Raw genomic sequence first — 57,671 nt, forward strand, 5'->3', positions numbered from 1 at the left:
AGACAGGATGAAATGAGCATGCCGTTCAGGGAAGTATAAAGCGTTTTATCGATGAACGGAGCTACCCGTCTCTGGCGCTCCGAAAGGAGTTTCTGCTTCCCTCTCGTTATGACGCGTCGGACCTCATCAACAGGCTTGCCGAGAGCAGCGGCGACTTCGTCCAGAGACAGCCCTTGAAAAAGGACTTTTTTCAACGGATCATGCGGCATGGCCGCCCGATCGTGAAGCAGGAGCCGGGGAAGAGCGTTGTACTCCTCGGCATCGAGGACCTTTTTGAGATCATCATCCGTCCACGTGAAGTAGCCCCCCTCGTCATCGGGTGTGACGTCCGCGTCCTGGCTCGCGTAGAAGCCGCCGCCTGGATCGGACAATACCTTTCTTATGAACGTAAGAATATCCAGCGCAATATCCCGGAACTGTTCGTCTCCGAAGATCATGTATCCGTCAACGTAGTTATTGAGAAGCCCGGCGTTGTCGTCGGCCATTTTCTCGAAGTGCGGAACGCCCCACGCCTCGTCCGTCGAATACCGGTGGAATCCGCCCCCGAGCTGGTCGTGAAAACCGCCCCGCGCCATGGCCTCCAGCGTCTTGCGTGCTGCCCTGCCGACCGACGGATCCCCGCTCGCCGCGGACCGGAGGATGAGAAACTCCAGCGCGCCGGGCATAGGGAACTTGGGTGAGCTGCCGAACCCGCCGTTTTGTGCATCAAAGGAGGCCAGCATCTTTTTTTCAGCTTCATGCAACAGCGATTCACTGAGGACACCCGCGGAAAGCGGCTCCGGCTTGAGCGCCTCCCTGACGCGACTCGCGTACATCCGCGCATCTCCTTTTTTTGTCTTGTAAAACGTGCTTACCGATTTAAGCACGTTTTTGAATCCCGGCCTGCCCTGCCGGTCGTCGAGTGGGAAATAGGTGCCGCCGTAGAAGGGTTCCTTGTCGGGTGTCAAAAAAACAGAGAGCGGCCATCCGCTCCCCCCGCCCATGGCAGCAACGGCCTGCTGATACCGCCGGTCGATGTCTGGCCGCTCGTCGCGGTCGAGCTTGATATTAACGAAGAGCTCGTTCATGATCCCGGCTGTCTCGTCGTCTTCGAAGGACTCCTTGGCCATCACGTGGCACCAGTGGCACCACACTGCGCCGGTACTGAGAAAAACCGGCTTGTCCTCGCGCCGTGCGAGTTCGAAGGCCTCATCGGACCAGGGGCGCCAGTCTATCTTCTGGTTTGCGGCATGTCTGAGGTAAGCGGATTGTTCATTAGAGAGGCGGTTCATAATAGTAAACTCACCACGGAGTCATGATCGGAAGTAATTTATTTCTCCGTGTCTCTGTGGCTATGATCGTCGGTTTTCTTCAAAACGTCTTCGGGTCTTCGGGTGGGAGAAGGGTCTCGTCAAACGGCATCACGCCGAGTTGGGTCATCACCGCCTCGATGCCGGTCAGCAGTTCCCGGTAATCATAGGCCGTCATCTCTTCGTTCAGAGCGCGCTCCAGCAACCGGTCGAATGCTTCAAAATCCAGCTTGCCATCTATGACACCCGCGCGGACGAGAGCCGCATACAATGTTTTATCGTTGTTCAGGTCCTCTCCTTTTTCGATAGCAAGCTTTGCAAGGCGCCCCGGCTCCGCTATATACGACCGCATTGCCCCTTCCAGAGCGTCATACAGCGTCACGATCCCTGCCGAGATCTTGCCCTGCCGGAGACGGCGTTTGCCTCCCCGGATGTGGAGCCGCGCGCGCTGCAGAGGACCCCTCACAGGGCCAAGAGCTTCTTCGTCCATCAGCCCGAAATGGGGCATATTCATCCACCCGATCTACGCTGCCTTCGAACTCGCAGGCCGCTTCTTCCCCTCCTGCGCCTGTCTCAGCATTTTCATGGTCTCGCGCATGAACGCCGGCAGGTCCGACGGCCGGCGCGACGTCACGAGGTTCCCGTCTACAACGACTTCACTGTCTTCGTAGAGCACCCCCGCATCCTTCATTTCCTGCGCCACGGTCCGGTAGCATGTTGCGCGCCTGCCTTTCAAGAGCCCCGCGGAGATCAACGTCTGGGGGCCGTGGCAGATAGCGGCCACGGGCTTGCTTCCGGCAAAGAACGCATGGGCGATGTCCAAGGCCTTCTGTTCCTTGCGCACTGTTTCCGGCGCCTTCCCGCCCGGGAGCAGAAGAAGAGCGTAATTGTCGGGATTTACCTCGGCGAGGATCTTGTCCACCTCGACCTCATAGCCGTGTTTTCCTTTGATAACACCCTTTTTCAAGGACGCGACATCCACTTCGATCCCCTCCTCTTTCAGACGGTAATAGGGGACGAGCAATTCACTGTCTTCAAAATTATCTGCGCTGATCATAAGGACCTTCATGGTTCACCTCCGAGGATCTGCGGCCATGCAATGGCTCTGTGTCGGGACATTGAAGATATAAATCATCATGGTGCCGCAATCGTTATGGCATTCGTTATGAAGGATCTGTTATTAGTATATCATGTTACTGCAGCATTGACGAAAAGAGGCGAGGGAGGAGAAGGATAATACAAAAGACGGGTGGGGAGGATGAGACTATCAATTGGGCCCGGCATTCTTGAGGTCGTTGCAGAGCGCGAGGCCACCGCTGCCGCATTGCTTGACGCGATACATGGCACGGTCGGTTTTATTGAGGAGCTTCTCCGCGTCGCTGCCGTCTGCCGGGTAGAGACTGATACCAATGCTGGCGCCGATTGTGCAGTCACGGCCTTTGATGCAGAAAGGGGCGGTCAGTGCGCCCAGGATCTTTCTGGCGACTACGACAGCGTCTTCGGAGGTGACGATCGTTCCGCAGATTCCGACGAATTCGTCGCCTCCCATGCGGGCAGCGGTGTCCACGAGGAACCCGCGCCGCTGAAGGTTTTTTTGCAGAAGGGCGGAAAGCCCGGGCTGTCCTCCATGTACAAAATGCGGGTAATCCTGATATCTGCCATGGACCTTACTCCTTTTCCGGCGACTTGACGATCGAGAGGAACGTGCCGAGCCTCTGAATGGTCTCTGAGAACCGATCGTATTCAACCGGCTTGGCCACGTACAGATTACAGCCGAGCTCGTAGCACTGCGCTATCTCCCGGGGATTGTCCGTGGAGGTAAGCACAATCACCGGGATCCGCTTCGTCCGTTCGTCGCTTTTCATGAGCTTCAACACCTGAAGGCCGTTGAGGACAGGCAGGTCGAGGTCGAGGAGGACAAAGGGCGGCAACAGGTGCCCGCTCAGCGCATAGTCCCCAACTTTGAGAAGGTAATCCGCCGCTTTCCTCCCGTCGTCGAGTACGACGATAGAAGAGGCCAGCCCCGCGCGGCGAAGGTTCTTTTGGATGAGGAGCGCATGCCCGGGATCATCTTCGACCAGGAGAACGGCAGCCTGTTTTTCACGGACGTTCATTGCTTTCCTCCCTGGGGCAGCCGCTCGCTGGGTTGTCCGGCGGACAGGGGAAGCGAAAAGCTGAAGGTCGTCCCTACGCCGGGCTCGGACTCGCACCAGATGCGCCCGCCGAGGAGGCGGAGTAGGGTCTTCACGTAGGCAAGGCCCATGCCTTCGCCCGGGGCATCCTGTTTTCCGACGCGACGGAAGATTTCAAACGCCTTGGGGATGTCCTCTTTGGACATGCCCCGGCCGTTGTCCTGGATGCGGAATACGATTTCGTCGCTGCCGCAATCGGCGCTGATTGTGATCCGTCCGGGCCGGGCCGGGTCTAGATATTTGACCGCGTTATCCAGCAGGTTGCCAAAAATCTGTTCAATGGCGGTACGGTCGGCGACAAGATCGGGCAGCCGGCCAAGCGTAACCGTGATGCGGCGCGTGTCGATCTGATGGGCAAGGGTATGGAGGATCGTCTGCACGAACTCCTCCGTCTGCAGGGGCTCCGGGTTAAGTTTGCGCAGCCCGGCGCGCGAAAGTTTCAGAATGGCGTTGATCAGATTGTCCATCCGGCGGACCGAGGACCCGATAAACTTCAGCGCCTCCGGAATGTCTTTTTCGAGGATCAGGTTGTATTTCTGCCGCTGCCCTTCCTCGATATCGGCAAGGTGCTTTTCGAGGACCGGCTTGATCTCCTCGATGCTGTACAAGAGTTCGTCCGAAAAGCCCTTGATGTTGACAAGCGGCGCCCGGAGGTCGTGGGAGACGATATAGGCAAATGTCTTGAGTTCCTCGTTGATCTCGGCCAGTTCTTCGGAATAGCCCTTCAGTTGCGCTTCGGCCCGCTTGCGCTCCGTAATGTCCTGGGCCACACAGACGATGCCCGCCGCCTTCCGCTGAGCATCGTACATGACCGACGAGGAGAACAGCACGGGCACCCTGCCGCCGCCCTTTACGCGATAGAACCTCTCTCCGGAATAGATCGTCTCTTTCACAAGCTCGTCGACCAGGTTTTCCCCGGTCCCCGGAACATGGTCGATGACGAGGTCAAGCGGCCGGCCGACGAGTTCCTCCTCGTCATACCCCAGCAGCACGCAGACGGCGGCATTCAGCCGTATGATCCTGCCGTCGGGAGACGCCACGATCAACGTGTCCACCATGTTGTTGATGATGTTGTCGACGTAGTCCCGGGAAACGGTGGTCTTTTCGAGGTCCTCGGCCATCCGGTTGAAGCTGTCGACGAGCATCTGCACCTCGCCGGTGGCTTTCACCCGTACCTGTGCTGAACGCTCGCCCCGGGCAATGCGCGAAGCCGCGGCCGCAAGTTCGATGATCGGTCCGGACAGATACCGGGCCAGGTAATAGGCGATGACCGAAATGAGGACGATGGAAGCCGCAAACACCAGGAAGAAAAATTGCAGAACCGACCGCATGTCCCGCAGCAGGAGGGAGGAGGGAATGCTGATGGCTAGCCTGAGGAGCGGCCTGTCCGGGATGATGGAGAGATCCTGGTATACGAGCATGCCGTCGTCTACCATGGTGAGGAGAGGGTCTCTCTGGAACCCTTTGGCAAAGTATCCTCGGGGATCGAAGCCGGACTGGTCGTCCGCCTGCCGTTTCAGGACCGTGCCGCCGGGAGCAAAGAGCCAGATCGGATTTTTGCCGAAGATCTTGATCCTGCCCGCGTAGTTGAAGAACTCCTCGAGATTGTAATCGATGATTACGGCGCCGCCGAACTTCCCGATATCCTGATCGGTCTTATAGATGCCGGTCGAAAACAGAATGTTCCCGTATTGATCGGTAAAGGGGCCTTCCATGTCGATACTTCCTGGACTTCCCGCCGCCCGGAGACGCGCGAAGAGCGGCTGGTCCCCGACAAAGCGGAGCTTCCGGACGCGGCCCGACCAGTCGACCTTCACCGCTTCCCTCCCGGCGGCATCGACAAAGGTGATGCTCTGGTAGCTCCTGCTGGCCTTCAACGACTCGAGGAAGGACCGCTCCACGGCCCGGGCGGTAACTTCCCGCTCCGCTTCCGACGACATGAGGAACTCATCGAGCAGCGGATTGGAGGCCAATAACTGCAGGTCTTTTACGAGCGCGTTCCTGAGCTCCGACCCGAAGTTGTAACTGATCGTCTGGAACTGCTGCCGGACATACTCCTCCGTCCGTTTCTCGACGGACTTCCTGCTGAAGACGTAGAAAACCGCCGTCAGTATGCTGCTCATGATGATGACCACGCCGACAAAGGCGATCAGGAGCCTGGGAAATATGGAAAGTCCCGTGCTATCTCGTGCCATCCGCGATGCCCTTCAGGAACGTGACTGATTCAATTTTTGAAAAGATGAAAAGAAATAATGAATAACATTTTCGACGCCGCGTTACCCCGATCGGACCATGAAGCGTCGTGGTTTTTCATAGGTTCTATCTGTGCTCGTCCCTGTCGACATTATTATTCTTAAGTGTCGTTTTTTCATCCAGGTTCCGGATAGTTCTGTTGGGGTCAGGGGTGTCGCCATCGACGTATTCCTCAATCCCCATCTTTTCCGTGAGCTCTATACCGAGCGCCCTGGCCCTCTGGACATTGACCATCAGGGCGCCGTGCTTCGGGGTCCGCGTCGGATACGTCGACGGGCTGGCCCCTTTTTCCAGGATATCACGACCTATCGAGACAGCTTCGAACGCCTGGCTATACCCCGAATCGTCGACAGCGCATAACAACCCCTGCTTCACGAAAATACCGAGCGTCGCTTCGGGTATTCTTATGTTCTCACGGTACCACCGGGCCACATCACTGTTCGATACAGTGTTGCCCTGTTCGTCCTTCAGCGAAGAATACTCGGCCACAAAAAAAGCCCCGACCTTTTTTTGTAATTTGAGCGCTCCGCTCTTCCAGCGCCCGAAGTCATTCGTGGCGACAGTCTCAATGAGTTTCACGGGCAAGACGCCCTGCCGGGAAAGGAATTCGATGCCCTTTTGATGCGCCCGTCCCGACGGCGAATCATCCGTTAAAATCGCGAACGTCGTCATGTTCGGTGCGAGTTTTTTCAGGAACTGAAGACTTTCACGGTAATAACCCGACTGATATACTCCCGTAACATTGTGGCCCGGCCGTTCAGCGGTGTCCACGAGCCCGTATTTGACCGGGCTGTTGCTGAACCCCCAGAAGACGACGGGGATCGCGGTGTCAAGGAACTGGTTGCCGATATAATTACCCGCTTCGTCATCGCCGAGAAAGATGATATCGGGCCTGAATTCCCTCGCGCTCACGGCCACCGTGAGGGTGGTTTTCGTCAGCTCGGCCTTCGTGGTTTTGCGTTTCGAATCCATCCACAGTTGTTTTATCACGGCCCGGGACGTTTCGACGTAGTCGTTCGCCCTGTACTCGGCGACCTGGTCCCTGTTGTCGAAATAGCCGTATTTCAGAAGGGCGGCGCAAAAACCCTCAGTGGTTTCCTGCGACCACAGGTGTTCCGGGTGATAGCTGCTCACCAGCAATATTCTCTTCTTTGCCGGTCCCTTCGCCGGGGCCGCGGAAACGGTTGTCGTCAGGCTGAGACCCAGGAAGAGCGCCAGAAAAATCCTTCCACCATTCATTGCGTCCCCTCGTCGTTCACGGAAGTTGTTGAGAGCGCAAACAGGCCCGCTTGGCCGCTTATTCCTTTTCAGGCACCTTGACGATCGAGAGGAACAGCCCGAGCGTCCTGATCGCATCGCTGAACTGGTCGTATTCTACCGGTTTGGTGATATAGACGTTGCATCCGAGCTCGTAACACCGGGAAACCTCTTGGGGATTATCGGTGGTCGTGAGCACGATGACGGGGATCTTCCTGGTCCGCTCGTCGTTCTTGATGCGTTTGAGCACCTGGTAGCCGTCGAGTATGGGAAGGTTGAGATCGAGGAGGATGAGCGGGGGGAGCGCATGCGGGGCTTCCTTGTAGGCCCCCTCTTTAAAAAGATAGTCAACGGCCTTCTGACCGGTGTCGAGCACGGCAATCTCATTGGAAATGCCGGCCCGGCGGAGGTTCTTTTCGATGAGCAGCGCGTGGCCAGGATCGTCCTCGACCAGCAGAATAATTACCGGTTGCTGCGTTCCCATAAGATAGTTCTCCTTTCTTGCCCGCGTTCTTGAGAGTAAAAAAGCGTACGGCGGCCCGGAGAAAACGGCCGGGCTGAACATACGTTTCAGCGTTCCGTTCCTGCCCCGACCAAAGAGTGTCCTGCCTTGGCGCTGGACAAGATCCTTTGCGTGCGCGAGTCTTTCAGGGCGACCAGGCAGGCGAGGTGTAACTCGCGTCCTTCGGCGTGATACGCTCGATGTCCGTGCCGTCGGCGTTCATGATGTAGATGCCGAACCTGCCTTCACGGTTCGAGCTGAACACGATCTGCCTGCCGTTCGGCGACCACGATGGGTTTTCGTCGTTCCCCGGCCCTTCCGTAAGCAGCCGAAAGCCCGATCCGTCGGGGTTCACGGTCGCGATCTTGAACAACCCCCGCACCTGGGAAACGAATACGATCTTGTCCCCTCGCGGCGACCAGTTCGGGGAGGCGTTGTACGCGCCCTCGAACGTGATACGCCGAACGTCCGTACCGTCGGCGTTCATGATATAGAGCTGCGGCGTACCTGCCCGGCCCGAGTTGAAGACGATCTCCCTGCCGTTCGGTGCCCAGGCCGGCGAAACATTGTCGTAAGCGCCGTAGGTGAGCCGCTCCGGGTCGGTCCCCGAGATGCCCATGGTGTAGATCTCGGCGCTGCCATCTTTGCTCAGCGCAAGGGCCAGGCGTTTTCCGTCCGGCGACCACGCCGGCGAGATGTTCAGACCTTCGCTTCCGGATACCTTCCAGCGCTTGCCGGTCTCCATGTCCAGACCGTAGAGGTCTGGGTTCCGGTCGCGATAGGACACATAGACAAGCACCTTGCCATCAGGCCTCCAGGCCGGGGAGAGGCAGATGGAACGGTCGGCGGTGAGCTTCATGGGGTTCGCGCCGTCATAGTCCATGCTGTAAAGTTCCTTGCGTCCGCTCTTGTCCGAGACGTAAGCGATGCGAGTCCGCGCAATGCCCTTCTCGCCGGTATAGCGGGACACGATCTCGTCGGCAAAAGAATGGATCATCCTTCTGAAGGTATCCTCGTTACCGATATAGTTCTTACTCGTCATTTTCATGGCCGAGGCCGCGTCATAAAGCTTTCCGGCCAGCATGAGTTCGCCGCCTTTACGCTGGAGGGACACCCAGACCACACCGGTAACGCCGAAGGTCCCGGCACGCTTGATCACCGCTTCAGTCGGCTCGCTCTTCTCCACATAGGCAAGGTCGAGCTTCTTCGCATCCATGACTTCGAATATCCCGGAGCGGCGCAGGTCCGCCTGCAGTACCTCAAAGGCCAGTGCCGGCAGCTTCGCGTTTCCCGTCTCATTATAAACATCGAGCACGGTGATGGGTATCTTCTTGGCCTCACCCTGTACGACGCCGAGATAGTACTGGGAGTGTGCCACACCGGCGGACATGAACATCACGGTGATGACTATGATTGATACTATACGTTTCCGCATACCAGAATTAAATCCCACTATCTAAACCCTAAATAAATCCAAAATCAAATGTCAAAGGAGTAACAGTCAACTGTCATCCGCGGTCAGGGACATTTGAATTTCGATATTGTTTAGAGTTCAGGGTTTCGTATTTCGGAATCATCATTGTTCCGCCATCAAGTCCACGCTGAACTCCAGCGTCTGTTTTGAAAACTCTTCGGGCAGAGGAGGAAACGGATTCGACGAACGTATCGCCCGTATTGCCGCCTGCTTGAATCCGAAAGCGCGGCGCCGGGAATCCGGGTCTCCCTGCTGCCCCAGGAGGTCCCGGAGCACCTCCGGGGGAGCGTGTTCGACGTCGTCGCGCAGGGTCTCGCTCCGGTCGCGGACGTGAGCGGCGCCGAGCGCGTCGTCCGCAGCTGGACGGCCCCGGGGGAGCGCGAGGACGGCCGGCCGTCCATGGAGTCCCGTAATCCCGTCGAGCAGGTGCTCTCCCGCATGGACCTCCCGGGCGGGGCCTCGTTCGAGCTTCTGTCTTCCGGGATGAAGCGGCGCGTCCTGCTCGCGCAGGCGCTCGTGTCGGCGCCGGACCTCCTGCTGCTCGACGAGCCGACGAACCACCTCGACGTCGATGCGATCACCTGGCTGGAACGGTTCCTGGTGGCGCGCTGGTCCGCGACGCTCGTCTTCGTGACCCACGACCGGACGTTCCTGCGCAAGCTGGCGAAGCGGATCCTCGAGATCGACCGGGGACGCCTCTACGACTGGTCGTGCGACTACGACACCTTCCTCGCGCGAAAGGAGGCGGCGATCGCCGACGAGGAGCGGCACGACGCGCTCTTCGACAAGAAGCTCGCCGAGGAAGAAGCCTGGATCCGCCGGGGGGTCAGGGCGAGGCGGACGCGCAACGAGGGCCGGGTCCGGGCCCTCGAGGAGATGCGGCGCGAGAGAGGCGAGCGACGGTCGACCGACGGCAAGGTGAAGATCCGCATCCAGGAAGGGCAGCGAAGCGGCAAGCTGGTGGCGGAGCTCGAAGGCGTGTCGTTCGCCCACGGCGACCGGACGATCGTCCGCGATTTCTCGACGACGATCCTGCGTGGGGACAAGGTGGGCATCATCGGCCCGAACGGGGCGGGCAAGACGACGCTCCTCCGGCTGATCCTCGGGCAGCTCCCGCCCCGGGCGGGCACCGTGCGTCTGGGGTCGAACCTCGAGATCGGCTACTTCGACCAGCTCCGCCGGCAGCTCCGGGACGACGCCACGGTCCAGGAGAACGTCGGCGAAGGTCGCGAGTCGGTGCAGGTGGGCGGGACCTCCCGCCACATCGTCGGCTACCTGCGGGATTTCCTGTTCAGCCCCGAGCGCGCGCGCACCCCCGTGCGGCTCCTCTCCGGCGGCGAGCGCAACCGCGTGATGCTGGCGAAGCTCTTCGCGAGGGCGGTCAACGTGATCGTCCTCGACGAGCCGACGAACGACCTGGACACCGAGACGCTCGAGCTTCTCGAGGAGCGGCTGGTCGAGTTCGAGGGGACGGTCCTCCTGGTGAGCCACGACCGGGCGTTCCTCGACAACGTCGTCACGAGCACGATCGTCTTCGAAGAGGACGGCGTCCGGGAGTACGTGGGCGGGTACACCGACTGGCTGCTCCAGAGGCCGAAGCCGGAGGAGCCGGAGCGGCCGAGGCGCTCCGGAGGGCGCGTCCGGCCGACCGCGCCGCCGGGCCCCGACGGGAAGCGGCGCCTCAAGCCGTCCGAGCGGAAGGCGCTCGACGGGCTTCCCGCGGAGATCGAGGCGCTCGAGGGGGAGATCGGCGCGCTCCATCAGGCCATGTCGCGGCCGGAGTTCTACCGGCAATCGGGGGAGCGGATCGCGGGAGAGCGGAAGCGCCTCGAGGCGCTCGAGAGCCGCCTCGCCGCGGCCTACGAGCGCTGGGGGGAGCTCGAGGGCCGCGCGGACTGAGGGCGCGGGTCGGGTCTCGGCGGGCGTCCCTGGCGGGTCGCCTGCTGCGAGATGCCCGCATCGCTCCGGCTCCGGGCGGCGTGGTGGCTTGCGAAACGGACAAAGAGCATTAGCATTATCCTATGAAAAACCGTGCGGCCACGATTCGCTTCGCGGGGACGCTCTTCGGCATCCTCGTTTGCACCCTCTCGCTCGCCGCGCCGGATGGCCCAGCCCCGTCGGACGTGACGCTCTACGATGCGTACGCGCGGCCGTTCTCCCTCTCTTCCTTCAAGGGCAAGATCGTGGTGCTCGACTTCTGGGCGCCGTGGTGCGCACCCTGCCGGAAGAGCTTCCCGTTCCTCGACGGCCTCAGGTCCCGATACGCGGACAAGGGACTCGAGGTCGTCGGGCTCACGCTGGAATCGGACGTGGAGGCGGTGCGGGCGTACCTCGACACCGTTCCCGCGCACTTCCCCGTCGGCAGCGACCCGACCGAGCACGCCGGCGAGGCGTTCGGCGTGGTCGCGATGCCCACGACGCTCCTCCTGGACAGGGACGGGCGCGTGGTGGCCCGGTTCGAAGGGGGGAACGCGCGCGCGCACCGTAAGCTCGAGGCGGCGGTGAGGACGCTTCTCGACGGCGGAACGCTCCCCCCGGACACCGACGTCCTCGTGTCGAAGAGCCTCGATGCGAAGGGGGGACTCCGCGCGTGGCAGCGCGGGTACCTTGCCGACCCGATCATGAGCCTCGACGGCGACGCCCTGACCCGCGTCCAGCACGATCACGTGTACGCCAGCAAGGAGGGGGCGGTAGGGGACGGCGGCGCCGCGGGAGGTGGCTGTGGCTGCAACTGAAGTCTCGCGGCGAGCCTCGCGCCCGGCCTTCCTCCGTAGTCTTCCCTGGGTCGCGGCGGGCCTCGGCGCCCTGGCGGCGCGGAACGCCCACGCGCAATCGAACGTCGACTTCCGATACCTCTTCTACAAGGAGTCGGGCGGACGCACGCAGGTCTCGAATCCGGACATCTTCCTCCACCAGGACTTCGGCGACACCGGAGGCCAGCTCTCCCTGCTGCTCGCCTACGACACGATCTCGGGGGCCTCGCCGACCGGCGGCTACCCGACCAGCGACACCACGAGCTCGGCGTCGGGGGGGTCGAGCACCACGAGCAACGTCCCCCAGGTCGCCTACCACGACACGCGCAGGTCCGGGACGCTCTCCTACGCGCGCAAGTTCGGCGCGAACCTCCCCTCGATCGACCTGTCGTACTCCAGGGAGAACGACTACCTCTCCCGGTCCGCGGGGTTCTCCGACGCCTGGACGATGGCTCACGGGCGCGGCACGCTGCACTTCGGCGCGTCGCTCTCCCACGACGTCGTGATGCCGGTGACGAACCGCCTCGACCTCGCCAAGTCGTCGGACGCCTACGCCGCGGGCTGGACGTGGATCGTCGGCGAGCGGGATCTCCTCGATCTCTCGATGTCGCTGACGAGGCTCAACGGGTACCTGGACGATCCCTACAAGATCGTGCCGGTGGGGGACGCGACGCTCCCCGAGCACCGGCCCGACTCCCGGTCGCGCCGCGCCGTCGTGGCCAAGTACGGCCACTACTACGACGTCCGCGGCGCGCTCAAGATGACCTACCGTTACTACTTCGACGACTGGGGGATCAAGGCGCACACGATCGAGGCGATCTACGACCAGCACGTGGGCGAGCGCTGGATCGTGTCGCCGCAAGTGCGCCTGTACACCCAGACCGCCGCCTCGTTCTTCACCGACAAGCTGAGCGCCCCGCGCACCTACATGTCCGCGGACTACCGGCTTTCGCCGTTCGACAACGTGCTGGGCGGGCTCACCGTGTCGTACCAGGTGCGCCCAGGGCTCTGGGCGAGCGTCGGGGGCACGACCCAGTCGCAGCGGGGTCGCGATCGGGTGGTGCCGATCGGCTCCTCGGGCGACCTCGGCGAGTCCGGATCGGTCTCGTCCGCGGACCTCGCGACCACGACGGTCACGATCGGTCTTTCCTGGCGCTACTGACGCCCGTGGACGGCCCCGCGCTCTACTCGAAGCGCTTCCCCTTGATGGGAGGAGGGGCCGTCGTCCAGTTCGTGGACGACCGCGGTCGGACGCGCGCGGAGGGGATCGCGCGCGCCGTCGAGGACGAGGCCCGCCGGATCGAGATCAAGTTCTCCCGGTTCCGCGACTCGAGCGTGGTGTCCGAGATCAACCGGAACGCCGGGAGGACGCCGGTCGCGGTGGATAGGGAGACCGAGGGTCTTGTTCGCGCCGCGGTCGATCTCGCCGCCCTCACCGGCGGCAGATTCGATCCCACGGTCGGGGCGCTGCGCCGCGCGTGGGACTTCAGGTCGGGGCGGGTCCCGGAGCCGGGCGAGATCGAAGCGCTCCTTCCGCTGGTCGATGCCGCCGCGGTCTCGATCCGGGAGGGGACGGTCTTCCTCAGGCGCGAGGGGATGGAGATCGACCTCGGCGGGGTCGGAAAGGAGTACGCGGTCGACCGCGCCGCCGGCATCCTCCGCGCCGAGGGGGTCCGGTCGGCGATCGTGAACTTCGCGGGGGACGTCGCGACGGTGGGGGGGCGCGGCGACGGCCGCCCCTGGTCGGTGGGGATCGCGGACCCGCGCTCTCCCGGCCGCTGCCGGTTCGCGGTGCGCGCGCTCGGCGACGCGGGGGTCGCGACGTCCGGGGACTACGAGCGCTGCTTCGTCAAGGACGGCGTCCGCTACCACCACATCCTCGACGCCACGACCGGGTGGCCGGCGCGCGGCGTCGCGTCGGCGACCGCGGTCGCGGCGACGGCTTACGCCGCCGGGCGCTTCGCGACCGCGGCGTTCCTCCTCGGTCCCGAGGGCGGCCTCGCGCTCCTCGAGGCATCGCCCGGCGTCGAGGGAGCGCTGATCACCGAGGACGGGACGGTCCTCGCCACGACCGGGATGAGCCGCCTCTCCGACCTGCCGGGCAGCCTCTACGCGGCCTACCCGTCGCTCTGAGACCCGCGATCCACGGGAGCTCGGCGGCGCCCCGGTTACTTGGCCAGGCCGAACAGGGTCGAGGGAACCCAGCCCTCGTTACCCAGCTCGTCGGTGACCTTCCACCACAGGCCTTCCTTCTCGCCGGAGGGATAGAGCATCATGCCGGGATCGAGGTCGCGCACGACCTCGGCCTTAAGGTCGGGCTTCGCGTACATGCGGCCGGGCTTCGCCATCGTCACCGACTGCTTGACGTTGTCGGCCTTCGCGTCCGGGGAGATCTTCTTGACCTCGTCGAGCAGCTTGACGTAGGCGTCGAGGTACGCCGCCGTGATCACCTGACCGATCTCGGTGTTCTGGTAGCTGCTGGCACCCGCCGCGGCGAACCCGCCCATCCACGCGGCGCCGCCGGCTCCCCACCCGAGGTCGGTCTTCTTGGCGTGACCCTCCTGGAGCGCGACCTGCTCGGTCGAGCGCACGTCGGTCAGCGTCAACACGACGTCGGCGGTCTTGCTCTTCATGTTGATCCCGCCCGCGACCGCCCCCGCGGCGCCGTGCATGAAGCCTCCAAGGATGCCGCCCAGCTTCTTGCCGCCGGCGTTCTTGTTCTTGCTGACGAGGTCCGGCACCAGCACGTAATCCGCCGCCTTCATCTGCCCCTTGCCGATGTTGGAGCCCCCCCGCAGCTCTCCTCCCGACGCGAGCGCGCGCTCCTTCTCCGCCGCCTTGAGACCCTTGCCGCGGTCGAGCAGGGTGAAGCACTTGGATTCCGACACGAACACCTTGATCAGCGCCTCGGGCGACTCGAGGTTGTACTCGTGCCACCAGTTGTGCTCCGGCTCGGCCACGGCGAGCGTGCCGATCTTCTTGTCGCAAACGGGGATTTCGGGCGCCTTCTCTTCCTTGGCGCGGGGGGTGTTGATGGCGCACACCGCGACCAGGATCACCGACCCGAGAACGGTACACTTGAGTGTCGCACTGGACATGGTCTGTTCCTCCCGGATGAGTCTTGCGAAACTCATCGAACTTCAATGCGCCGACGGTGATCCACGCGCGCGAGCACGCCCGATACCCCGGCAGAAGTCGTTCTCCGTCCCACCGATCACGGAAGAGGAGGGCGGTCAGCCCGCACCGGCGAATGGCAGATGGATGCGTGCCGACTCGGCCCGAGCCCTTCCCTTCCCCGTCAAGTATAGGAAGATCGGGCTCATGGCAGCGGCCCCGGACCTTGACGCCCGTCAACTGGGCGAGGACCCCAGGAGACGGGCTACCGGTCGAGGAACCCCTTGATCAGGTCGATCGGCAGCGGGAAGACGATGGTCGAGTTCTTCTCCGCGGCGATCTCGGTGAGCGTCTGGAGATACCTGAGCTGCAGCGCGATCGGGTGCTTGCCGACCTCCGCCGCCGCCTTCGCGAGGTTGGTCGCCGCCAGGAATTCCCCCTCGGCGTGGATGATCTTCGCTCTCTTCTCCCGCTCGGCCTCGGCCTGCTTGGCCATGGCGCGCTGCATCTCCACGGGCAGATCGACGTGCTTCACCTCCACGGCGGAGACCTTGATCCCCCACGGGTCGGTGTGCTTGTCCAGGATCACTTGGAGCTGCAGGTTGAGCTTCTCGCGCTCGGACAGCAGCCCGTCCAGATCCGCCTGCCCCAGCACGGAGCGGAGCGTCGTCTGGGAGAGCTGGCTCGTGGCGTAGTGGTAGTTCTCCACGTCCACCACCGCCTTCCGCGGGCTCACCACGCGGAAGTAGACGACGGCGTTCACCTTCACCGAGACGTTGTCGCGCGTGATGATGTCCTGCGGCGGCACGTCGTGGACCACGGTCCGGAGCGAGACCCGGATCATGCGGTCGGCGATCGGGATCAGGAAGAAGAGCCCCGGCCCGTAATCCATCGGCCGGAGGCGCCCGAGGCGGAACACCACCCCGCGCTCGTACTCCGGGAGGATCTTGACGGAGTTCACGAGGAGCAGGACGACGACGAACAGCGCGATCAACAGCCCGATGGGCAACTCCATGCCGAACATGCCGTCCTCCTTCTTGGAGCCGGACCTCGTCCGGCTCGCGCTCAGGGCCTGCGGGGCGCCCTCGCCTTGAACATGAGCACCTTGCCGCCCGCGGAAGGCGTCCGGCAGGGTGGGCTTTCGGGATCGGGGCCGAGGGGACCCTGCGTGGAGAGCAGGTGGTCGGTCAGGATCTCGCGGAGCTTCGCCGCGCTCTCCGGCCTCTCCAGCTCCTCGACCGTGTGCTTCGTCAGCCGGTTGCCCGTCAGAAGGCTCACGAGACGCCCGGACTTGACCGCCGTCGAAAGCTCCAAGAGCAGGCCCTCCGTCGCGGAGGTGTCGCGTGGGATCGGTCGAGGCGGCTTCATGATGTCGGTCCTTTCTCGCGGCTCGTCATCCGTCAGCAGGAACCATCGTCGGCGGAACGGGGAAGGAGTTTACTAGTTTTTGTCAATATCGGCTATGTCGGGTTCGATTCAAGACCGGCACATGAGTAGAATGAGTTAATCGACGAGGAGCCGTCGTGAATTTTTCGTCCCTGGTGAAGACACGACTGGCAAAGATGGGTCTTGGACAGAAGGACCTGGCCAGGGCCGTGGAGGTAACGGATTCCTACATCTCCCAACTGCTGACCCGGCGAAAAGCACCTCCCAGCCGCGATCGCACCGACATCTACGGAAAGATGGAGCGCTTCCTCCGTCTCGAGCCCGGAGAGCTGGGACGACTCGTCGAGATCGAACGTGCAGAGGAGGTCAAACGCAGGCTGAGCCGGGGCCCGGAGCCTCTCTTCCAGGAGTTTCGGGAGCTGGTCCTCAGAAAGTGCGTTCCCGAGAAGCGCGAAGACGTTCGTGCCGTCTTCGACGCGAGGCCCTTCGGAACCCTCGAGCGACTGGTCACCCAGAAGCTCCTCGAGGTGGTTCAGCGCGTCGCCCGACAGAAGCTGGACAGCGAGGACTGGCTTCGACTGGCCGCGAGCGTGGGAGGCCGGAGCCACGAGGAGATGCGCGTCATCGTGCTCGAGTTCCTGGACACGGACGTATCCCAGGTCTCGAGCGAGACCTGTGTCGGATTCCTCGAGCCCTTAGTGGAGTCCTGGGACGTGGACCTGGACAGCCTCAGGCTCGACATGAAGCTCGACCGTAAGCTCGTCGCGGAGCCCGAGCACACGTTCACCTACGTCGAGGGCAAGCCGGTCGAGGAGGAGCGGGGCCTGGCGGAATTCCTCGAAGACCGGCGGCTCTCGGGCGACGTCACGGAGGAAGAGGTGCGGCTCCTCCGGCGGCAGACGTTCGGTTCGAGGCGGCCGACGAAGCTGTACTACTACCGGGCGCTGCAGAACCTGAGGGATCCGCTGCATTTCGGCGAGGAGCGCGAGCGGGCCTGACGGGATGTCGCGGGCCGCGGCAGCCGGGCTCGTGGCGTCGTCACCGGCCGCGGCCGGGCAGCGTCATCTCCCGGCGGATCGCCCTGAGCCGTCCGAATCCGACGAGCTTCTGCCGCCGCTCGTCCCAGAGTCGGAACGAGAACGACTTGAAGCTGGACCACAGCGTGACCGACTTGACCTCCTGGAATATCGGGCTCTGTCGATGGCATCTCTCCAGGTTGTAGTTGGGGATGGCGGGGCTCAGGTGGTGGATGTGGTGGAACCCGATGTTCCCGCTGAACCACTGCAGGACCTTCGGCAGCTTGTAGAACGAGCTGCCGTGGAGAGCGGCTTCCACGTAGTCCCAATCCTCCCGCCTTTTCCACTGCACGTCCTCGAACTGGTGCTGCACGTAAAACAGCCACACTCCCGCGGTCGCGGCGATGATCAGCACGGGAAGCTGAATGAGGAGGTAGGCCTTGACGCCGATGCCCAGGCTCATCAGGACCGCGATCAAGAGGAGCGCCGCGTTCGTCCAGTACACGCCCCGGTGCTCTCGTCGGCCGACCGAGGGGGACGGGAGCCTGTTCTCGATCAGGAAGACCCACGACGGCGCGAGCACGAAGAGCACGAACGGGTTGCGGGCGAGGCGGTAGGACAGGCGCTTCCAGCGTGACGCCTCGAGGTACTCCCGCACGGTCAGGGTCCAGATCTCGCCAGGGCCACGGCGGTCGAGGTCGCCCGACGTCGCGTGGTGCAGCGCGTGCTTCTGCCGCCATTGGCCGTACGGCGTGAACGTCAGCACCCCGGTGACGAACTCCATGAACCGATTCGCACGGCGCGATTTGAAGAACGAGCCGTGCCCGCAGTCGTGGAAGATGATGAAGACCCGGACCAGGAAGCCGGCGGCGGCGACCGCGAGCGCCAGCGTGATCCAGTAGGAGACGTGCAACGACCAGATCATCAGGCCCCAGAGGGCCAGGTAGGGGAGCAAGCTGTCGACGAGCTGAACGAGGCTTCTTCGCAGAACGGGCTTTCGGTGCTCCGCCACGGCCTGCTTCCATTCGGGTGTGGCCGGTCGAGTATTGCCAGTCGTCTCTGTCATGTTCGCTGCTCCCGGAGCGCCCCGGGCCGGATGGATGGCACGTGCCCTACTCTCTCTCCCCGCCCCCCGTTTAACTAATTGTACTTCATCGCGCGGCTGGGATCAAATCAATCATCCGCTGAATTCACGGATGGCGGTAAATTCATGAAAGCTATGAACGAATTCCGGCTGCGGTGAGAACTCGAAGCCGGCTGGGCGGGAGGACGAGCGGCGTGCCGCCGAGAGGACGAACCAACTGCCGCGGCGCGGGAGGCTCAGGATGGAAAGACGCTCGCCTCGCCGGACCCGCGCCGCGGCGCGATCATCAGAAGCCGGTCACGACGCAGTTGTGGGCCCCTGCGCAGGCGGCAAGGCACGAGTTGCAGTAGGTCCTTCCGTTGTCGCAGGTCACCCCGATGCAGTAGTACGGGCAGATCCCGCACTTGGCCTCCGCCGGAGTCGAGGACACGGCGAGCAGCGCCCAGGACCCGGCGATCGCGGCGAAGACGGCGACGACGATGACGCAAGCAGCGAGCATTCTCCTCATTTCGATCCCCTCCCGTCGAACCCAGTCGACGCTCCATCTTACGGCCATTCCCGGAATCGACAAGGCGATCCCAGCCAAGGCCCGATCGGCCGCCCCGCGGCTCCCCCTTGACCGCGGTCCTCCAGGGACCATGTTGGGTAGTGGAGCCCGGACGAGGGTCGAGGCGGGCCATCCGTCGCGGGACGCTCGGTGCAGCGGCGCATCGCGTTCCCTGGAGGTTGCACGGTGTTGAAGAGGCTCTTGATCGTCGTCGTCCTCGCGGCCGGGGCGCTCGTCGCGTACAACTACGCCACCACGGGGAGCATCACGCTGGTGCCTTCCGGCGGCGTCTCGGTCGAGGACCGGGAGGTCTCCGAACTCCGGCAGCGGTTCGAGCGCGCCAGGACGCAATTCGCCCAGGCCCACCGGGCCGCGGCGATCGGCGGCGTGGACACGACGGGCGACGTCGAGGCCACGCTGGCCGACGTGGGGCGAATCGAGCGGGAGCTGGCCGCGCTCAAGAAGCGCCTGACCTCGCCGCCGTCCATCCGCGAGGCCGAGGACCTGTCGCGAGCGGTCGCGGAGTTCTCGAGGCAGACGCGTTAGCCCGGGCCCAGGTCGGCGGAGTCGTCCGCTCGATCTCGATCGTGCACTCGGCGACGCCCAACCCGTCCGGCGCCGGGGGGCTACTTGGCGCCGAGCAGCTTCGCGGCGCGTTTGTAGTCCTTGGGCTTGACCCAGAGGATCATGCCGTAGCGTCCCTGGCCGGCGGACACCGCGTCGGCCGCCGTCACGTTGATCCTTCCCGCGGCCAGCTTCTGAACGTGGCGGTGAACCGCGCCGGGCTCGTCGTCGCCCTGGATCAAGAACGCCGTCTTGACCTGGCTCAGCGGCCAGCCGTGCTTCCTGGCGAGCCTGCGGGCGACGGCCGGATTCTCGATGGCGATGTCGAGCTGGGCCTTGCCCGCGGCGGAAGGGAATCCGGTGCAGGCGAGCAGATTCACGCCGGCCTGCTTCAGCTCGCCGAGGATCTTCACTCCCTGTCCCGGGCGGTTCTTGAGGGTCACGTAGACGTAACGGATCTTCTTGACTCGGTCGGCCATGGGTGCCTCCTTCGCCCCCGTCGGTCCCGCGATCTCGAAGCGAGCTCCGATCAAGAACCTACCACACCTTCCCGGTGTCCCGATGCGCCCGAGAAGGCGACGCGAGGTCGGCGCCCTGAAGATGGACGAGGAACTCCGTCGCGTAGCGGCCGGTCTCGTCGGCGATCCAGAGTCCGTCCGGATCCGGCAGCATCTCGGTCACGTGGAGGTCGGATGGCGCCTCGGGTCCCGCGCCGGCCGCCCTGCGCTCCAGGATCTCCACGAACACGGGGGACTCGAGATCGAGGTACCTGGGCTTGGGGTTCGACGAGCTGTGAACGAACACGTGCCGGGGGATCCCGTGGCGACGACGCCAGCGGGAGATCTCCATGAAGTAACCCGCCTCGTCGGCCGCGCGGGAGCCTCGGGCCGGCGCGGGCCACTCGCCGGCGCGAAACGACCAGCGCTCGCGGAAGAGGACCATCCGGCCCGATACGAACCGCGGCCACCGGGTGACGCCCTCGGCGTCGAACCCCGGAAAGTAGCCGAGGGGCTGGAGCCCCTGCTGGCCGACGTGGATGAGGAACGAGATGACCCCGACGGGGTTGACGCCGCTGTTGATCACGGGAATCACCTCGTCCCCGGTGCGCGGCCAGCGCAGCACGAAGCGCTCTCTCTCGCCGTCCCAGCGCACGAGCAGCTCGCGCATCGGAATGACCTCCGCTCCGGCCGACGCCTTCTCTCCCGGTAGCTCGATCTCGTGCCTGAAGATCGACGGCCTGAGGCCCGCGTTGGCGGTGCGGTAGCTGTGGTTGTACGTCAGCTCCGCCAGCACGGCGCCGGGCCGGTCGAGGTAGGCCCAGCCGCGCCTCAGCTCCTCCACCACGAGGTTCCGGCCGGAAGGTCTCCCGCCTCCCAGCAGCCGGGCGAAGCGAGCGAGGGCGAGTCCGGTCCCCTGGAACAGCGCGCTCAGCACGAGGCGGTAATCGCCGCGTGCGACGTGATCGACGTCCCGCGCCGCGACGTGGAACAGCACGCCGCACGACCAGGGCGGCTCGGGGAAATCCCCGACCAAAGCGGCGAGATCGCCATCCGTGATCTCGACCTCGCCGCCGGGGCTCGTCACCCGCGCCCGACCGGCGAACCACTCCCGAGCGCGCCGCAGCGCGTCCGAGGCCTCCCCGGTCCCGCTCGCCCGCTTCGCGACCCGACTCGGATCGGGAAACGCCGCCGGACGGTGCTTGTCCTCGGCCTCGAAGATCCCGTGGTACACCTCGAGCAGGTTGACGTCGGTGTCCGCCGGAAAGGTCTCGAGGAATCGGGCGGCGAGGGACGAGCGGTAGATCCTCTCCGGGTAGATCGCGGTGAACAGCCGGACGTACGGCGCGAGACCCGCGCGGACCTCCTCGATCATCGAGCCCGGCAGCCGGACGTCGAGCGCCGACGCGGCGTCGAGACGGAGCAGCTCGTCGAGCTTGAGCGGCCGGACGTGCGGGAGCGACTCCATGTTCCGCGCGATGCCCTCCGCCGCACCGGCACGTGCCGGTCCGGCGAGACGCGCGAGGGAATCCACGGCTTCCTCGATCTCCTCGACGACCGGGAGCCAGGGAGGCTCGCACTCCCGGCTCCGGCACGCCGCGGCCAGCTCCCTGAGGGGCCGCGGTGCGTTGTAGGGAAGCTCGACCTCGGCGATGAGGAGGCCGCGCTCGACGAGCTGGCGGTAGAAGGGCTCGAGGTCCTGAAGCTCGAGCCCGGAGCGCCGCGCCACCGCGTCGAGCAGTCCCGGCACGTTCCGTCCGCCTCGCGCCGCCTCCTCGAGGAACGCCCGCACGACGTCCTGGCTCTTCACGCGGGCCCGCACCTCGTCGTCCTCGGGATCGCGCATCGACGCCGGCTTCCAGTACGTGAAGCCTCCCTCCACCTCCCTCAGTGTCGGGTTCGGACGGGGCTCAATCGCGCGATCGACCGCGGGATCGATCGCGAGACATGCCGCGACCTTGCGGGCCTCCGCGACGTTCAGCAGCACGTCCACGCCGGCGATGTCGGGGCGGCCGAGGACGGTCAGCGGGCCTTCGCCGATCTCCGCGAGGGCCGTCGCGCAGAAGAGGCCGTTCGGGCTCGTCTTCGTGCAGAAGCGCGCCAGATAAGCCACCGCCTTGCCGGCCAGATGTCGCTCCTTGTGCCCCCACGCCGCCGGATCGCGCCCGCGGAGTCGCCGCACCCCGTCGAGGAGGGAGCGGCTCGCGAGCCAGACGCCCTCCTCGATCAAGGGGTCGGCGACGGCGTCCACCACCGCGGAGCGCGCCCGGAGGAGGTCCTGGCCCCAGGCCTCGCGGCACTCGCCCTCGAGAGCGTCACGCCGGCTCAGTTCGGCGGCGTGCGCCTTGAGATCGGCAACGACATCCGGCGGGAGGACGCGACGCGCCGCCTCGATCTCCGCGTCGCACGGCCGGCGACCGTTGTGGAGGTCACGTCGAACTCCCAGCACCGCCATGCGGCGGCGGGCCCGCACGGGGTCGGGAGCGGCATCGTGTTCCCCCGCGGCCCGGTACAGCGCGTCCTCGAGCGCCTTGGCGCGAGCGGCGAGCGCTTCCTCCACGCGGAGCAGGTCATCGACCAGGGCGAGGGACCGCCGGGCGCGGAACGGCTCCAGCGACTCGAAGGGGCGGGTCGCGATCCGGAGGAGTCCGAGCGGATACGGGCTCAAGGCAAGCCCCCCTCCCGTCTTCGCGGGAACGACGCGCGGGGAAGCCCGGGTCAGTCGGGATCCTCCGGCTCCATCTTCGGCCGGATGAAGGCGGCGCGAACCGGCGGCGGCATCGGCGACGCGGCGCCCCTCACCGACTTCCAGAGGATCTCGTTCAGCTCCTGCTCGGGGGCGAGGTCGGCCTCCGCGAGGTTCATGCGCGAGGAAGCCGAAGCGCCCCACGACCGGAGATCGTTCCGCTCCGCGAGATCGATCCGTGCCGGCCGGGCTTCGAACGGCGCCGGCGACGGGACCGGCTGGAACGCACCGTACATCGGCGCCGCGGCCGCGTCGTACTGGCTCATCGGCGGGAGCCCCAGGATGAGCTCCATGGTGCGCAGCATGCCCGACGTGGTGTAGAGGGTGCTGTCCACCGCCCCGCGCCGCGAGTAGGGGCTGACGACGAACGCGGGAGACCGATGGGCGTCGACGTGGTCGGGACCGTCCTGGGCGTCGTCCTCGAGCACGAAGATCGCGGACTCCTTCCAGTATCGGCTGTTCGAGATCGCCTCGACCACGCGGCCCAGCGCGACGTCGTTCTCGGCGACCATCGCTCGCGGCGTCGGATATCCCGGGGAGGTCCCCGCGGTGTGGTCGTTGCCGAGCCGGAGGATGCTCAGCGAGGGGAGCCTGCCGTTCTTCTCGAACTCCCGGAACTCCCGGAGCCACACGTCGACCCGCTTGCCGTCGGGGATCGTGAGGTCGTAGGGGGGATAGCCGGGGTGGACCCGGCCGGCGAGGCCGGGCACCGTGGCGACGACCTCACCTTGGCCGGAGTCGTGCTCCTCTTCGGGATCGGGCCCCCGCTTGGTGAACTCGCCGTACGACCGGACGGAGACCCCCGCCCTCCGGCAGGCGTCCCAGATGTATCCGTTCTGGGGCGCGGTGACGTTGCCGTAAGGGTTCCGGCCCGCGCCGCTGCCCATGCTGAGGAAACGGCCGCCGCGGCGGCCGTAGTACGTCGGCCACAGTTTCTCGATGAAGTCCGTCGCGTAGGCGCCCGTCGAGAACGCGTGGCCGTCGTAGCTGACCTCGGCGTCCACGTAGAAGCCGTCGAGGGTCACGAACTCCCGGGCCAGCGCGTGCGCGTTCGGCGTCACGTCATCGCCGAAGAGGCAGAGCGTGGGATCGCCATTGCCGAGTCCGAGGTCGCCGAGGATCTGGTCATACGTGCGGTTCTCGCGGATGACGTAGAACACGTGCTTGATCGGTGACGGTTCGCCGACCTTCCCGGGAACCGGCGAAGCCGCGGGAGCGCCGGCGGGAGCGAGCCGGGTCGCGTCGCTGTACGGCGTCAGGGAGTAGACGGTGTCCGTCATCCTCTTCAGAACTGCGGCATCGGGCACGGGCAGGGTCGACAGCGTCCCCTGGAGCATGGCGGCGATGTACTGTCCGTCCGCGCCCGGTATGCCCGGATGTCCCGAGCGCGGGTTCGGCGCGGACGTCAGGCCCTTTCCGCTCAGGACGAAGATCCTGGAGCCGTCGCGGCTGAAGCTCGCGGCGGTCGGATACCACCCGGTGGGGATGAACCCCTCGACCCTCGCGCCGCCGGCCGCGCCGACGTCCACCACGGCCACCGTGTTGTTGTCGGCGTTCGCCACCAGGAGGCGCCTCCCGTCCGGCGACAGGCCCAGGGCATTCGGTGTCGAGCCCGGCGGCGCCTCCGGGTAAAGCGCGATGGCGATCTGCTCGACGGCCTTCCCGGCCGCGAGATCGACGACCCAGACCGAGTTGGTGTTCGCGCACGCGACGAAGAGACGCTTGGCGTCCTTCGAGAGGACCATCGCGTTCGGATGTTCGCCGACCGGGAACGCTCCCCGGGTGGCGAGGGTCGTCGCGTCGAGCGAGAGCACCTTCGCCCCTCCCCAGACCGACACGTAGACCGTGCCTCCGTCGGGGGACACCAGGCACGTGTAGGGCTCGGCGGGGAGGCTCGCGTTGGCGCTCACGCGCCCCGTCTCGAGATTGAGGAGCGCGATGGACGAGCCCAGCACGTCCACCGCGTACGCGCGTGTCCCGTCCGGCGAGACCGCGACGCCGCCCAGGAAGCTGGCTGCCCCCGCGGCGGGACGGCTCGAGGCCGTTCCCGGCTTCGCGAGGTCCCGCCCGATCGCGAAGGTCGCTCCCTGCTTTAGCTTTCCCGGCGAGTACAGGATCTCGAGGATCGCGTCGTGGCCGCCGGAGGACGAGTAGAGCCGCTTCCCGTCCGGGTGCCAGGCGAGGCCGAGCCAGGCGTGGTCCAGCGGGAGTTTCTGCCGCACGAAGCCGCGCTTCAAGTCCACCAGCGTGAGCGAAGGCTTCGTGTAGCCGTTGTTGGTCACGACCAGGAAATCGCCGTCCGGCGACTCCAGCATGTTGAGCGGGAGGTCGCCGATCGGGAGATGGCGCCCGGCGGGGGAGATCTTCCATCCGTTGGGCAGGAGCGTGACGCCGCCGCCGAGGCTCCCGGGGCGCATCGGAGCCCCGGGCCCCGATGCCGCGCCGGCGAGCACGAGCACGGCGGCGCCGATCAGGATCAGGGCACGCGAGCGTCGCATGGGAGGATTCTATACGACGCCGCTTCGTGCCCTCACTTCACCGCGGTGAGCAGCACCACCAGCGCCTTGTCGCCGCCGTCGAGCTTCGAGGTCCCGAGGACCACGGTTTCGCCCACGCTCACGGTGAGCGACGTGGAGAGGATCATCTTGGATTGCGGCTTGCCTTCGGCGCCCTCCGGGGCGAGCGTGGTCTTCACCAGCTCGAACCGCTCGACGACGAGCGGGGCGCCGGACGCCGGGTCGCCCCTGAACCTGAGCTCCGCCGCATAACCCGTCGAGCCGCCGAGCGCGATCTCCGCCCTGGACGACGTGCGGAACCACCCGGTGTCGATCAGGCGGAAGCTCCGGTAGGGTAGGAACCCCTTGAGACCCTCGAGAGCCTTCCGGGCGCCTTCCGGCAGGACGTCGTCGCTCGGCCCTTCCTTCGCCGCCTCGAGGAGCAGGAGCTCAAAGGTCTGCGTCGGCGGAGGCGCGTCCATCTCCTTGAGAGCCGCCGCGATCGCGGCGTGGGTCTTCTCGTCGGCCTGGATCTGGATGTAGAGCTTGTCCTCGTACATCGAGCCCAGGCAGCTCCGGCCGTTTCGCATGACCTGACACTGGTTCTGCGCGATGGTCCAGGCGTCGCGAGGAGCGAGGTACTGGAACCGGTGCATGCGGGCGACGGTGTTGGCGGAGACGTCCTGCGAGCTGGGCGTGTTCTCCTGTTCCGCCACCGCCGCGACGGCGAGAAGCGGGCAGAGCAGGAGGATCGATGCGATTCGCGGAGCCACGCGCGACATGGTCTTTCTCCTTCTCGAGGCGCGGTGCCGGCCTCGGATCAAAGCTTGAACTCCGGGTCGAGCTTCCAGATGACCCGCGTGCCGTTGGGCGTCGTGAACTGGACGAGGAGCGGAGCGCGCTGTGCTTCGCCGCCGGACGGAAGCCGCGCCGCGGTGCCCGCCCGCCGTCGCGCCGCGGGACGGGCGGGCCGCACCGCGACGACGTCCGGGACCTCACGGGGCTTCACCGGGGACGCGGCCGGCGGCGCCTCCAGGGTCTTCGCGACGGTCGGGGGTGCCGTCCCGTGTCCGGTGACGTCCGCCGGACCGCGGAGCATCTCGCGGCCGGCGAGCATGACCACCGCGACCGCGACGGCGGCGGCGGCCCACGCGAGCCAGGGGACCCGCGCCTGCCGCCCCTCCGCGGCCGTGAGGACCGTCCGGCGCATCCTCGCCACGTCGTGAGGCGGAAGCGCGCGGCCGTCGCCGGCGGGATCGCCTCGCCGGAGGACGGCCCGGAGCTCCGGGTCGTCGGGTCCGCGTTCGAGGGTCATCGCTCGTCCCTCCTCCTTCCGGATAGCAGGCCCTCGCCGAGAATCCGGCGCAGATCGGCTCGGCCCACGTGGAGATGCCATCGCACCGTGACCGGCGCGATCCTGAGCAGCCTCGCGACCTCCCGGACTTCCAGCCCCTCGATCTCGTGGAGGACGACGACCGCCCTGCGTCGAGGCGCGAGGGTCGCGAGCGCCGATTGCACGGCGACGCGGATGGCGCTCTCGGACTCCGGGTCCGTCCCGTCGCCATCGACCGCCACCTCGAGCCGCGCCCGCGCTCGGACGGCCGCACGCCGGCGTAGATCCCGGCAGAGATTCACCGCCGTCCGAACGAGCCACGCCTCGCAGCCCTCCGCGCTCCGCGGAAGGGATGAGAGGCTCCGCGCCGCGCGGAGGAACGTCTCCTGCACGAGATCGCGCGCGTCCTCGGAATCGCGGGAGAGCCTTCGGGCCAGGCGGTAGAGCCGCTCGTGATGTGCGTCGAACAGCTCTCCCAACCTTTCCGTCGTCAAGCCCACCTCCGCGGCATCGAGGGTGTCGCGGCTCGCCGTCAGAATCTGTTCCACACTCTAACAGACGCGCGAGCACCGGCAGGCGTTGGGCGGATTGGCGGACGGAGATCCGAGCGCGGGAAGGAAGGCACGTTCTCGAATGAAGTGGGCGGCCCTCACGCCCCCTTTCTCAGGGACTTCACCATCCGCTCGAACGCCGCTCGCTGGGCGCGGGCGGTCTTCTCCGGAGCGGTGAGCTTGAAGAACCAATTCGCGTCGGGGCCTTCGGCGATCGCGCCGAGCAACATGTGGCCCGGCTTCTCCTCGGCGGCGCCCATCCCCATCGTCATGCCGCCCGAGTAGGTGCCCGCGACCTCCACCTCGATCACCTTGAGGTTGCCGACGTCGAATGCCGACATCTTCGCCTCGCCCTTCGCCGGGCTCCCGTCGGCCTTCTTGAACTGGGACGCCCAGCGCTCCACGTTCGACTGCGGGTCGCCACCCTGCCCGGGGCCGAAGTAGAAGACCACGCACTCGCCGTCGCCGCCGGGTCCGGGGACCCGGTATTGCGCCTTGCGCATCGGCGACGAGGGCGGCTCCTCGATCCAGTCCTTCGGCGCCGTCCAGACCAGAGCCGTCGCGCCGGTCCCGGCGCCGGGCGCCGGAGGGACGAGGGTCGCCGTCGGCTGAGGCGTCCCTTCGATCGGCGGGTGGCCGGGAGGAAGCTGGCCTGCCGCGTCGTGGGATGGAGCCGCCGGGGCCGAGACGGGGGGCGGCTGCTGCGCCGAGGCGGCGATGGGCTCCTCTCGCGTCTCGAGATGCGGGGCCCCTGCACCGCCGCCGCACGACGCGGCGACGGAGAGGAGCGCGGAGGAGAGGACCACGAGAACCGCCGACCTCGAGAGCATGGCTGGACCTCCTGTTCCGATCGAGCGGCCCATTCTCTCATCCGGACGCGGCTCGCGCGAGGGCACGGGGATCAGCCGAGCACCGCGGCCTTGAACGCGCGCGGCGCGTCCGGTCCCGCCGGGGGCGGAGGAGCCGGGGGGAGGCCGTCCACGAGCCAATCGCACAGCGCCTCGGTGGCGGGCAGGTCGGCTCGGCAGAGCCACTCTTCGATCTCGCCGGTAGGCTGCGCGCCCCACTCCCGGGGGTCGTCCGAGTTGACCGCCTCGAGGCCGGCTCCGCGCCGGTAGCGCCGGAAGAAGTCCTGGTGGAACGTCAGGAACTGACGGGCGCGGGTCCGCCCGCGCTCGTCGGAGCCGAAGTGCTCGAGGCACAGCTCGGCATAGCGCCGTACCACCGACAGGCGCTCGTCGGGCCCCGGGACGATGTCCCGCCGCTCGGCGAACTCCCGGAAGATCCACGGCTTCGCCAGCGCCCAGCGTCCCACCATCACCGAGGCGCAGCCGCTCTCCTCCATCCGCCGCGCGGCGTCGCGCCAGGTCATGACGTCCCCGTTCCCGATCACGGGAACCGTGAGGCGCTCCGCCAGCTCGCGGACGACGTTCCAATCCGCCGCGCGGCGGTATCGCTGTGCCCGGCTCCTCGGGTGCAGCGTCACCGCGTCCGCCCCCGCGTCCTGCGCCGCGAGCGCGATCTTGAGCGCCGTCGGCCGGTCCTCGGACCAGCCGAGCCGCATCTTCACCGTGACCGGAACCGGCACCGCGGCCTTCATCGCGGCGACGAGCGCCGCGACCCTCGAGGGTCTCTCGAGGAGGGCCGCGCCGAACCCGCGCCTCGTGACCTCGTCGGTCGGGCAGCCGAGGTTCAGGTCCACGAAGTCCGCGCCGAGATCCGCCGCGATCCGCGCGGCCTCGGCCACCGCCTCCGGGTGCTTCCCCGCGACCTGAGCCCCGAAATTCCGCTCCGAGGGATGGCGCCTCAGAAGCGCCAACTCGCTCCGCTCCCGCTTCGCGACCTTGTGCGCGTACGCCATCTCGCCGAGGACCACCTCGGCGCCCCATTCCGCCGCGAGCCGGCGAAACGGGAGATCGGTCCCACGCGCCATCGGCGCCATCACGAGGCGCCCGCGGAACATCTCGCCGCCGGCCATCTAGAAAGGCGGCTCCTCGCCGCCCTCCGCCGCCGCCTCGGCGGGCGTCTCGCGTTCGAGCTGCTCCGTGATGGTGCGGACCTGCACCTCGGCGGCGTGGATCTTCTCGCGGCAGAGCGTCGCGAGCTCCGCGGCCTCCTTGACCAGGCCCGAGAGCTCGTCGATGTCCACCTGCCCCTCCTCGATCTTCCCGAGGATCTCCTCGAGGCGGGCCGCCGCCTCGCCGTAGGAGAGCTCCTTCGCCGCCTTCGTGGACTTCGCCATTCGCCTACCCCCCGCCTTCCTCCGCCTCGCTCCCGAGGGAGCGCAGCGTGAGCCGTCCCCGCTTGAGCTCCGCGAGGACCGAGGTCCCCGCCGGAGCGGCCGCGGCCTCCGTGAGCACCCCCCCTGCCGCGACCCTGAGGATCGCGTATCCGCGCTCCACCACCCGCCGCGGATCCACGAGGTGCAGCCGACGCGCGCGGCCGTCGGTTCGCTCCGCCTCGAGCCCGAGCCGCCGCAGCCCTCGCGGGCCGAGCGCGGCGGCGAGTTCCGTGACCGTCCTCGCGGCCGCGGCCAGGTCCCTCCGCGCGCCTTGAACCACCTGCCTCCCGGACTGCGCGAGCATCATGCGCCGGCGCTCGAGCAGGAGCAGCGCGGCTCGGGGGAGCGCGGCGGCGCGGCGCGCGACATCGCCCAACGCCGCCGCGAGGAGGGACCTCGTGGCGCGGACCGCGCGCATCCTCACGTGGGCCAGCTCGGTCGCCTCCCGCTCCAGGAGGCCGCGCGCCGCGTGGGCCAGGCGCCGCGTCCGGTCGGCGAGCGCCTGGGCCTCCTCGCGCGTGACGTCGGCCGCACCCCCGAGGATCGCGCGGGCGGCGGCCTCGATCCTCTCCTCGGTCTCGCGGACCCGGTCCACCAGGCGTGCCGCGGCCGCCGTCGGCGTCTTCGAGCGCCAACCCACGAAGTCCAGCACCGACTGGTCCTGCTCGTGCCCGATCCCGATCAGGACCGGGAGCGGGAACGCCGCCACCGCCCGGCCCAGCGGCTCGGAGTCGAACCACGCGAGATCGGTGCGGGAGCCGCCGCCCCGACAGATCATCACGACGTCGAACTCGGCCAATCGCCGGCGGAACCAGTCCAGCGCGTTCAGGACCGACGGCTCGGTGGAGCGTCCCTGGACCCGAGCGCCGTGCACCGTCACACGGAACGCGAACCCCGACTCCTGGAGCGTGCGGACCACGTCGTTGAACGCGTCGGAGCCGAGGCTCGTGACGAGCCCCACGCGCAGCGGGAGGACGGGGAACGGGAGCGACGTGTTGAGCCCCAGGACCCCCAGCGCGGTCAGCCGGCGCACGATCTCCTCGCGCCGGCGCGCCGCCTCGCCGAGGGTGTATCCGATGTCGATCTCCACCACCCGGAAGCGGAATTGCCCCCAGGGCTCGTACAGCTCGACGCTCCCGCGGACGCGGACCGTCACCTCGTCCTCGAGCCGGAACGGTCCTCCCGCGGCGGCGAGCCTCGCCTCGATCTCCTGGCGGGCCTCGTCGAAGAGGACCGAGTTCACCTCCGCGACCGAGCGGCCCGCGGGGTCACGCTCGACCAGGTGGAACCCGACGATGCGGCGGTGCGCGCTCTTGTTGAATCCGCTGATTTCGCCCACGAGCCAGACCGGAGCGGGGAAGACGGCGGCCAGGGCGCGCTTCGCCTCGAGGTTGAGCCGCGACACGGTGTAGTCGTCGGCCGCGCCGCGAGACGGACCGGCCGCAGGCAGGGGATCCCCGCCGTCGGCCGCCGCCTCGAAAAGCCCCGGCGGCGCCGGCCCGGCCGCGGACCGCGCAGGCGACTCGATCGCACGCGTCCCGCCTTGCCCCAGGTAGAGGGAACGGGTGGCTTCGTCGAGGTCGAATCCCTCGGGGCCTAGGAGGTCCACGAGCGGGACCACATCCCCCTCGGGAACCCACCAGTACTTCTCGACGGCGTTCCAGCGCCGGTTAGGAAGCGTCTTCACCAGGTCCACGAGCCGGCGATCGAAGGAGAACCGGATCCTCAAGGCCCCCTGGCCGTCGTGGAACACCTGCCGGCTCATGCTGGGAATCCCCTCGTCACCGAACGTGCTGAGCGCCGCCCGCGTACTGTACCGGCGCCGTCAGCCTCTCGCAATCGCCACGATTGAGGACAATTGTTGTCCAGTTAAGCTATTCGAAACACTTGACTTAGGTCGCCGCGATGACCTCGGCGGTTTCCTCGGTGCGGTATGTTGGTCGCCCGCTTCCCGGACAGCCGGCAGGGGAGGCGGCCCGCACCGGATGCCGGCCGAGAGGAGAGACGTTCCATGGCCATGATGATCACCGAAGAGTGCATCAACTGCGGCGCTTGTGAGCCGGAGTGCCCGCGCGAGGCGATCACCGAGGGAGACGACCGGTACGTGATCGACGCCTCGAAGTGCACCGAGTGCAAGGAAGATGGGGACAGCAAGTGCATCCCTGTCTGCCCGGTGGACTGCATCCTGAAGACGGAGTAACCCGGCAGCCGCTCGTGAGCGTACGACGCCGGAGAGGGCGGGGCGACGTCCCCGCCCTTCGCGTCCCTGACCCCGAACCTACCCGATCGATGCCGCCGCCGAGGCGATCCGCTCCGCGGCCAGATCCACCTGCTCGAGGGTGGTCGTGCGCCCCGTGGTGAGACGCAGGGTGCAGCGCGCCACGTCGGGATCGACACCCATGGCGAGGAGGACTCGCGACGGCTCCGTGCCGCCCGAATGGCAGGCCGCGCCCGCCGAAGCCGCAACCCCTTCGAGCCCGGCGAGGAGCGTGTTCGCGTCCACCCCGGGAATCGCGGCGGACAGGGTGTTGGGGAGCCGGTCGGCGTGCGCGCCGTGCACCACGAGGCTCGGGAAACGGGCCCGCAGCGCGGCCTGGAGCCGGTCGCGCGTCGTTGCGAGGCGCGCGGCGCGTTCTCCGATCTCCCGGGAGGCGAGAGCACAGGCGGCACCGAGTCCGACGATCCCGGGGATGTTCTCCGTGCCGGCGCGGCGGCCCGCCTCGTGGCCGGCGCCCCTCAGGAACCCGGCGAAGGGCGTTCCCCGGCGGAGGTAGAGCGCGCCGATTCCCTTCGGGGCGTAGAGCTTGTGCCCGGCCACGGTCAGCAGATCGACCCCCAGGTCGTCGGTTCTCACGGGGATCTTCCCGACGGATTGCGCCGCGTCCGTGTGCACCGGGATGCCGCGCGCCCGGGCGACCGCGGCGGCTTCCCGGACCGGCTGCACGACCCCGGTCTCGTTGTTCGCGTGCATCAGCGAAACCAGGACCGTTTCGGGACGAAGCGCCGCCTCGATCTCCGCCGGGGCGACTCGCCCGTCGGAATCAACTCGGACACGGCTCACCGACCAGCCGCGCCCCTCGAGGTACCTGGCAGCTTCCTCGACGGCCGGATGCTCGATCGCGGAGATCACGAGGTGCCGTCCGCGCCGCTCGAGCGCTTCCGCGACGCCGATCACCGCCGCGTTGTCGGACTCGGTGCCTCCGCTGGTGAACACGATCTCGTCCGGGCGGGCGCCGAGGAGCGATGCGACCCGATCCCGGGCCTCTTCGACCGCCTCCCTCGCTCGCGTCCCGTAACGGTGGGCCGACGACGGGTTTCCCCAGGCGTCCCGCAACGCGGCTCGGACCGCATCGAGGACTTCCTCCGCCACCGGGGTCGTGGCATTGAAATCGAGGTAGATCGGTTCGTCTTCCAATCGGACGTCCTTCGGGAACCCGGAGGTCCATTATCGCCGGGGCACCGCCCGGATCACCACCCCGCAAGGCGCGGCTGCATAATGAAGCCTCGTGCCGGGCCGAGCCCGGGGGAGCGAGCATGGACGAGACCGAGGTCCTCGAAAAACGCGGCGTGTTCAAGGGGCGCGTGGTCGATCTCTCGGTCGAGCGGATCCGCCTGCCCAACGGCAACGTCTGCGAGCTGGAGCTGATCCGGCATCCCGGGGCCGCGGCCGTGGTCCCGGTGGACGACGCCGGGAACGCCCTCCTGATCCGCCAGTACCGGCACGCGACCGGCGGCTACCTCCTGGAGGTTCCCGCGGGCAAGCTCGATCCCGGCGAAGCTCCCGAGACGTGCGCGCGCCGCGAGGTCGAGGAGGAGACGGGCTACCGGCCGGGCGAGCTCCTTCCTCTCGGCTGGATCTGGACGACGCCCGGCTTCACCGACGAGAGGATCTGGCTCTACGTCGCCCGCGGCCTGGCCCCCACGAGACAGGACCTCCAGAACGACGAGGTGCTCACGGTCGAGCGCGTCCCCCTCGAACGCGCGGTCTCGTGGGCCGAAACCGGCGAGATCCAGGACGCCAAGTCGATCTGCGCCCTCCTCAGGGCGTCGCGCATCCTACGCTGAGGGGGGGGCGATCCCGACCCGTCACGGGCGGGTGATCCCGAAAAGACGGCGGGCGTTCTCGGTCACCGACTCGGCGACCTCCTCCACGGAAACGTCCTTGATCCCGGCCACGGCCGCCAGGGCGACCGCGAGGTTCGCCGGCTCGTTTCGCTCCCCCGCCGCGGGCCCCAGCACGGGACTGTCGGTCTCGAGCAGGAGGCAGGACAGGGGAAGGTGTTTCGCGAGCTTCTGTTTCTGGGGAGACCGGACGATCGACGGGGGGATCGAAAAGTAGTAACCGGCCTCCACCGCGGGTAGGGCCGTCCTGACCTTGCCATCGAACGCGTGGAGAACGACGCGGCGCGCCCCGCGGGCGAGCAGGAGCGCCACCGCGTCTCGCGACGCCGAGCGCGAGTGGACGTTCAGGGGCAGGTCGAGCTCGATCGAGAGGGCGACGAAGCGCAGGAAGATCTCCCGCTGGACCTCGCGGGCCGCCCCGTCCTGGACCTTCCAGTGGTCGAGCCCCACCTCGCCGATCGCCGCGAGGTCCCGCCGCCTTTCGCGCACGAGCGCCTCGAGCGCGTCCGCTTGCGGGCGGTCCAGGTGGACGGGGTAGAGCCCCGCCGCGGGAAGCACCGTGCCGGAGTACCTCGCGGCCAGCTCGAGGTTCTTGCGGGCATCGGCGAGGGTCTCGCCGACGGCGACCACCGCGGCGACCCCGGCCGCATGGGCCCTCTCGAGCACCGCGTCGAGGTCCGTGTCGAACGCCGCGTCACAGAGGTGCGCGTGGACGTCCGTGAGAAACACCCCGTTCCCCCCGTGGCGGGAAGCCCCGCCGGGACGCCAGGAGTATGCAGAATAGCGCGAGCCCGCTCCACCCGCGGTGGACGTGGGATGGCTCAGCGGCTCGCGAGCGCGAGGCGGAACGTCTCGCCGCGTTCCCGGTGTCGGTAGAGGAAGACCTCCGAGGGGTCCCGGCTCGTCGTGTAGCCGACGAGGAGCAGATGCCCCTTGGGGCTGCGCTCGAAGACCGCCGAGCCCGCCATGAACCCCGCCTCCCTCGGTACTCGCTGGGCCATGTGCATGCCGAGGTCCTCGACGCCCACGGTGATGCGGTCGATCGCGGTCGTGGGGTTGTAATCGCCGATGTGCCGCAGCGAGACGACCCCGGCGGGGAACATCCGGCCGTCGAGCTCGAACGGCTCGGGCACGTTCACGAGAAGGCGGTCGCCGGATGCGACCGCGGGGAGAAGGCAGCCGAGCGTGAGTGCCACGAGGATCCCCGCCGATTCGAGCCATCCCACTCGAGCCGATCTCGACAGCATCGCGTCCTCCTCGACCGGCGCGGCGATGCGGTTGCTCGCGCGTCGTCGGTCGCGAGGGCAGGGAGGAGCAACGCATGTGCCATGCTTGAAGGACGCATTCGTTCTCGGCTCCAGCCTCGCGACCGCGGACGACCGAGCGGGAGGGGCCACCAAAGCCCCGCAGGAGGGTAGGTCCTGAGGTTCCGAAACGGCCGCCCGCGCCGACGGCCAAAATGTGACACCCCCGGCGACACGAGGGTAATGACGAGGGGAGCGAGCGCGGCACGCGAACCGTTATCGGGACCGCCCGCGTCTCAACCCGCCGCGATCAGATGGGGCAGGACGTCGCGAAGGTCCGGCGATCGAACCACCGCGCCGGCGATCTCCTCGATCTCGCGGCACTTCGGGTTGAACGCCACCGTGAACCCCGCGATCCGAGCGGCCGACAGGTCGTTCGAGTGGTCGCCGACGAACGCGCAGCGGGACAGGGGCAGCCCCTCGCGAGACGCGATCACACGGAGCGCCTCGGCCTTCCCGTCCATGTCGAACGGCGTCGCCCACCAGGACGCGATGCGGCCCGCCTCGTCGAAGGCGAGCCGGTTCGTGTAGACGTCGTCGAACGGGTGATCGGGAAACAGCGTGTCGAGCAGCAGGTCGAGGGTGCCGGAGATCACCGCGAGCCGGGCGCCCTCGCGCTTCAGCGCGCCCATCGTTTCCCTCGCGCCGTCCACGAGCCGAAGCGGGCCGAAGGCGGTGATCAGGCCGTCCCGCGTCGCCCCCACGTCGCGCCAGGAGCCGATGTCGAGCGACACCCAGTCGGCGTAGGACAGCGTGCCCGCGTGGTACATTTCGAGCCGCTCGCGATTCCGGTCCCCGCTCCCGGTGAGCGCCTCGTTGAGCACCTGCCAGACGGTCTTCCCCTCCGGATGCTCCACGAGGGTCCCATCCACGTCGAACGCCACCAGGTCGAAGCGCCTCACCTGCTCTCCGCGGTCACCGGGCCCCGCGGCAGTCTATTACGCCGGGGTCGAGGCCCGCATGCCGGTCGGGCGCTCCCAGGACGCGCCGGCGCCTCGCGGCGGCCGCGGCCGGGTCGTCGGCGTATACTTGGATCGCATCCGGCACGGAACACCACGATCACCGGCTTCCCGGCGGCGGCGGTGTCGCGCCTCCGGGACCTGTCGCAAGGAGGTGGCGCCATGGCCGCGGTCATCGACCCCGAGACCCTCGACCGGCTTCGCACCATGACACCTCAACAGGCCTTTGAAGCCGCGAAGCAGGCGGTCTACGGAAGCGGAGCGGTCAGCTCCGAGGACTTCCTGGACGTCTACGAGCAGATGGTGGATGAAGGCATCCTCACCTGGGAGCAGGTGGACGCCTTCGAGGGCTGAGCCGGGTGCTCGTCACTCTCTCCGGCGCAGCAGCACCGTCCGGCCGCCCTCGGATTCGAGCGTCGAGACGAGCGCCCTCAGGTCCGCGTAACGCTCCGGCTCCACGACGGCGCCGGAGAGGACGAACTCCGTGCGCAGCGTCAGCTGCCGACCGTCCCTGCGCACGGTACGCGCCAGCGAGCCGGCGCCGTTCGAGATCGTCGCCTCGGCCGGGAGGGCGGCGACGTCGATCCCCTCCCCTAGGTCGAGGACCACCTCGACCGTCTCCGAGGCGGGAGCGGGGAGCACCAGCGGAAGCGTCCTCTTCCCGCGATGGACCTGGAGCGCCGCGCCGGAGATCGCGCCGGGCACGCGGGGGAGAGTGAGGCGCGCGAGTCCCGAGGGCGCGAACGGAAGCGAGCCGCCGGCGATCGTCGTGCGAATCGCGCTCAGCTCCGCGCTCCGGTGGCCGACGAAGACGTCCTTCGCCTTCGCGCCGCCGAAGGCCGATGCCACCCGCGCCGCGACGGGCGTCTCGCGGTCCTCGGAGCGGTCGAACGCCACCAGCGGGTTGTAGAGGCCGCCGAGGTCCAGGTCGGCCGACCCCGAGAGACCGACCTCGCGGTCCGACGCCGCGGCGGCGATCTCGGCGCGGAGCACGGCGCGATTCGAGAGGGGATCGAGTTCCGGCTGGGTCTCCGGCGCCTCCGAGGCCCCGTCCAGCCGGAGGACCGCGCGCCCCGCCAAGCTCGCGCGGTTGCGCCGGTCGAGCCCTGCGGCCGGGTCGAGCCAGACCGCGTGCGGTCCCGATCGGACCTCGACCCAGACCTCGTCGAGCTGAGGCAGGCAGGGGACGTCCCTCGCGATCTCGCGCTCCGATGCGGCCAGGGCGATCCTGGCCTCGAGCCCCAGGGCGCGGAGCATCGCCGCCAGCAGCACCGCCTTGTCCAGGGGATGGCCGACGCTGGACTTCAGCACCTCGCTCGCCGGCCGGACCGCGTAGTCGAACGCCGCGACCGGCCACGCGACGGTCTGGAGCCCGTCCACGACGAACCCGTGGACCCGCGAGATCCTCTCCTCGGGGAGCGCGCTACCCCCGGCGATCTCCTCGGCCTTGGCCTTCACCGACGCGTCGGGAGCGATCGCCGCCTCGACGCGCTTCTCGAGCCACGCGCGGGCTTCGGGCCAGCTCCGCGCGGTGCTGTACACGAGCCTCTCGACCCCGGCGCGGCCCGACGGCAGCTCCGCCAGGCTCGCGGCCGGGACGTCCCGCCGGCGGAACGTGGTGGAGACGCTCCCGCCGCGGGGCGCCGTCTCCGGGGTGAGCCGAGCCCGCACCGCCCCCCAACGGAAAGGCGTGCCCTCGGGAACCTCGATCGTCAAGGACTGGTCCAGCACCGGGAGATCGCCGCGGAGCTCCACCGTCCCCCAGAGCGGCACGCCGGAGGGGCTCCGATCGGAGACCGTATACGCGAGCACGGACGTCGCGCCGTGCTCGACGCCGACTTGGGGCACCACCATCTGGCGCAGGTACGCGTAAGGCACCGCCCACTGCAGCTCCGGCGCGGTGTTGGCGACGAGGCTGTTCTCCTTCGCGTCCCGGACCGTCCCGTCTTTCATGTAGGTGCGGGCCTGCTCGACGCGCATCTCGGAGCGGGCGTCGTTCCAGTCGATGCGGGGATCGAAGTACCCGTGCCGGGAGACCCATTCCTCCAGCATCTTGACGGCCGTCTCGCTGCGCCGCACGACCCTCCCGTCGGCGCCGAGGGTGAGGGCGAGGTGCTGCCGGAGCATCAGGCCGTCGTCGTCGGGCCGTGCATCGCGCCCGGGGGCGTCGGCGATCCAATCGGGGACGCTGCCGGGCGCGGCGCCCGTTGCGGGCGGCTGCGCCGCGAGGGCCACGGCGGCGAGGAGCGCGATCGCGGCGATCTTCGGCATGGCTTACCTCCCTCTCGCGAAGACGGCGGGATCGTCGAGCATGGCCTTGGCCTCGCGGACGACCTCGCGGAAGTTGCCGTAGTCGGAAACCGGCACCTCCCGCCGCTTTACAGTCAGCCGGTACGTGGTGACGAGCTTGCCGTCCCGGACCTCGGAGTGTGTCGTGAGCGACGCCGCCTTGCCGTCGAGGCTCCGGTCCTTCGGGAGCGTGACCACCCGGAAGCTCGCGGGGAGCGTGAGCGTCTCGGACACTTCCATCATCCTCGGCGCTCCGAGCTGGATCGCCTGCGTTCTCGTCGCGTCGTCCGCCGCGTAGAGGTACGGCGCGAGGGAGGGCTGGGCGACGGGATGGCGCGACGCCGGCGGGACGACGATCAGGTCGTTCCCCGCGAGGAGGGCGTACCCCGGCACACGGTAGCGCACCTCGAAGCGCACCGGGGCGCTCACGTCCTGGAGCGCGGCGTAGTCGACGTGCACCCTCTCCACGGAAGCCCCCGAGCCGAGGTGGGCGACGACCTCCTCGAACCACGCCTGCCGGTCGCGGGCCGTGGACGCGTGGACCATCTCGCGCCGGAGACGCTGGTCGGCGACGCCGAGCCCCGAGATCGTGAGCGTTCCGGAGAGATTTCCCTGGGCGTCGAGCGCGGCCGACGATTCGATCCGGATCTTGTTGGCGGCCGGGTCGAACGCGGGCGTCTTGCCGAGCTCCTCACCCCCGGGAGTGCCGATCACGTAGTTCTGCTCCCCCTCGGCGCTCGACCAGACCTCGGGAGAGAAGACGACCCAGGTGGGGTCGAGCAGCTCGAACCCGCCGTCCGCCTTCTTCCGGGCGACCACGCAGTGGTTGAACTGGTCGGCGGGGATCCTCTCCACCTTCGCCCCGGCCATGGTCATCGCCGGGTACGCCGTGTACCCCGCGGCGCGGAGCATGGTGATCGCCATCCCCGCCTTGTCCTTGCAGACTCCGGATCGGTCCGCGAAGATCATCGGCCCGGGGTGGAGCGTGTACCCCTCTCCCTTCCCCATGGTGATCCCGGAATAGCGGATGTTGTCCGCGGCCCAGTGGACGATGGCGGCGACCTTCTCCTCCTCGGTCGCGAGGCCGCGGGTCAGCTCGGCCACCTTCTCGCGAATGGCGCCGTCCGCGCCGAACTGCGGGTCGTTGACCTCCGCGAACCAGCGGGACTTCTCCGGCCACGAGGGAACGGTGGCCAGCACGACCTTCGGCTCCACGTCCGATGCGGCCACGCCCCGCGCCTCCGCGTGGAACGCGGGGAGGTCCTCCTTCCAGAACCGGTACGTGAGGTGGGCGTCGTCGAACGACACGTAGGTCTTGACCTCGCCGCCGTAGGTCTCGAACTGGACGGGCTTGTCCCGCGGCGTCGTCAGCTCGTAGTGACGGAGCTTCACGGGGACCGCGTCCTGGAAGAACACCACGTCGTAGAAGTGGCCGCGCATGGGGGGGACGTACCGCTGGTCGTCCGCGCCGGCCCCGGCTTCCCCCGCGGCGCCCATCTCGTCGAGATAGGCGATCAGGAACCCCTTCATGTACGTCCTGACCTCGAGCGCATCGCCGACGTCGAGGCGCGGTATCGGCACGAGCTTCATCCGCGCCCCCCAGTAGATCGCGTCCTGCGGCTGGGGGAGGTCCACGGCGCGGTCCGGCGGAATCGTCTCGACCGCGCCGCCCTTGCGCAGCACGCGGAGCGAGCGGACCTCGACGAGGTTCGACGTCGGGTCGAAGTCGAGCCTTAGCCGCGCCAGCTGCGCGGCCCCCTTCTCGGTGAGGCACTTCAGGAGCTGCCACTCGTGAATGTGCCCGAGGCCGGAGGGCTCCACCTCGACGCGCGTGCGCTTGAACACGGTCACGAGATCGGCGCCGGCGTTGTCCCTGGAGCTCCCGGACTTCTCCACGAGCGCCCGCAGCTCTCCGTCGTTCGACGGAGCTGGAGGCTCCTGGGCGCGCGGCGCGGTGGCGGCGACGAGCGCGGCAAGCGCCGCAAGAAAGGTGAGCGGCGAGGGACGTCGTCGATCGCGCATGTCGGTCTCCTCGAGAGCCGCGGGTGCGGAAGGCCCTCTTATAGAGGAGCGCGGTCCGGTTTGGCAAACGGGACGACGCGGACGGGGAGGGGACCCAGGTAGGCCGGACCGCCGTCCGCCTCGAGGCGGAAGCGGGCCGCCCGGACGAGCACGCCCGCCTCGGCGGCGGCGGCCAGCGCCTCGGCGAACCCCGGGTCCGTCGACGGGTTCGGCTCGACGCGGACCGCGTCCTCCCGCTGCACCACGAACAACAACAGGGCGGACCCGCCGGAGCGGACGTACTCCGCCAGCTCCCGGACGTGCCGCGCGCCGCGGGCGGTGGGGGCGTCGGGGAACCGCGCCACCCCGCCCTCGACCAGCGTCACCGATTTCACCTCGACCAGCATCGGGGCGCCGTCCTTGAGGGCCAGGAGGAAATCGAACCGGCTGAAGGCATGCTCGTACTCGCGCCGCAAGGTCAGGACCTGCCCGATGCCCTCGACGTCGCCGCGCCACAGGAGCTCCTCGGCGAGGCGGTTCGGCAGGGTGGTGTCCACGGACACCCACGCGAAGGGACGCACGGGGGACCGGACCAGCGCCACGGTGAACCGGGTCCTGCGGGGCCCGCCTTCGGGAACGGGCCGAAGGCGGAGCGGGGCGCCGGGAATCAGGAGCTCCTTCAGGCGGCCGGGGTCCGCAAGGTGCGCGGCGACGCGGCGCCCGTCGCGCAGCACCGCCTCCACCGTGAAGCGGTTCGGCCGCGCCAGGAAGAACGCGGCGAGAAGAGCGCCTTCGTGCCCGGGACCTTCCATCAGCTCGTCAGGTACGCGTAGAGGGTCACGCTGACCGTCTTCGCGCTGGTGTTATAGAGCAAGACCCGGTACCGGGGGAAGCCCACCCTCAGGACGGGCTGGCTCGACGCGAAGTACGGGGATCCGCCGGGAGCCGTGGGCGCCGTGACCTCCAGCGGAAACTGCATCTCCCCCTTCTCCTCGAACGCCCTCACGATCGCGTCCTCCTCGGGGAGGAGGATCGCGCCGACGGTGCCCGGGCGGACCACCTCGCCCTTGATCTGCCCCTCGAGGCTCAGGACGATCTGGGAGAAACCGTCCACGGAGACCGTCCCGGCCTGGATCAGCCGTTGCGTGTCCTTGGGGCCCACAGGGGGAACCACGACGTCCTTGAGGACCACCTGGCTTGCCTGACGGATCGGCCCGCGTATCGTGACCTCCCCTTCGACCTTCTGCAGGTCGGGAAAATTCGTGACGATGACCTGGCGGATCCCCTGGTTCCCCTGCTGCGAGACCGCCGTGCCGACCGGCAGCAGGACCGTGAGCAGCAGGGCGGACGTGACGCAAAGGGCGGCGACGACGGCCTTCCTCGACATGGTACCCTCCTTGACCGGTGCCGGACCCGAGGCGGAGGGGCCGGCCGGGAAAGGGATGAAGCGGCTCGGAGTCCGATTCTACAGGCGGGATACGCTCGCGGTCGCCCGCGATCTGCTCGGACGGGTCTTGTGCCGCCGGCTCCACGACGGGAGCGTGCTGCGCGGCCGCCTCCTCGAGGTCGAGGCCTACGACGGGCCGAGCGACCAGGCGAGCCACGCCCGCCGCGGGCCCACCCTACGCAACGCGCCGATGTACGAGGCGGGGGGCGTCGCGTACGTCTACCTCGTGTACGGCATGCACCACTGCTTGAACCTGGTCACGGGGAAGAAGGGCTACCCGGCGGCGGTGTTGGTGCGCGCGGCGGAGTCCCCGGACGGGAAGTCCCCCGCCGCAGGCCCGGGCCGCTTGACGCGCGCCTTCCGGATCGATCGCGCGCTCGACGGGGCCTCTCTCCTGGGTCCCGACCTCTGGCTGGAGGAAGGGGAGCCGTTCCCGGACGACCGGGTGCGCCGCACGCCGCGCATCGGCGTCGACTACGCGGGGGCGTGGGCGCGAAAGCCCTATCGCTACGTCGTGAGCGGACGCGAGTCCGCGACGTGGGGGCTTCCGCCCCACGCTCGGCTCACTCCGGGACGAACGAGTAGCCGGCGGTGATGAAGCCGGTGACCGCGCCCCGGTCGTTGCGCCCGAAGCCCACGGCGATCGGTCCGAGGAATCGCGTGTGGACGATCACGCTGGCGCCACAGCCGTACGCGGTGTCCCCGCCCCTCAGGCCGCCGCGGCTCGACGCGGTGCGGATCGCGTCGGCCCCCGCCTCGAGGTAGAGGCGGGCCGCACCGACGTCGAGCCACCTCAGGCGCCAGGTCGCGCCGGCCCGCGCGTAGTCCGGCGCGGCCGCTCCGTAAGGCACGAACCCGTATAGGTCCCGGTAGCCGCCGGGATTGAACCAGAACGGCCGGCGCCCGGTCCCGTCGGAAAGCCCCAGCCCGAGCCGGCCGGTCAAGGTGTGGCGTCGGCTCGCGCCGAGAGAGATCTCCCGGTCCGCCCGCGCCTCGGCCTTCCACAGCTCGTCCCCCTCGATCGATCGCTCCGCGGAGAGCCGGAACGCGCCGCCGCGGGTCGGAAAGAGCAGCCGGTCGTGCCGGTCGAGCCCGAGCGACAGCACCGCGGAAGTCCGCGAGACCTCCTCGAGCGGGGCCGACGCGGTGGCGTCGAGCCGGTCGCGCTCCCAGCGGAACCCCGCTTGCAGCGAGGCTCCCCAGCGGACGCGATGGATCAACGTCGCCCAGAGCCGCTCGCCCCGCCACGGCTCGGCCAGCGAGTCCACGAGCCGCTGGTCGAGGTCCGCCACCGGCGATCGCGCGGTGAACAGCGTTCCGCCCACGTCGGCGCCCAGGTTTTGGAACCCGGCGCCGTACTCCGTCCGGTAGCGCACGGAGAGCGCCCTGACGTCCTCGGCCGCGCCGGCGGTCACGTCCACGAAGTCGCCCCTGCCGGTCAGGTTGGCCTTCGCGGCGCGGGCCCAGCCGCCCCAGCCTACGGCGCCTCTGTACGATGCGCCCACCGCGGCCTCGAAGAAGTCGTCCCCTCGGACGTGAAGCGCCAGGTCGGCGCGGCCGTCCTCCCTGAGCGTCGGTTCGAGCGACCACTCGAAGATCGCTCTGCGCGCGACCATCTCGTCGAGCCGGTCGGCGAGCCGGTCGAAGCTGAATCGCTTGTCCTGGAGATCCTCGAAAAAGCGCTGGGTGCGCTCGAGCCGGATCTCCCCCTCGACCTCCGTCCGGATCCGGCCGATGGGCAGATCCGAAACCCGGACCGCCGCGGTGCCCGTCGAGCCGTCGAATCGCGCGTCGCCGAGCGCGGCCAGCACCCGCCCGTCCTCGACCAGCGAGGTCCGGAACTCCCGGCACGCGCGGGCCGCCTCCTCCCAGGAGAACGGCCGGTCGATGGGCAGCGGGAGCCGCGCGTCCCGTGGGAGCGGCACGCGATCGCCGACGAGCTCGACCGAGCGGGCCACGGGGTTCTCGCGGAACACGAACCGGATCCGCCGCCCGAGGGCGGTCTCGATCCACTCCACGCGCCCCGACTCGAACGGGCCGAGATTGAGCGCCCGTGCCAGCTCAGCCGCGATCCGGTACCGGGTCACGGTCCTCCGCGCGCCGCCGAGCCGCTCGGCGATCCCGTCGGGAGTGATCCACGAGGTCCCGGCGACTTCGATCCCGGCGAAATCCACGGGCGCGCGGTCGCGGGAGCGCGCCTCGAGCAGCGCCCAGAGCGCCTCGCGGCCGCTCCGGTACGCCTCTCGTCCGAGCCCAACGAGCCGGTCCACGTTGGTCGCGAAGTCGAGCCGGGTGATGTCGAGGACCGCCGGCGTGAGGGTGAGGTCGGCGCGGGAGAGCGACTCATTTCCCTGATCCGCCATGAGGACGCTGATCCAGCGGTAGAGATTGTCCAGCGCCCCGCGGAGATAGTCCGCCCGCGGGATGCCCTCCGAGACGTCCACCGCCACCACCGCGGAAGGGCCCAGGGACCGTGCGGTGTCCACCGGGATGTTCTCGACAACGCCTCCGTCCACCAGGAGGGCGCCACCCACCCTGACCGGCTCGAAGAAGCCCGGCACCGCGAACGAGGCTCGCACGTAGGCGACGAGGTCGCCGGACAGAGGCGCGACGCGCTCGCCGGTGAGGATGTTCCCGGCCACCGGCCGGAACCGGTACAGGAGGCGGTCGAAGTCGCCGCCGGACTCGAGCTGCGCCCGCAGCAGGTACCGGTAGAGCTCCCGCTCGAGGAGGCGCGACTCGGTGATCGCGCCGACCTCCAGAAGCCTGCGCCGCCGGAACTGGAGCTTCAGGAGCGCGCTCCGCTGCTCGATGTCCTCGGACTCGGACAGCACTCGCCGCCGGACGTCGAGTCCCGCGATGATCGCGCCCCAGTCCCGCCGTTTCAGGATCTCCTCGATCTCTTCCGGGGAGTACCCCGCGCAGACGAACGCGCCGGTGAGGGCGCCGATGCTCGTCCCGGCGATCCCGTCGAACTCGACCCCGTCCTCGTGGAGCGATTCCAGGACCCCGAGATGGGCGAGGCCGCGCGCGCCGCCGCCGGAGAGCGCCAGCGCGAGCGTCGGCCGTCCGGGCGCGGTCCACCGCGGGTACGGACTGAATCGCCCGTCCGGCTCGATGCGCTCCGCGGTGATCGTATCGAGGAGGCGCTCCGGCGGTCCCTGCGCGAAGGGCCCTCCCGCGGAGGCCGCCGCCGAAAGCGACATCAATGCGGCGGCGAGCTGCCCCATGCTCCGCCGACTCGATGACGCGGATCGTTTCATCCCGCAGAGTGATCTATATCTTCCGCTTCAGGAAGTCCAGCACCGCGCGGCCGAACGCCCGGGGGGCCTCGACGATCATGCCGTGAGAGGCACCCCGGATCGTGGCGGCTCGCGCCGCGGGCAGGCATCGGAGGAGCGCATCGGCCGCGCGGCGGACCGGCTCCGGGCTCCTCTCGCCGCGGACCAGGAGCACGGGAGCCCGGATCCCGAGCGCGTCCTCGCAACGGAACGCCGTCCGTTCCGCGCTCAGGATCCCCGGGACGATCGTGGCGGCGTTCCGGAGCATGATGCGCCTCTGCGCGAACGGTAGCCGGTCGAACGCGCCCGGGCCCATGGCCCAGTCGTCGAACGTCCTCGACGCGCCCTCGGGGTCGTCGCCCTCGATCCCTGAGCGGACCCTCGAAACCAGGGACTCGAGCCGCGCACCCGGCGGCGTCTCGGCGGCCGGCGACGGGACGAGGGTGAACAGCCAGGGCTCCGCCAGCACGAGGCTTCGCACGAGGTCGGGGCGGTCCCGCGCCAGGATCGCGGCGATCGCGCCCCCGTCGGCGTGGCCCACGAGGTGAACGGGCCCGAGCCGCATCGTCTCGATCAGCGCGGCGAGGTCCCGGACGTGGAGCGCGAGCGTGTCGTCCGTTCCGTCTCCATCCCACCCGTTCGGGTCGTGGTACCTCCGGCTGTAGGCGATCACGTGGTAGCGCCGCGAGAGCCTCCCCATCGCGCCGGCCCAGGTCCCGAGGTCGCCGGCCGCGCCGTGCACGAGCACCAGGGGCTCCCCGCGGCCGCGCTCCAAGAGCGCGAACTCCGTTCCGCCGGCGGAGAGGAAGCGGACGGAAGGCGGATCGGGAGAGGGCGATCGCTTCAGCTCGATCTCCAGGACCTCGAAGGGGCGATCTTCGAGGTTCACGACCGAGTGGACGACCGGCCCCATGAAGAAGGTCTCGCCCCGCTCCCTCACGATCTCGAACGAGCGGCCGCCGGAGACGATCTCGCGTGCGTGGATCCCGGTGAGGCAGACGCCGAGCCGCGCCGGGTGCGCGTGCATCGGGATCCTGGCTCCCGGCGGCACGCGGCTGCGCACGACGCGCACGGTTCCGTTCTCGAGGACGACCCACCGCAGGCCCGCGTCGGGCGCGGCGAGCGGACCGAGCCTCGCCCGCCCGCGAGTCCTCGCGATCTCGAACGACAGGAGCGTCGCCGTCCTCTCGCCGACGTTCCAGACGGTGACGGCGTCGCCGGGGCGCCATCTCGCCTCGCCCGCGACGAGCTGCCAGTCCTCGGCCGTCGCGCCGGCTCCGGCGACCCTGAGCCGCGAGTCCGAGAGCGCCACGACGACGCCGTCCTCGAGCGGGTCGAGGGGCACCCGGGCGCGAGGCTCGAGGACGAGTCGTCTCACCCGCCCCCGCTCGTTCTCGATCTCGAGTCGGACGCGGTCGGGGTCCGGCGCCTCACCGGGCGGCGCGGCGGGCCCCCCGAGCGCGGCGAGGAGCAGGAGGACGCACGTCGCCGCGTTCACGGTCTCACCGCGGTCCCGTCGGCAAGGGCAGGATCTTCCCGTCCCGCAGGAGCCACAGCTCGGTGCGCGGCGGGGCGGCGAGGCGCATCGCGCGGCGGACGGCCTCCGCGTAGTCGGCGAGCTGGGGACCGTAGCGCTCCGACGCGTCGCGAGGGGTGAGACCGTGGTCGGTCTTGTAGTCCGCGACGACCAGGGTCCCCTCGGCATCCCGGTAGAGCAGGTCGAGCACCCCGGTGACCGTCGTCCCGTCGTCCTCGTGGAGGAGCATGGGGACCTCGCGGCCGAGCACGTCGATCGTTCGGAGGCGGGCGGGGAGCGGGGACGCGAGGAACGCGGCGAGCACGGTTCGCGCCTCCCGCTCGACCTCCGCGGGAGCGACCCCGTGCTCCTCCGCCGCCCTGCGGGAGAGGTCGGCGAGCGCGGCCGTGATCGGCGCCTTGGACGCCGGGTCCCACCGCTCCAGCGCGGCGTGGACCGCGGTTCCCGTGGCGAGGGCGACGTCCCGGTCCGGGGCGTCGACGGCGGACCCCGCTTCCGCCTCCGCGCTTCGGGCTGCGCGCTCCTCCCGGGCCCCGCTCGCGCTTCGAATCGGGGGCTTCGCCCGGTCGCGGAGGCGTCCCGTCGCGTCGAGCCACGCCGCCACCGCCGTCGATTCCCCTTCGAGACCCGCCTCGGGAAGCCGCGGCGCAGCCTGGGGCGTGGCCGCGACGTGCAGAACGAGGCCGCCGTGGATCCTCTCTCCGTCGCCGGGCGGCGACGAGGGGGAGTAGCCCCACGGCGCGAGCGCCTCGACCCACGGCGCGCGAGCCTTCGAGGCGGCCGCGAAGAGGATCAGCCGCTCCCGCGCCCGGGTCAGCGCGACGTAGAAGGCGCGGAGGCCCTCCGCCTCGTCGTGTCGCGTCTCCTCGCGCTCGAATCGGATTCTGGCGGCGTTCTTGAGCCCCGCTCCCTTGAGGGCGAGCGAGTCGACCCGCTTGTCCAGCTTCACCTTCCCGACGTCCTCGGCCGCGGACTTGCCATGCTTCTCCTCGCGCGCGAGGTCCGCGACGATCACCACGTCGGCCTCGAGGCCTTTGGCCTTGTGGATCGTGAGGACCCGGACGGCGTCGGCCTTCTCGTCGGCCAGCGGCGAATCTCCCTCGACGTCCGCGGCACGCTCGCTCTCAAGGGCGTCCAGGACCTCGTTCAGGGAGAGGGTCCCGTCCCGGGCCAGCTCCGCCGCGGCCGCGGCGAGCTTCCTCAGGTTCGCGACCCGCTGCGCTCCCTCGTATGCGAACGCGCCGAGCGGCAGGAGGCCGGTCCGCTCGAGGACCCGGCGGACCGTCGCTTCGGCGGGAATCCCCTTGGTCTCCCCCGCGAGACCGCGAAGCAGGCGAAGCGCCCCGGCCACGGCGGGGAACGCCGCGGGATCGGGAGTCGCGGAGAAGCGCCACGGGCCTCCCGAAGTTCCGTAGGCCAGGAGCTCCGAGTCCGGGGCGCCACCCGCCGGCGAGCGGAGGAACGCGAGGAGCGCGGCCGGGTCGGAGGGGCGAGCCAGCGCGCGCAGCGCCGCCATCAGCTGCGCGACCTCCGTCCGCTCGAGGAACAGCTTTCCTCCGTCCACGACGAACGGGATCCCGGCCTGGCGAAGGGGCCTCAGGTAGAACGGCAGCGGGGTGAAGGCGCGCAGCAGGAGCATCACGTCGCCGTAACGCCGGCCTTCCCCTTGAACCAGAGCCGCGATGCGCGACGCGACGGCGGCGCCCTCGGCCTCGCGCCTCGCGTCCGCGTTGGGTGTGGCGGCGACGGTGAGGATCTCGACCCGCGGGCCCTCGTCTCCGTCCGGCCTCGCGGCCTCGATGGCCTTGTACTCCGGCTGGTACGGCTTCGACTCGATCCAGCGTTTCCGGAACAGGTCGTTCACCGGCGCGATCACCGCCCCGACGCTACGGAAGTTGGCGACGAGGTCGAGCGTCTCGCCGTCCTGGGCGAGGATGCGCTCCACGGCCCGCAGGAACGCCTCGTAGTCGGCCCCCCGGAACCGGTAGATGGACTGCTTCGGGTCGCCGACGATGAAGAGTCGCCCGGGCTCGAGCGGCACCTCGAACGGATCGCTCTCGCGCTCGGCCTTCGCTCCTCCGAGGAAAAGGACGATCTCGTACTGCAGCGGGTCGGTGTCCTGGAACTCGTCCACCAGGAGCATCCGGTAGCGGCGACGCACCTCCTCCCGGACGGCCGGGTGGTCGCGGAGCACGTCGCGCGCGAGGGTCAGGAGACCGTCGAAGTTGACGGCGCCGCGCTCGAGCAGGAGGTCCCTCGCTCTGAGCGCGAACGGCGCCGAGGCCAGAACGAGGTCGCGGAACGCCTCGTCGTCCACGGAGGCGACGGCAAGGAGGAGATCGCGCGCGTCCTTCGCGACGGCCTCCATCTCCCCCGGCTCCACGTCGCCGAGCTTTCTCTTGGACGTGGGCGGCGTCTTCCCGAGGGTCTTGGCCTCGTCGGGACGCGTCAGAAGCGCCACGAGCGCCTTGTGCCCCTCGCTCGCGAAGGTGTCGAGCGCCCGGCGGTACAGGTCGAGCTTCTCGACCGCGCCCGACGACATCCCTTTCTGGCGGACGAGTACGGACCCGATCGCCGCGGCGAGCCCTGCGGCCTCGCCGCCGAACAACGACGACGCGTCCGGCGGACGCCCCGTTCCGGCGAGCAGCGCCGGGGGAATCGAGAAGGCGGCGAGGCCTCGGGAGAGAGCCCTGAGCGCGGGAAGCCGGATCCGCGGCACCAGCCGCCGCCAAAGGTCTGCCCGCGTCGCGCGGGGGCCCAGCTCTTCCCCGAGGAACCTCTCCCATTCATCGTCGAGTAGGTCCTCGAAGAGCGGCCCGCGGTCCACGGCGAACCCGGGATCCACCCCCGCCTCGAACGGGTAGGTCCGGAGCAGGTCGGCGCAGAACGAGTGGATCGTCGTGACCTGAGCCCGGTCGAGCTCCGTCAACGTGGCCAGGGCGCGCGCGGAGACGTCCGCCGGCGCGATTCCGCGATCGCGGACCAGGTGATCCAGCGCCCGGCTCCACGGCTTCGTCGGGTCGTTCGGCTCCTGCCCGAGGGCGGCGCGGCGGAGGCGCGTAAGCCCCTCGGCCAGCCGATCGCGCATCTCACCGGCGGCCTTCTCGGTGAAGGTGATCGCCGCGAACTCCGTCGCCCCGGCGAGGCCGGCGCCTGTCGCCACGAGGAGACGCTCGACCAGGAGGCTGGTCTTCCCCGTCCCCGCCCCGGCCTCGACCACGAAATTCCGATCGAACTCCGTCGCGGCGCGCCGGCGCGCGTCGGCGTCCGACAGCGCGGTCGGCTTCACGACTCCGCCTCCCCGGCCGCGGGACGCGCGGCGCGAACGTCCCGGAGCGTCGGCTTGTCCCGCTGGTTCTTCTTCGCCAGGTCCCGGAAGTCCCGCGTGTCCGGGGCGTTCTCCTCGCGGTACACGGTCGGTGGATCGTTCCGGCGGCACGCGCCGGCGTACGGGCACCAGGAGCAGTGACGGCCCTTCCTGAGCGGAAACCGTCCGGAGCGGGCGAGCCGGATCAGCAACCGCGCCGTCTCGAGGAATCCCGCCTCGACCTCGGGGCGCGAGAATCCTGGAAACTGTTCGCGCCGGTGCTCGGCACGGCGTCCCATTCCGGGAGCGTATTCCGGGCCGACGCCGAGCAGCTCCACCGACGCCCCGTCGGCCAGGGCGGCGTACAGCGGGACCTGGAGCGTCGTCCCCTTGAGCATGGCGGTCTCGCTCGTCCGCTCCACGAGATCGCCCGCAGTCTTGTAGTCACCGACGAGAATGCCGTCGTCCCTCCTGAAGGTCCTGTCGAAGCGTCCCTCGATCACCTGGACGATGCCCTCGCCGAAGTCCACGCTTTCGCGGCGGGTCTCCTCGAACGAGCAGGGCGCGCGGCCCTCGCTCGCGAGTCTCTGAAGGTCCTCGCGAACGAACGCCCGGATCGCGGCCAGCCAACGCTCGCGCTCGATCCCCCACAGGACTGGCAGCCGCTCGGCGAGGCGCGCGCCCGTAACGCCGATCGCCCTCTCCCACTCGTCGGGGAGGAGAGCCTCCGCGCGGTCCGCGTCGAGGCGTCCTTCCTCGCCGAGCCGCGTGTAGAGCGACTCGAGGAGGGCGTGCACCCGCTCGCCGAGATCTCGCTCCGCGATCTCGAACGCGGATGCCGGCTCATCGAGCTCGTACACCTTGAGCGCGCGGCGGAAGAAGAACTGGAGCGGGCAGCGGCCGAGCTGCTCGAGGGCCGTGACCGCGACCCGGTCCAGCACGACCCGGCCGACGCCGACGCGGGCGTCGTAAGTCGTGCACGCCGGGTCGAACGACTCCGTGGATTGCAGCATGAGGACACCGCGGGCGAGGGCTCCCGCGTCCCTCCCCGCCAGCGCGGCGGCCGCGGCTTCGCTCCTGCGGCCGCGAAGAGCGATGAGCAGCGTCTCCTCGTCGGGAGACAGGAGCCCGGGATCGCGCGCGAGGTGCTCCAGCCGGAAGCGGGGATGGGCGGGGACCTCGTCAGCGGAGTCGCGCACCTTGTCGAGGTCCGCCGAGCCCAGCGCGATGCGGCCGATCTCCCGCAGCGCGATGGAGGCCGTGCGGGTCCGGCCCGAGTCGTCGGCCCGCTGCCAGGACACGTCGAGGCCGTTCCGCGCCGACCCCAGGACGAGGGCGAGGAGGAGCCGCTCCTCCGCGGCTCCGTCGCGCTTGACGGGGACCGGGCGTCCGATCGTCTCGGAGAGCCCCGCCCGGGTGCTGTCGGAAAGAAACGGATCCTCCCGCGCGACGCGGGGAAACGCGCCGGAGTTCATCCCGACGAGGAGCACCCGCTCGAACGTCAGGCCACGGGCCTGCATCGCGTCAAGGACCCGGAGGCCGCCATCGTCGGAGCGGCGTGGCGAGAGCGTCGCGTCACCGACGGCCTCCTCGAGCCAGGCGACCATCTCCGCGAAGGGGACCGGCCTTCCATCGCCGAGCACCTCCTTCAGCGCCCTCATCTCCGCGAGGAGGCCGGCGAACGCCCCGATCGGCTCCTCCGGCCGGCCGTCGCCTCCCGGAACGAACGCGTCGCGCGCGAGTCGCTCCACCTCGTCGGCGTGGGCGGCCCAATCGAGGGCCCTCGCGGCGCGGCACCGCTCCGAGAGGGCCACCACCGCGTCGCCGATCCGTCGTGCCTGGGCGAAGCGCCCCCGGGCGCCTCGCTCTGCGGCGGATCGCTCCTCCGCCGTGGCGCTCTCGTCGTGTCTCGGCCGTCCGGCCCAGTCGGCGAGCCAGGTCGTCCACTCCTCGACCCCTCCCACGATCCCGGCCTGCCGGCTCCAGGCCTCGGCGACATCGCCGGGAGGCGGGACGTCGATGCCGAACGCCTCCCACCGCAGGCGCGGGGAGGCCAGGATCTCCGCGGTGCGCTGACGCGGGAACGCGTCGGCGACCGCGCGTAGGAGCGTCAGGAGGTCGCGCACGAAAGGATCGCGGCGGAGGGGAACGGCGAGGGAGGAGGTGTGGGCGAGACCTCCGTCGTCGAGGATCTCTTCGACCGCGGCGGCGTACGGCCCCAGGCTCCGCGCGACGATGGCGATCCCCTCGGGCGCGACGCCGGCGGCGACCGACGAGAGCGCGTGGCGCACGGCGGTCTCGATCTCCGTCCGGGCACCCTGCGCGTGCCGGAGGCGCACGCGCCCGGCGGGAAGCGGGCCCGGCTCCACGGCCTCGTCGTACAGCGCGCCGAGACGCTCCCCGAGGAGCCCGCCGGCGCGGTGCTCGAGACTCTCGACCTTCTCGCCGGGGGAGAGCAGATGGCGCTCCGCGAAGCGCTCCGCGTATTCCGAGACCCGGGCGCCAGGCTCGATGGGGGAAAGGAACACGACGCCGCGTCCGAGGTCGAGGGCGCGCACGAGGTCGAGGTGGACCCCGATCAGCTCGTACGCGCCGTGGTGCACGATCGCGGCGAAACCCTTCGCGAACGCGCTGGCGGCGCCGGTCGCGGCCCGCGCGAGGGCCGCGTCATCCGCGAGCCCCCCCGCCGCGAGCGACGCCAGGCCCGCCGAGTACGCCTCGTAGACCTGGGCGAGCGCCTCCTCGCGGCTTCCCCTGACGGCGGCGCGGAGATCTCGCGGCTCCGCCCCCGCGTCGCGAAGGTCGCGAAGCGTGCCGAGGAGGGCCGACGTGGCCCCCGGTCGCGCCCGCACGAAACGGGCGAGCGGATTGTCCGGAATCCGGTCGAGCACTCGGGAGAGGATCGCCAGGAACAGCGGCCTCGACGCGACCCGGTGGGGCGATCCGACGATCCCGTCGAGGATCGTGAGCGCGAGCGCGCGGTGGTGGAGGACGTGGACGCCGAGGCAGGCGCCCGTCCGCTCGGCGATCCGCCGCCTCACGTGGGCGACGAGGCGCGCCGTCGGGACGACGACCAGCAGAGGGGCCAGCGGGTCCTCCGCCTTCGCCGCCGCGACCCGCTCGAGCATCTCCGACTCGAGCACGAACGGGTCGGCGTGGGCGAGCACCCTCATCGTCCGGGCTCCCGGCACATGGGATCGATTCTAGTTCAGTCCCAGGAGAACGCGGCCATCGAGAGGACGCCGTATTCGAATGCGGCGTGGATCCTGCGGCCGCGGCCTGCGGGACCGGACGAGCCCATCGGGACCAGGATCGGCAGGAAATGCTCCGGAGTCGGGTGGTTCCTGAGGCCGTGCGGACCGCGATCGGCGTAGGACAGGAGGGACTCCGCGTCGCCGCGGCCGATCGCGTCGCGGAGCCACTCGTCGAACTCCCGGGCGTATCCGGCAGGAGGATCGCCGATCGCGTACCGTCCGAACTCCCGGAGGTTGTGGGTGGCGCCGCCGCTCCCGAGGACGAGCACGCCGTCCTCGCGAAGTGGGGCGAGGGCGCGGCCGATCTCGAGGTGGTGCGCGGGGCCGAGTCCCGGCTGCACGGAGATCTCGACGACGGGGACGTCGGCGCCCGGGTACGCGAGCTTCAAGGGCACCCAGGCACCGTGGTCGAGGCCGCGCGCTCCGTCGATCGCGGCCTCGATGCCGGCGGCGGTCAGGAGGGCCGCGACGCTTCGTGCGAGCGCCGGGTCGCCCGGGGCGGGGTAGCGCACGGCGTACAGCTCGGACGGGAAGCCCAGGAAATCGTGGATCGTCCCGGGCGCGGCGGACCCCGAGACCGTCGCGCACGGCGCCTCCCAGTGGGCCGATGCGCAGACGATGCCTCGGGGAGTCCCGAGCGTCGAGCCGAGCCCTTCGAGGAACGCGCGCGTCTCCGTCTCGTCGAGCAGCAGGGTCGGCGCGCCGTGGGAGACGAACACGCTGGGGAACGTCGCCACGCTCTCCTCTCGTCGGTCGAGACGGCGCCCGCCCGGAGCGCGATCCCGCGCCGCCAGCTTACGCGCACGGGCGCGGCCATGCCATAACGGCGCGGGGTGACGAGCGGAGCCCTCTTGACCTCCCGGCCCTTTCGAGACGAAATTGAGCGGGGAAGGGAGGGGGACGGATGTTCGAGACCGCCCGGCCGTTCCTTCTGGCGATCGCGATCGGGCTCCTCGTCGGGATCGAGCGCGAGAGGGCGCATGCCGACCGGCACGTGCGCGACCCGCTCGGCTCGAGGACGTTCACGCTCCTCGCGCTGCTCGGCGCCGTCGCGGCGTACGTCGAGAGCCAGCCGTTCGCCATCGCGCTCGCCGCGTTCGCCGGGGCGATCATCCTCGCCGGCTACCTGCGCGCGCCCCTCGGGCCGGAGGGATCGGGCGTCGGCGCCACGACGGAGGTCGCCGCCATGGTGACCTTCACCCTCGGCTACCTCGCGCGCTTTGAGGTCGAGCTGACCGTGATGCTCGCGGTCATCACGCTGGTCGTGCTCGCGCTCAAGCCGCGCATCCACCACTTCGCCCAGGCGGGGCTCTCGTCGAAGGAGGTCTCCGCCGCGCTGACGTTCCTCGTGATCGCGTTCGTCGTGCTCCCGCTCCTCCCGAACCGCGCGGTCGACCCGTGGGGGCTGTTCAACCCCTTCCGTCTCTGGCTGCTGTTCGCGCTGATCACCGGGATCGGGTTCGGCGGTTACTTCGCGGTGCGCGCGCTCGGGCCGGGTCGCGGCCTGGCGGTCGCGGGCCTCTTCGGCGGGTTCGTGTCGTCCACCGCGACGACGCTCTCGCTCGCCCGGAAGAACCGGGAGGCGGCGGGGCTCGCCGGCCACCTCGCGGCGGGCATCGTCCTCGCCAACGCCGCATCGGCCGCGGCGCAGCTCGTGGTGGTCTCGGTGGCGAATCCCGACATGGTCGCCAGGGTGTTCCCCGTCGTGGGGTGGCCGGTGGCGGTGGGCGCCCTCGCCGGCGCCGGCTTCGTCTGGCGCCTCTCACGGGCGGAGAAGGGCGGCGATGCGGCCACCGAGTTCAAGGTCGACAATCCCCTCGCCCTCGAGTCCTCGGCGGGGTTCGCCGCCCTGCTCGGGCTCATGCTCGTGATCACCTCCGCCGCGACCCGGGCCTTCGGGCCGGCCGGCGTCCTGGCGACCGCCGCGCTCGGCGGCGCGATGGACGTCCACGCGGTGACCCTCGCCGTTTCGACCCTCGCCGCCGCGGGAACGCTGACCGAGCGCGGGGCGGTCCTCGCGATCCTCGTCGGGTTCCTCGCCAACATGGTGGTCAAGATCTCGCTTGCGGGGTGGGCGGGAGGCCGGAGGCTCTTCGTCGTCGTGGTCCCACCCCTCGTCGCGATGATGGCCGCGGGCGTCGCCGCCTTCCTGGTCTTCGTGGGGAGATGATGCAGCGGGCGGCGGCGACCGGGCTGGCCGCGATCCTGGCGCTCTCGCCGGGTTGCCGAGGAGGTGCGGAGCGCGTGCGGGACGCCGAATCGGCCGGCACGCCCAAGACGCCGGCGCCGCGGAAACTCGTGGAGCGCGTGGACGGCCCCGCGGGGCGGCTTCGCGTGGACGACGAGGGCGCGGGGAGCGCGCTCCCCGTGCTGTTCGTGCACGGCCTCGCGGGAGACCGAACGCTCTGGCGACACCAGCTCGAGCACTTCCGGACGACGCGACGCGCGATCGCGGTGGATCTCCACGGCCACGGGGAGTCGGCCGCCGCCCCAGGGGGCGAGTACACGGTCCCGTCCTACGTGGCCGATGTCCAGGCGGTCGCCGACGGCCTCGGCCTCGAGCGATTCGTGCTGGTGGGCCACAGCCTCGGAGGCGCGGTCGCCTGCGGCTACGCGGCGGCGCGTCCCGATCGGGTGGCCGCGCTGGTCCTCGCGGATCCGTCGGGCGACAACACCCGGGTGCCGAGGGGCGAGGCCGAGGCGATGTTCCGGCAGATGCGCCCCGAGACCTACCCCCGGTTCATGCGGAAGTACTTCACGGAGATGATGGCGGGCTCCGACCCTGCGGTCAGGAGCCACGTCCTGAGGGTGATGCGGCTGACGCGCCGCGAGGTCGTGGTGGCGACGCTTCGGGGAGGGTTCGCGTACAGCCCCGTCGGGGCGCTCAAGAGCTACCCGGGGGCGAGGCTCGTGATCGCAAGCGAGGCGAACAGCGGACCGTACAGCCTGAGGGCCGCGATCTCCGACCTGCCCTGGCGGGTCATCGCCGGGGTCGGCCACTGGCCGATGCTGGACCGCCCCGAGGAGTTCGACCGGATCCTGGACGACTTCCTCGCCCGCGCCGATCTCGCCGAGGCGAAGCGCTGACGCCTTGTCGGCGCGGCGAGGCACGGGCATACTCCCGCCATGCGGGTCCCCCTGCACACCCGGATGCTGATCGGCGGGCTCGCCGGAGCGGGGGCCGGCGTCGCCTCGTTCCTCGCCCTGGGGCAGGATCCCCGCCTCGAGGCGTTCATCCGGTACGTGACGCAGCCGGTGGGCCAGGTGTTCCTGCGGCTGCTGTTCATGCTGGTGATCCCCCTGATCTTCGCGGCGCTCGCCCTCGGCGTGGCGGGGCTCGGCGACCTCAGGAGCCTCGGGAGGATCGGCCTCAAGACGCTGGCGTACACCGTCGCCGTGTCGGCGATCGCGGTGTTCATCGGCATCGTGCTGGTCAACGCGATACGCCCCGGCGAGGGGATGTCGGAGGAGATGAGGGCGCGGCTCACCGCGGGCGCGGCTCAGCGTGCCTCGGCGCTCTCGGGAGGGACCGCCCCCAAGACCGGGATCGATCTCTTCGTCCAGATCGTCCCCGACAATCCGGTCCGCGCCGCGGCGAACGGCGACATGCTCGCGGTGATGTTCTTCTCGCTCATGGTCGGGATCGGCCTGGCGGTGACCAGGACCGACGCCACGCGGAAGTTCCAGGATGCGCTCGAGGGGCTCTACGACGTCACGATGCGCCTGATCGGGATCGTGATCTCGCTGGCCCCTTACGGCGTCGCCGCGCTCCTCTACACCCTCACCGCGCAGCTGGGGTACGAGGTCCTGTGGCAGCTGGCGAGGTACGTGTTCGTCGTGCTCCTCGCCCTCGGGATCCACCAGTTCGTCGTCTACTCGCTGTCGGTGAAGCTGCTGGGCGGGATGAGCCCCGTCAAGTTCTTCCGGGGGATCGAGGAGGCGATGCTGACGGCGTTCTCGACGGCGTCGAGCAACGCCACCCTCCCGACGGCGATCAAGGTGGCGGAAGAGAACCTGAAGCTCCCGCGCGCGGTCAGCCGATTCGTGCTGACCATCGGCTCGACGGCGAACCAGAACGGGACGGCGTTGTTCGAGGGAGTGACGGTCCTGTTCCTCGCACAGTTCTACGGGGTGCACCTGTCGCTCGGCTCGCAGGCGCTGGTGGTGATGATCTGCATTCTCGGCGGGATCGGCACCGCCGGCGTTCCCGCCGGCTCCCTTCCCGTGGTCGCGATGATCCTGGGGATGGTGGGCGTCCCGCCGGACGGGATCGGGATGATCCTCGGCGTCGACCGCTTCCTGGACATGTGCCGCACGACGCTGAACGTCAGCGGCGACCTGGCCGCCGCCGTCGTCGTCTCCCGCGGCGAGCGGTAGGGGCGGCCCCGGTGTCCCCGGAGGGTATCTTGGCGGACCCGCCGTTTCGCGAGTTCGATGTCGCGCAGCTCCGCGAGCACGGGATCGCCGTCGAGGAAGCGGAGCGGCAGCTCGCGCTCCTCCTGAGGCCGCCGGCGCGCGTGCGGCTCGACCGGCCGGCGACCCTCGGGGACGGCATCGAGACGATCTCGCCGTCCGCGACCCCCGGCCTCCTGGCGCGGCACGAGGTCGCCGCCGCGGCCGGGCGGCTGACGAAGTTCGTCCCGGCGTCGGGCGCCGCGACCCGCATGTTCCAGGATTTGATCGCGCTCCTCGATGCGGAGCGCGGCGGGGACCCCTCCATCGCGCTCGATCTGCTCCGCGAAATCCGGCGGCTCCCGTTCAGGGAGCCCCTGCGGGACGTTCTCGCGCGCGCGGGACAGGACCTCGACGAGCTCCAGGCCGGAGGGGCGTTCCTCG

At 69.1% G+C, this 57,671-nt stretch carries 51 protein-coding genes (1 of these 51 running past the window's edge); 14 read left to right on the forward strand and 37 right to left on the reverse strand.

The annotated features are described in order from the left end of the window. The 9 genes from LAO51_04775 to tolB all read right to left on the reverse strand — a co-directional run. Positions 1–1,271, reverse strand: a 1,271-nt coding sequence (locus tag LAO51_04775) for a thioredoxin domain-containing protein (protein MBZ5638056.1), incomplete at its 3' end; no start/stop codon positions are given. 79 nt (positions 1,272–1,350) lie between these two features. Continuing rightward, the gene (locus tag LAO51_04780; GenBank protein ID MBZ5638057.1) at positions 1,351–1,803 is read right to left on the reverse strand and encodes a hypothetical protein; all 453 of its coding nucleotides are present in this window, start codon (positions 1,801–1,803) and stop codon (positions 1,351–1,353) included. Between the two features lie 9 nt (positions 1,804–1,812). Continuing rightward, positions 1,813–2,358 carry a type 1 glutamine amidotransferase gene (locus tag LAO51_04785; protein ID MBZ5638058.1) on the reverse strand — a complete coding sequence of 182 codons (546 nt, stop codon included), beginning with the start codon at positions 2,356–2,358 and terminating at the stop codon, positions 1,813–1,815. Positions 2,359–2,556: 198 nt separating this feature from the next. Continuing rightward, positions 2,557–2,856, reverse strand: coding sequence for a GGDEF domain-containing protein (locus tag LAO51_04790; protein ID MBZ5638059.1), 300 nt, complete (start codon positions 2,854–2,856; stop codon positions 2,557–2,559). Between the two features lie 100 nt (positions 2,857–2,956). Beyond that, complete coding sequence (locus tag LAO51_04795) at positions 2,957–3,403, reverse strand: response regulator (GenBank protein ID MBZ5638060.1); 447 nt, start codon at positions 3,401–3,403, stop codon at positions 2,957–2,959. After that, a complete protein-coding gene (locus LAO51_04800; protein ID MBZ5638061.1) occupies positions 3,400–5,676 on the reverse strand; it encodes a PAS domain S-box protein in 2,277 nt (758 codons plus the stop codon). Before LAO51_04800 ends, LAO51_04795 begins: the two co-directional genes overlap by 4 nt. A gap of 124 nt (positions 5,677–5,800) precedes the next feature. Continuing rightward, on the reverse strand, positions 5,801–6,973 hold the full coding sequence (locus LAO51_04805) for a hypothetical protein (GenBank protein MBZ5638062.1): 1,173 nt from the start codon (positions 6,971–6,973) through the stop codon (positions 5,801–5,803). A 58-nt stretch (positions 6,974–7,031) separates the two neighbouring features. After that, positions 7,032–7,475: a response regulator gene (locus tag LAO51_04810; GenBank protein ID MBZ5638063.1), complete on the reverse strand. Its 444-nt coding sequence runs from the start codon at positions 7,473–7,475 to the stop codon at positions 7,032–7,034. Between the two features lie 163 nt (positions 7,476–7,638). Continuing rightward, complete coding sequence (gene tolB, locus LAO51_04815) at positions 7,639–8,892, reverse strand: Tol-Pal system beta propeller repeat protein TolB (protein ID MBZ5638064.1); 1,254 nt, start codon at positions 8,890–8,892, stop codon at positions 7,639–7,641. A gap of 252 nt (positions 8,893–9,144) precedes the next feature. On the opposite strand from tolB, the gene LAO51_04820 reads away from it, so the two are divergent. The 4 genes from LAO51_04820 to LAO51_04835 all read left to right on the forward strand — a co-directional run bounded on the left by LAO51_04820 (position 9,145) and on the right by LAO51_04835 (position 13,853). After that, the gene (locus LAO51_04820) at positions 9,145–10,866 is read left to right on the forward strand and encodes an ATP-binding cassette domain-containing protein (protein ID MBZ5638065.1); all 1,722 of its coding nucleotides are present in this window, start codon (positions 9,145–9,147) and stop codon (positions 10,864–10,866) included. 122 nt (positions 10,867–10,988) lie between these two features. Next, complete coding sequence (locus LAO51_04825; GenBank protein ID MBZ5638066.1) at positions 10,989–11,702, forward strand: redoxin family protein; 714 nt, start codon at positions 10,989–10,991, stop codon at positions 11,700–11,702. Further along, the gene (locus LAO51_04830; protein MBZ5638067.1) at positions 11,689–12,882 is read left to right on the forward strand and encodes a DUF3570 domain-containing protein; all 1,194 of its coding nucleotides are present in this window, start codon (positions 11,689–11,691) and stop codon (positions 12,880–12,882) included. Before LAO51_04825 ends, LAO51_04830 begins: the two co-directional genes overlap by 14 nt. Positions 12,883–12,887: 5 nt before the next feature. Continuing rightward, complete coding sequence (locus LAO51_04835; protein ID MBZ5638068.1) at positions 12,888–13,853, forward strand: FAD:protein FMN transferase; 966 nt, start codon at positions 12,888–12,890, stop codon at positions 13,851–13,853. 35 nt (positions 13,854–13,888) lie between these two features. On the opposite strand, the gene LAO51_04840 is transcribed toward LAO51_04835, so the two are convergent. The 3 genes from LAO51_04840 to LAO51_04850 all read right to left on the reverse strand — a co-directional run bounded on the left by LAO51_04840 (position 13,889) and on the right by LAO51_04850 (position 16,202). Further along, on the reverse strand, positions 13,889–14,818 hold the full coding sequence (locus LAO51_04840; protein ID MBZ5638069.1) for an SH3 domain-containing protein: 930 nt from the start codon (positions 14,816–14,818) through the stop codon (positions 13,889–13,891). Between the two features lie 281 nt (positions 14,819–15,099). After that, positions 15,100–15,858 carry a slipin family protein gene (locus LAO51_04845; GenBank protein MBZ5638070.1) on the reverse strand — a complete coding sequence of 253 codons (759 nt, stop codon included), beginning with the start codon at positions 15,856–15,858 and terminating at the stop codon, positions 15,100–15,102. Between the two features lie 41 nt (positions 15,859–15,899). Then, the gene (locus LAO51_04850; GenBank protein ID MBZ5638071.1) at positions 15,900–16,202 is read right to left on the reverse strand and encodes a hypothetical protein; all 303 of its coding nucleotides are present in this window, start codon (positions 16,200–16,202) and stop codon (positions 15,900–15,902) included. A gap of 155 nt (positions 16,203–16,357) precedes the next feature. Between LAO51_04850 and LAO51_04855 the strand changes: the two genes are divergently transcribed. Further along, positions 16,358–17,218: a helix-turn-helix transcriptional regulator gene (locus LAO51_04855; protein ID MBZ5638072.1), complete on the forward strand. Its 861-nt coding sequence runs from the start codon at positions 16,358–16,360 to the stop codon at positions 17,216–17,218. 40 nt (positions 17,219–17,258) lie between these two features. Here the strand turns inward: LAO51_04855 and LAO51_04860 are convergent, their stop codons facing one another. Both LAO51_04860 and LAO51_04865 read right to left on the reverse strand, forming a co-directional pair. Further along, on the reverse strand, positions 17,259–18,302 hold the full coding sequence (locus tag LAO51_04860; protein MBZ5638073.1) for a fatty acid desaturase: 1,044 nt from the start codon (positions 18,300–18,302) through the stop codon (positions 17,259–17,261). 304 nt (positions 18,303–18,606) lie between these two features. Then, the gene (locus LAO51_04865) at positions 18,607–18,828 is read right to left on the reverse strand and encodes a hypothetical protein (protein MBZ5638074.1); all 222 of its coding nucleotides are present in this window, start codon (positions 18,826–18,828) and stop codon (positions 18,607–18,609) included. Between the two features lie 228 nt (positions 18,829–19,056). On the opposite strand from LAO51_04865, the gene LAO51_04870 reads away from it, so the two are divergent. Beyond that, positions 19,057–19,413 (forward strand): hypothetical protein, encoded by a 357-nt coding sequence (locus LAO51_04870; protein ID MBZ5638075.1) that lies wholly within the window; start codon positions 19,057–19,059, stop codon positions 19,411–19,413. An 80-nt stretch (positions 19,414–19,493) separates the two neighbouring features. On the opposite strand, the gene LAO51_04875 is transcribed toward LAO51_04870, so the two are convergent. The 10 genes from LAO51_04875 to xseA form a co-directional block, all read right to left on the reverse strand. Beyond that, a complete protein-coding gene (locus LAO51_04875; GenBank protein MBZ5638076.1) occupies positions 19,494–19,910 on the reverse strand; it encodes a hypothetical protein in 417 nt (138 codons plus the stop codon). 58 nt (positions 19,911–19,968) lie between these two features. Next, a complete protein-coding gene (locus LAO51_04880; protein ID MBZ5638077.1) occupies positions 19,969–22,596 on the reverse strand; it encodes a lantibiotic dehydratase family protein in 2,628 nt (875 codons plus the stop codon). A 50-nt stretch (positions 22,597–22,646) separates the two neighbouring features. Beyond that, positions 22,647–25,172, reverse strand: a complete 2,526-nt coding sequence (locus LAO51_04885; protein ID MBZ5638078.1) for a bifunctional YncE family protein/alkaline phosphatase family protein — start codon at positions 25,170–25,172, stop codon at positions 22,647–22,649. A gap of 32 nt (positions 25,173–25,204) precedes the next feature. Then, entirely contained in the window at positions 25,205–25,951 is a 747-nt protein-coding gene (locus tag LAO51_04890; GenBank protein MBZ5638079.1) for a hypothetical protein, read from the reverse strand. Between the two features lie 38 nt (positions 25,952–25,989). After that, positions 25,990–26,484: a hypothetical protein gene (locus LAO51_04895; protein ID MBZ5638080.1), complete on the reverse strand. Its 495-nt coding sequence runs from the start codon at positions 26,482–26,484 to the stop codon at positions 25,990–25,992. Then, entirely contained in the window at positions 26,481–26,996 is a 516-nt protein-coding gene (locus LAO51_04900) for an RNA polymerase sigma factor (GenBank protein ID MBZ5638081.1), read from the reverse strand. The genes LAO51_04895 and LAO51_04900 overlap by 4 nt, the downstream gene beginning before the upstream one ends. A gap of 155 nt (positions 26,997–27,151) precedes the next feature. Then, positions 27,152–27,883, reverse strand: coding sequence for a hypothetical protein (locus LAO51_04905; GenBank protein ID MBZ5638082.1), 732 nt, complete (start codon positions 27,881–27,883; stop codon positions 27,152–27,154). Between the two features lie 71 nt (positions 27,884–27,954). Beyond that, positions 27,955–29,031, reverse strand: coding sequence for a tRNA-dihydrouridine synthase family protein (locus LAO51_04910; protein ID MBZ5638083.1), 1,077 nt, complete (start codon positions 29,029–29,031; stop codon positions 27,955–27,957). Beyond that, positions 29,032–29,295: an exodeoxyribonuclease VII small subunit gene (gene xseB / locus LAO51_04915; GenBank protein ID MBZ5638084.1), complete on the reverse strand. Its 264-nt coding sequence runs from the start codon at positions 29,293–29,295 to the stop codon at positions 29,032–29,034. A 4-nt stretch (positions 29,296–29,299) separates the two neighbouring features. After that, entirely contained in the window at positions 29,300–31,099 is a 1,800-nt protein-coding gene (gene xseA / locus LAO51_04920; protein MBZ5638085.1) for an exodeoxyribonuclease VII large subunit, read from the reverse strand. Positions 31,100–31,345: 246 nt separating this feature from the next. Here xseA and LAO51_04925 point away from each other — a divergent pair, with 246 nt between their 5' ends. Then, the gene (locus LAO51_04925) at positions 31,346–31,534 is read left to right on the forward strand and encodes a 4Fe-4S binding protein (protein MBZ5638086.1); all 189 of its coding nucleotides are present in this window, start codon (positions 31,346–31,348) and stop codon (positions 31,532–31,534) included. A gap of 78 nt (positions 31,535–31,612) precedes the next feature. Here the strand turns inward: LAO51_04925 and LAO51_04930 are convergent, their stop codons facing one another. Next, on the reverse strand, positions 31,613–32,749 hold the full coding sequence (locus LAO51_04930) for a cysteine desulfurase (protein MBZ5638087.1): 1,137 nt from the start codon (positions 32,747–32,749) through the stop codon (positions 31,613–31,615). Between the two features lie 119 nt (positions 32,750–32,868). Between LAO51_04930 and LAO51_04935 the strand changes: the two genes are divergently transcribed. Further along, positions 32,869–33,399, forward strand: a complete 531-nt coding sequence (locus LAO51_04935) for an NUDIX hydrolase (GenBank protein ID MBZ5638088.1) — start codon at positions 32,869–32,871, stop codon at positions 33,397–33,399. 21 nt (positions 33,400–33,420) lie between these two features. Here LAO51_04935 and LAO51_04940 read toward each other — a convergent pair whose 3' ends face one another. The 3 genes from LAO51_04940 to LAO51_04950 all read right to left on the reverse strand — a co-directional run bounded on the left by LAO51_04940 (position 33,421) and on the right by LAO51_04950 (position 35,662). Beyond that, positions 33,421–34,185 carry a TatD family hydrolase gene (locus tag LAO51_04940; GenBank protein MBZ5638089.1) on the reverse strand — a complete coding sequence of 255 codons (765 nt, stop codon included), beginning with the start codon at positions 34,183–34,185 and terminating at the stop codon, positions 33,421–33,423. Positions 34,186–34,277: 92 nt separating this feature from the next. Continuing rightward, positions 34,278–34,703, reverse strand: a complete 426-nt coding sequence (locus LAO51_04945; GenBank protein ID MBZ5638090.1) for a hypothetical protein — start codon at positions 34,701–34,703, stop codon at positions 34,278–34,280. 293 nt (positions 34,704–34,996) lie between these two features. Continuing rightward, positions 34,997–35,662, reverse strand: a complete 666-nt coding sequence (locus LAO51_04950) for an HAD-IB family phosphatase (GenBank protein MBZ5638091.1) — start codon at positions 35,660–35,662, stop codon at positions 34,997–34,999. Between the two features lie 219 nt (positions 35,663–35,881). Between LAO51_04950 and LAO51_04955 the strand changes: the two genes are divergently transcribed. Next, a complete protein-coding gene (locus LAO51_04955) occupies positions 35,882–36,073 on the forward strand; it encodes a hypothetical protein (GenBank protein ID MBZ5638092.1) in 192 nt (63 codons plus the stop codon). 12 nt (positions 36,074–36,085) lie between these two features. Here the strand turns inward: LAO51_04955 and LAO51_04960 are convergent, their stop codons facing one another. Genes LAO51_04960 through LAO51_04975 form a run of 4 tightly spaced genes read right to left on the reverse strand, consistent with a single transcriptional unit; the run spans position 36,086 to position 41,396 of the window. Further along, entirely contained in the window at positions 36,086–37,990 is a 1,905-nt protein-coding gene (locus tag LAO51_04960; protein ID MBZ5638093.1) for a DUF3858 domain-containing protein, read from the reverse strand. Positions 37,991–37,993: 3 nt separating this feature from the next. After that, a complete protein-coding gene (locus tag LAO51_04965) occupies positions 37,994–40,030 on the reverse strand; it encodes a DUF3857 domain-containing protein (GenBank protein ID MBZ5638094.1) in 2,037 nt (678 codons plus the stop codon). Positions 40,031–40,068: 38 nt separating this feature from the next. Next, positions 40,069–40,821, reverse strand: a complete 753-nt coding sequence (gene sfsA / locus LAO51_04970; GenBank protein MBZ5638095.1) for a DNA/RNA nuclease SfsA — start codon at positions 40,819–40,821, stop codon at positions 40,069–40,071. Next, positions 40,821–41,396: a hypothetical protein gene (locus LAO51_04975; protein MBZ5638096.1), complete on the reverse strand. Its 576-nt coding sequence runs from the start codon at positions 41,394–41,396 to the stop codon at positions 40,821–40,823. The genes sfsA and LAO51_04975 overlap by 1 nt, the downstream gene beginning before the upstream one ends. Before the next feature lie 55 nt (positions 41,397–41,451). Between LAO51_04975 and LAO51_04980 the strand changes: the two genes are divergently transcribed. Next, complete coding sequence (locus LAO51_04980; GenBank protein ID MBZ5638097.1) at positions 41,452–42,051, forward strand: DNA-3-methyladenine glycosylase; 600 nt, start codon at positions 41,452–41,454, stop codon at positions 42,049–42,051. Here LAO51_04980 and LAO51_04985 read toward each other — a convergent pair. The 5 genes from LAO51_04985 to LAO51_05005 are packed head-to-tail and all read right to left on the reverse strand — an operon-like array spanning position 42,020 to position 53,572. Beyond that, positions 42,020–44,686 (reverse strand): patatin-like phospholipase family protein, encoded by a 2,667-nt coding sequence (locus LAO51_04985; GenBank protein MBZ5638098.1) that lies wholly within the window; start codon positions 44,684–44,686, stop codon positions 42,020–42,022. The genes LAO51_04980 and LAO51_04985 overlap by 32 nt on opposite strands. A gap of 46 nt (positions 44,687–44,732) precedes the next feature. After that, a complete protein-coding gene (locus LAO51_04990) occupies positions 44,733–46,235 on the reverse strand; it encodes an alpha/beta fold hydrolase (GenBank protein ID MBZ5638099.1) in 1,503 nt (500 codons plus the stop codon). Between the two features lie 4 nt (positions 46,236–46,239). After that, on the reverse strand, positions 46,240–49,563 hold the full coding sequence (locus tag LAO51_04995; GenBank protein ID MBZ5638100.1) for a UvrD-helicase domain-containing protein: 3,324 nt from the start codon (positions 49,561–49,563) through the stop codon (positions 46,240–46,242). After that, complete coding sequence (locus LAO51_05000; GenBank protein MBZ5638101.1) at positions 49,560–52,754, reverse strand: exodeoxyribonuclease V subunit gamma; 3,195 nt, start codon at positions 52,752–52,754, stop codon at positions 49,560–49,562. Before LAO51_05000 ends, LAO51_04995 begins: the two co-directional genes overlap by 4 nt. A 35-nt stretch (positions 52,755–52,789) precedes the next feature. Next, positions 52,790–53,572 (reverse strand): dioxygenase, encoded by a 783-nt coding sequence (locus tag LAO51_05005; GenBank protein MBZ5638102.1) that lies wholly within the window; start codon positions 53,570–53,572, stop codon positions 52,790–52,792. A gap of 167 nt (positions 53,573–53,739) precedes the next feature. Between LAO51_05005 and LAO51_05010 the strand changes: the two genes are divergently transcribed. The 4 genes in view from LAO51_05010 to LAO51_05025 are tightly spaced (at most 39 nt apart) and all read left to right on the forward strand, a layout consistent with a single transcriptional unit that may run on beyond the window. Further along, positions 53,740–55,005 carry a DUF4010 domain-containing protein gene (locus LAO51_05010; GenBank protein ID MBZ5638103.1) on the forward strand — a complete coding sequence of 422 codons (1,266 nt, stop codon included), beginning with the start codon at positions 53,740–53,742 and terminating at the stop codon, positions 55,003–55,005. Next, entirely contained in the window at positions 55,005–55,922 is a 918-nt protein-coding gene (locus LAO51_05015; protein MBZ5638104.1) for an alpha/beta fold hydrolase, read from the forward strand. The genes LAO51_05010 and LAO51_05015 overlap by 1 nt, the downstream gene beginning before the upstream one ends. A 39-nt stretch (positions 55,923–55,961) precedes the next feature. Continuing rightward, a complete protein-coding gene (locus LAO51_05020; GenBank protein MBZ5638105.1) occupies positions 55,962–57,212 on the forward strand; it encodes a dicarboxylate/amino acid:cation symporter in 1,251 nt (416 codons plus the stop codon). Positions 57,213–57,241: 29 nt separating this feature from the next. Continuing rightward, on the forward strand, positions 57,242–57,671 hold the 5' end (the start) of the coding sequence (locus LAO51_05025) for a DUF4301 family protein (protein MBZ5638106.1). It continues 1,091 nt past the right edge of the window; 430 of the gene's 1,521 nt are visible here — the first part of the coding sequence; it begins with the start codon at positions 57,242–57,244; the stop codon falls past the right edge of the window.

This window comes from Terriglobia bacterium, assembly GCA_020073205.1.
Taxonomy (GTDB): domain Bacteria; phylum Acidobacteriota; class Polarisedimenticolia; order Polarisedimenticolales; family JAIQFR01; genus JAIQFR01.

Bases quoted from the DNA above. Each gene is read 5' to 3' on its own strand.
- LAO51_04985 (MBZ5638098.1), bottom strand. From the start codon at position 44,686: ATGGGGCAGCTCGCCGCCGCATTGATGTCGCTTTCGGCGGCGGCCTCC.
- LAO51_04810 (MBZ5638063.1), bottom strand. From the start codon at position 7,475: ATGGGAACGCAGCAACCGGTAATTATTCTGCTGGTCGAGGACGATCCT.
- LAO51_04795 (MBZ5638060.1), bottom strand. From the start codon at position 3,403: ATGAACGTCCGTGAAAAACAGGCTGCCGTTCTCCTGGTCGAAGATGAT.
- LAO51_04825 (MBZ5638066.1), top strand. From the start codon at position 10,989: ATGAAAAACCGTGCGGCCACGATTCGCTTCGCGGGGACGCTCTTCGGC.
- LAO51_04785 (MBZ5638058.1), bottom strand. From the start codon at position 2,358: ATGAAGGTCCTTATGATCAGCGCAGATAATTTTGAAGACAGTGAATTG.
- LAO51_04895 (MBZ5638080.1), bottom strand. From the start codon at position 26,484: ATGACCCTCGAACGCGGACCCGACGACCCGGAGCTCCGGGCCGTCCTC.
- LAO51_04945 (MBZ5638090.1), bottom strand. From the start codon at position 34,703: ATGCTGTCGAGATCGGCTCGAGTGGGATGGCTCGAATCGGCGGGGATC.
- LAO51_04905 (MBZ5638082.1), bottom strand. From the start codon at position 27,883: ATGCTCTCGAGGTCGGCGGTTCTCGTGGTCCTCTCCTCCGCGCTCCTC.
- LAO51_05010 (MBZ5638103.1), top strand. From the start codon at position 53,740: ATGTTCGAGACCGCCCGGCCGTTCCTTCTGGCGATCGCGATCGGGCTC.
- LAO51_04960 (MBZ5638093.1), bottom strand. From the start codon at position 37,990: ATGCCGAAGATCGCCGCGATCGCGCTCCTCGCCGCCGTGGCCCTCGCG.
- LAO51_04965 (MBZ5638094.1), bottom strand. From the start codon at position 40,030: ATGCGCGATCGACGACGTCCCTCGCCGCTCACCTTTCTTGCGGCGCTT.
- LAO51_04860 (MBZ5638073.1), bottom strand. From the start codon at position 18,302: ATGACAGAGACGACTGGCAATACTCGACCGGCCACACCCGAATGGAAG.
- LAO51_05015 (MBZ5638104.1), top strand. From the start codon at position 55,005: ATGCAGCGGGCGGCGGCGACCGGGCTGGCCGCGATCCTGGCGCTCTCG.
- LAO51_04955 (MBZ5638092.1), top strand. From the start codon at position 35,882: ATGGCCGCGGTCATCGACCCCGAGACCCTCGACCGGCTTCGCACCATG.
- LAO51_05000 (MBZ5638101.1), bottom strand. From the start codon at position 52,754: ATGAGGGTGCTCGCCCACGCCGACCCGTTCGTGCTCGAGTCGGAGATG.
- LAO51_04910 (MBZ5638083.1), bottom strand. From the start codon at position 29,031: ATGGCCGGCGGCGAGATGTTCCGCGGGCGCCTCGTGATGGCGCCGATG.
- xseA (MBZ5638085.1), bottom strand. From the start codon at position 31,099: ATGAGCCGGCAGGTGTTCCACGACGGCCAGGGGGCCTTGAGGATCCGG.
- LAO51_04865 (MBZ5638074.1), bottom strand. From the start codon at position 18,828: ATGAGGAGAATGCTCGCTGCTTGCGTCATCGTCGTCGCCGTCTTCGCC.
- LAO51_04935 (MBZ5638088.1), top strand. From the start codon at position 32,869: ATGGACGAGACCGAGGTCCTCGAAAAACGCGGCGTGTTCAAGGGGCGC.
- LAO51_04875 (MBZ5638076.1), bottom strand. From the start codon at position 19,910: ATGGCCGACCGAGTCAAGAAGATCCGTTACGTCTACGTGACCCTCAAG.
- xseB (MBZ5638084.1), bottom strand. From the start codon at position 29,295: ATGGCGAAGTCCACGAAGGCGGCGAAGGAGCTCTCCTACGGCGAGGCG.
- LAO51_04980 (MBZ5638097.1), top strand. From the start codon at position 41,452: ATGAAGCGGCTCGGAGTCCGATTCTACAGGCGGGATACGCTCGCGGTC.
- LAO51_04840 (MBZ5638069.1), bottom strand. From the start codon at position 14,818: ATGTCCAGTGCGACACTCAAGTGTACCGTTCTCGGGTCGGTGATCCTG.
- LAO51_05020 (MBZ5638105.1), top strand. From the start codon at position 55,962: ATGCGGGTCCCCCTGCACACCCGGATGCTGATCGGCGGGCTCGCCGGA.
- LAO51_04845 (MBZ5638070.1), bottom strand. From the start codon at position 15,858: ATGTTCGGCATGGAGTTGCCCATCGGGCTGTTGATCGCGCTGTTCGTC.
- sfsA (MBZ5638095.1), bottom strand. From the start codon at position 40,821: ATGGAAGGTCCCGGGCACGAAGGCGCTCTTCTCGCCGCGTTCTTCCTG.
- LAO51_04885 (MBZ5638078.1), bottom strand. From the start codon at position 25,172: ATGCGACGCTCGCGTGCCCTGATCCTGATCGGCGCCGCCGTGCTCGTG.
- LAO51_04890 (MBZ5638079.1), bottom strand. From the start codon at position 25,951: ATGTCGCGCGTGGCTCCGCGAATCGCATCGATCCTCCTGCTCTGCCCG.
- LAO51_04975 (MBZ5638096.1), bottom strand. From the start codon at position 41,396: ATGTCGAGGAAGGCCGTCGTCGCCGCCCTTTGCGTCACGTCCGCCCTG.
- LAO51_04780 (MBZ5638057.1), bottom strand. From the start codon at position 1,803: ATGAATATGCCCCATTTCGGGCTGATGGACGAAGAAGCTCTTGGCCCT.
- LAO51_04800 (MBZ5638061.1), bottom strand. From the start codon at position 5,676: ATGGCACGAGATAGCACGGGACTTTCCATATTTCCCAGGCTCCTGATC.
- LAO51_04805 (MBZ5638062.1), bottom strand. From the start codon at position 6,973: ATGAATGGTGGAAGGATTTTTCTGGCGCTCTTCCTGGGTCTCAGCCTG.
- LAO51_04850 (MBZ5638071.1), bottom strand. From the start codon at position 16,202: ATGAAGCCGCCTCGACCGATCCCACGCGACACCTCCGCGACGGAGGGC.
- LAO51_04925 (MBZ5638086.1), top strand. From the start codon at position 31,346: ATGGCCATGATGATCACCGAAGAGTGCATCAACTGCGGCGCTTGTGAG.